The 43,589-nt window shown below is 62.8% G+C and carries 37 protein-coding genes, 2 pseudogenes and 1 riboswitch; of the genes and pseudogenes, 22 read left to right on the top strand and 17 right to left on the bottom strand.

The features are described from left to right. Positions 1-363: 363 nt before the first annotated feature. A pseudogene (locus tag AC0L25_RS26205) lies at positions 364-1,022 on the bottom strand (hypothetical protein). Positions 1,023-1,546: 524 nt separating this feature from the next. Here AC0L25_RS26205 and glmM point away from each other — a divergent pair. From glmM to serA, 5 genes are all read left to right on the top strand, one after another. Next, complete coding sequence (gene glmM / locus AC0L25_RS26200; RefSeq protein ID WP_473598167.1) at positions 1,547-2,899, top strand: phosphoglucosamine mutase; 1,353 nt, start codon at positions 1,547-1,549, stop codon at positions 2,897-2,899. 225 nt (positions 2,900-3,124) lie between these two features. Further along, entirely contained in the window at positions 3,125-3,970 is an 846-nt protein-coding gene (locus tag AC0L25_RS26195; RefSeq protein ID WP_473598166.1) for an outer membrane protein, read from the top strand. Positions 3,971-4,160: 190 nt separating this feature from the next. After that, positions 4,161-4,910: an outer membrane protein gene (locus tag AC0L25_RS26190; protein ID WP_473598165.1), complete on the top strand. Its 750-nt coding sequence runs from the start codon at positions 4,161-4,163 to the stop codon at positions 4,908-4,910. A 200-nt stretch (positions 4,911-5,110) separates the two neighbouring features. Further along, positions 5,111-6,286, top strand: a complete 1,176-nt coding sequence (locus AC0L25_RS26185; RefSeq protein WP_473598164.1) for a phosphoserine transaminase — start codon at positions 5,111-5,113, stop codon at positions 6,284-6,286. Between the two features lie 66 nt (positions 6,287-6,352). Further along, positions 6,353-7,954, top strand: a complete 1,602-nt coding sequence (serA, locus tag AC0L25_RS26180) for a phosphoglycerate dehydrogenase (protein WP_473598163.1) — start codon at positions 6,353-6,355, stop codon at positions 7,952-7,954. Between the two features lie 111 nt (positions 7,955-8,065). On the opposite strand, the gene AC0L25_RS26175 is transcribed toward serA, so the two are convergent. Further along, positions 8,066-8,956: a DMT family transporter gene (locus AC0L25_RS26175; RefSeq protein ID WP_473598162.1), complete on the bottom strand. Its 891-nt coding sequence runs from the start codon at positions 8,954-8,956 to the stop codon at positions 8,066-8,068. A 322-nt stretch (positions 8,957-9,278) separates the two neighbouring features. Here AC0L25_RS26175 and AC0L25_RS26170 point away from each other — a divergent pair, with 322 nt between their 5' ends. Both AC0L25_RS26170 and AC0L25_RS26165 read left to right on the top strand, forming a co-directional pair. Then, the gene (locus AC0L25_RS26170; protein WP_473598161.1) at positions 9,279-10,577 is read left to right on the top strand and encodes an adenylosuccinate synthase; all 1,299 of its coding nucleotides are present in this window, start codon (positions 9,279-9,281) and stop codon (positions 10,575-10,577) included. 74 nt (positions 10,578-10,651) lie between these two features. Next, positions 10,652-12,304, top strand: a complete 1,653-nt coding sequence (locus AC0L25_RS26165; protein WP_473598160.1) for a hypothetical protein — start codon at positions 10,652-10,654, stop codon at positions 12,302-12,304. A 31-nt stretch (positions 12,305-12,335) separates the two neighbouring features. On the opposite strand, the gene AC0L25_RS26160 is transcribed toward AC0L25_RS26165, so the two are convergent. The 4 genes from AC0L25_RS26160 to AC0L25_RS26145 form a co-directional block, all read right to left on the bottom strand. Beyond that, the gene (locus tag AC0L25_RS26160; RefSeq protein WP_473598159.1) at positions 12,336-12,635 is read right to left on the bottom strand and encodes a CcdB family protein; all 300 of its coding nucleotides are present in this window, start codon (positions 12,633-12,635) and stop codon (positions 12,336-12,338) included. Further along, complete coding sequence (locus AC0L25_RS26155; protein ID WP_258121622.1) at positions 12,635-12,877, bottom strand: type II toxin-antitoxin system CcdA family antitoxin; 243 nt, start codon at positions 12,875-12,877, stop codon at positions 12,635-12,637. Before AC0L25_RS26155 ends, AC0L25_RS26160 begins: the two co-directional genes overlap by 1 nt. A gap of 63 nt (positions 12,878-12,940) precedes the next feature. Further along, on the bottom strand, positions 12,941-14,761 hold the full coding sequence (locus AC0L25_RS26150) for an ABC-F family ATP-binding cassette domain-containing protein (RefSeq protein WP_473598158.1): 1,821 nt from the start codon (positions 14,759-14,761) through the stop codon (positions 12,941-12,943). Between the two features lie 8 nt (positions 14,762-14,769). Beyond that, positions 14,770-15,408 carry a thiamine diphosphokinase gene (locus AC0L25_RS26145; protein WP_473598157.1) on the bottom strand — a complete coding sequence of 213 codons (639 nt, stop codon included), beginning with the start codon at positions 15,406-15,408 and terminating at the stop codon, positions 14,770-14,772. Positions 15,409-15,511: 103 nt separating this feature from the next. Beyond that, positions 15,512-15,626: riboswitch (TPP riboswitch) on the top strand. Positions 15,627-15,669: 43 nt separating this feature from the next. Between AC0L25_RS26145 and thiB the strand changes: the two genes are divergently transcribed. The 4 genes from thiB to AC0L25_RS26125 all read left to right on the top strand — a co-directional run bounded on the left by thiB (position 15,670) and on the right by AC0L25_RS26125 (position 21,043). Next, on the top strand, positions 15,670-16,683 hold the full coding sequence (gene thiB, locus AC0L25_RS26140) for a thiamine ABC transporter substrate binding subunit (RefSeq protein WP_473598156.1): 1,014 nt from the start codon (positions 15,670-15,672) through the stop codon (positions 16,681-16,683). A 248-nt stretch (positions 16,684-16,931) separates the two neighbouring features. Then, positions 16,932-18,551, top strand: coding sequence for a thiamine/thiamine pyrophosphate ABC transporter permease (thiP, locus tag AC0L25_RS26135; protein WP_473598155.1), 1,620 nt, complete (start codon positions 16,932-16,934; stop codon positions 18,549-18,551). Next, positions 18,548-19,318, top strand: coding sequence for a thiamine ABC transporter ATP-binding protein (gene thiQ / locus AC0L25_RS26130; protein ID WP_473598154.1), 771 nt, complete (start codon positions 18,548-18,550; stop codon positions 19,316-19,318). The genes thiP and thiQ overlap by 4 nt, the downstream gene beginning before the upstream one ends. A gap of 297 nt (positions 19,319-19,615) precedes the next feature. After that, a complete protein-coding gene (locus tag AC0L25_RS26125; protein ID WP_473598169.1) occupies positions 19,616-21,043 on the top strand; it encodes a M48 family metalloprotease in 1,428 nt (475 codons plus the stop codon). Between the two features lie 130 nt (positions 21,044-21,173). Here the strand turns inward: AC0L25_RS26125 and AC0L25_RS26120 are convergent, their stop codons facing one another. Further along, positions 21,174-22,037, bottom strand: a complete 864-nt coding sequence (locus tag AC0L25_RS26120; RefSeq protein WP_473598153.1) for an RNA polymerase factor sigma-32 — start codon at positions 22,035-22,037, stop codon at positions 21,174-21,176. Positions 22,038-22,370: 333 nt separating this feature from the next. Here AC0L25_RS26120 and AC0L25_RS26115 point away from each other — a divergent pair, with 333 nt between their 5' ends. The 3 genes from AC0L25_RS26115 (at position 22,371) to AC0L25_RS26105 (ending at position 24,755) form a co-directional block, all read left to right on the top strand. Beyond that, on the top strand, positions 22,371-23,144 hold the full coding sequence (locus tag AC0L25_RS26115; RefSeq protein WP_473598152.1) for an amino acid ABC transporter substrate-binding protein: 774 nt from the start codon (positions 22,371-22,373) through the stop codon (positions 23,142-23,144). 160 nt (positions 23,145-23,304) lie between these two features. Next, on the top strand, positions 23,305-23,985 hold the full coding sequence (locus AC0L25_RS26110; protein ID WP_023803896.1) for an amino acid ABC transporter permease: 681 nt from the start codon (positions 23,305-23,307) through the stop codon (positions 23,983-23,985). Further along, on the top strand, positions 23,982-24,755 hold the full coding sequence (locus tag AC0L25_RS26105; RefSeq protein WP_473598151.1) for an amino acid ABC transporter ATP-binding protein: 774 nt from the start codon (positions 23,982-23,984) through the stop codon (positions 24,753-24,755). The genes AC0L25_RS26110 and AC0L25_RS26105 overlap by 4 nt, the downstream gene beginning before the upstream one ends. A gap of 104 nt (positions 24,756-24,859) precedes the next feature. Here the strand turns inward: AC0L25_RS26105 and AC0L25_RS26100 are convergent, their stop codons facing one another. From AC0L25_RS26100 to AC0L25_RS26080, 5 genes are all read right to left on the bottom strand, one after another. Next, complete coding sequence (locus tag AC0L25_RS26100) at positions 24,860-25,441, bottom strand: CarD family transcriptional regulator (protein WP_027152934.1); 582 nt, start codon at positions 25,439-25,441, stop codon at positions 24,860-24,862. Between the two features lie 365 nt (positions 25,442-25,806). Next, on the bottom strand, positions 25,807-26,145 hold the full coding sequence (gene fdxA, locus AC0L25_RS26095; RefSeq protein ID WP_023762879.1) for a ferredoxin FdxA: 339 nt from the start codon (positions 26,143-26,145) through the stop codon (positions 25,807-25,809). Positions 26,146-26,294: 149 nt separating this feature from the next. Beyond that, positions 26,295-26,681: an RNA-binding S4 domain-containing protein gene (locus AC0L25_RS26090; protein ID WP_473598150.1), complete on the bottom strand. Its 387-nt coding sequence runs from the start codon at positions 26,679-26,681 to the stop codon at positions 26,295-26,297. A 14-nt stretch (positions 26,682-26,695) separates the two neighbouring features. Further along, positions 26,696-30,130 (bottom strand): helicase-related protein, encoded by a 3,435-nt coding sequence (locus tag AC0L25_RS26085; RefSeq protein WP_473598168.1) that lies wholly within the window; start codon positions 30,128-30,130, stop codon positions 26,696-26,698. 680 nt (positions 30,131-30,810) lie between these two features. Then, positions 30,811-31,380, bottom strand: coding sequence for a TetR/AcrR family transcriptional regulator (locus AC0L25_RS26080; protein ID WP_473598149.1), 570 nt, complete (start codon positions 31,378-31,380; stop codon positions 30,811-30,813). Between the two features lie 97 nt (positions 31,381-31,477). Between AC0L25_RS26080 and AC0L25_RS26075 the strand changes: the two genes are divergently transcribed. Then, the gene (locus AC0L25_RS26075) at positions 31,478-32,719 is read left to right on the top strand and encodes an FAD-dependent monooxygenase (protein WP_473598148.1); all 1,242 of its coding nucleotides are present in this window, start codon (positions 31,478-31,480) and stop codon (positions 32,717-32,719) included. 84 nt (positions 32,720-32,803) lie between these two features. Here AC0L25_RS26075 and phbB read toward each other — a convergent pair whose 3' ends face one another. The 3 genes from phbB to AC0L25_RS26060 all read right to left on the bottom strand — a co-directional run bounded on the left by phbB (position 32,804) and on the right by AC0L25_RS26060 (position 35,065). Then, a complete protein-coding gene (phbB, locus tag AC0L25_RS26070) occupies positions 32,804-33,529 on the bottom strand; it encodes an acetoacetyl-CoA reductase (RefSeq protein WP_473598147.1) in 726 nt (241 codons plus the stop codon). 183 nt (positions 33,530-33,712) lie between these two features. Further along, complete coding sequence (locus AC0L25_RS26065; protein ID WP_473598146.1) at positions 33,713-34,897, bottom strand: acetyl-CoA C-acetyltransferase; 1,185 nt, start codon at positions 34,895-34,897, stop codon at positions 33,713-33,715. Positions 34,898-34,912: 15 nt separating this feature from the next. Continuing rightward, positions 34,913-35,065, bottom strand: a complete 153-nt coding sequence (locus AC0L25_RS26060; RefSeq protein WP_473598145.1) for a hypothetical protein — start codon at positions 35,063-35,065, stop codon at positions 34,913-34,915. 119 nt (positions 35,066-35,184) lie between these two features. Between AC0L25_RS26060 and phaR the strand changes: the two genes are divergently transcribed. Continuing rightward, positions 35,185-35,796: a polyhydroxyalkanoate synthesis repressor PhaR gene (gene phaR / locus AC0L25_RS26055; protein WP_123150291.1), complete on the top strand. Its 612-nt coding sequence runs from the start codon at positions 35,185-35,187 to the stop codon at positions 35,794-35,796. Between the two features lie 196 nt (positions 35,797-35,992). Here the strand turns inward: phaR and AC0L25_RS26050 are convergent, their stop codons facing one another. Next, positions 35,993-36,439, bottom strand: coding sequence for a hypothetical protein (locus tag AC0L25_RS26050; protein WP_473598144.1), 447 nt, complete (start codon positions 36,437-36,439; stop codon positions 35,993-35,995). A gap of 100 nt (positions 36,440-36,539) precedes the next feature. Between AC0L25_RS26050 and AC0L25_RS26045 the strand changes: the two genes are divergently transcribed. From AC0L25_RS26045 to AC0L25_RS26035, 3 genes are all read left to right on the top strand, one after another. Further along, positions 36,540-37,226, top strand: a complete 687-nt coding sequence (locus AC0L25_RS26045; protein ID WP_473598143.1) for a TetR/AcrR family transcriptional regulator — start codon at positions 36,540-36,542, stop codon at positions 37,224-37,226. Between the two features lie 169 nt (positions 37,227-37,395). Continuing rightward, positions 37,396-38,178, top strand: coding sequence for a 3-hydroxybutyrate dehydrogenase (locus tag AC0L25_RS26040; protein ID WP_473598142.1), 783 nt, complete (start codon positions 37,396-37,398; stop codon positions 38,176-38,178). A gap of 46 nt (positions 38,179-38,224) precedes the next feature. Beyond that, positions 38,225-39,355: a patatin-like phospholipase family protein gene (locus tag AC0L25_RS26035; protein WP_473598141.1), complete on the top strand. Its 1,131-nt coding sequence runs from the start codon at positions 38,225-38,227 to the stop codon at positions 39,353-39,355. Positions 39,356-39,368: 13 nt separating this feature from the next. Here the strand turns inward: AC0L25_RS26035 and AC0L25_RS26030 are convergent, their stop codons facing one another. Next, the gene (locus AC0L25_RS26030; RefSeq protein ID WP_473598140.1) at positions 39,369-39,965 is read right to left on the bottom strand and encodes a TetR/AcrR family transcriptional regulator; all 597 of its coding nucleotides are present in this window, start codon (positions 39,963-39,965) and stop codon (positions 39,369-39,371) included. 122 nt (positions 39,966-40,087) lie between these two features. Here AC0L25_RS26030 and AC0L25_RS26025 point away from each other — a divergent pair, with 122 nt between their 5' ends. The 3 genes and pseudogenes from AC0L25_RS26025 to AC0L25_RS26015 all read left to right on the top strand — a co-directional run. Then, on the top strand, positions 40,088-40,549 hold the full coding sequence (locus AC0L25_RS26025) for a (2Fe-2S)-binding protein (protein ID WP_473598139.1): 462 nt from the start codon (positions 40,088-40,090) through the stop codon (positions 40,547-40,549). Positions 40,550-40,551: 2 nt separating this feature from the next. After that, a complete protein-coding gene (locus AC0L25_RS26020) occupies positions 40,552-42,825 on the top strand; it encodes a xanthine dehydrogenase family protein molybdopterin-binding subunit (protein WP_473598138.1) in 2,274 nt (757 codons plus the stop codon). A gap of 387 nt (positions 42,826-43,212) precedes the next feature. Next, positions 43,213-43,589: pseudogene (locus AC0L25_RS26015) on the top strand (efflux RND transporter periplasmic adaptor subunit); the annotation flags it as partial.

Raw genomic sequence — 43,589 nt, 5'->3', positions numbered from 1 at the left:
TACCCCCCCCCCCCCCCCCCCCCCACCCCCCGCGGCCCCCCCCCCCCCCCGGCGGGGGGGGGGGGGGGGGCCCCCCCCCCCCCCGGAGAGGGGGCTGTCGTAGAGCGCAGCTCCCCCTCTCCGTCTCGGCTTCGCCGAGCCACCTCTCCCCCACTCTCGTGGGGGGCGAGGAACCCCAAGCTGGAATGATGCCGCGATCCTTCCGCTGTTCTGCCGGACATCTCCCCCTTAAGGACTCTCTTGAGGGGAGATTGGCAGTGGCTTCGCCGGCGCCCGCAGGACCGTCCGCCGCCGCCGGCAACAAAAAAAGCCCGCGAACCTTGCGGTTCGCGGGCCCTTCCTGTCTTCAGGTGTTACTGCCGATCAGCTCTTCAGCGCTGCTTTGCAAAGGCTGTAGAAGCCGCTACCCTTCTGGATCCACTTGAGGCCACCCAGCGTATCGGCCTCCTTGTTCGCGTGGTACTGGTCGCGGCAGGTGTGCATACGGGCCTTGGACGGGGTTTCGCTGCTGTATTTGGCGGAGATCGCCTTCGGAAACGTCACTCCCTGGGGAGCGGTGACGGTCGGCTTTTCCGGCTGGCTGGTGAGGCTTGCCTGACCGGCTGCCGGCTTGGTGTCGTCGTCGAAAGCACTGGCGCCGCACTGGCTTATGCGGAAGTCGTTCCATTTCATGCCGTTCAGCGTGTTGGCGGTCTTGGCCGCCCGATATTTGGCGCTGCAATCCGCCCTGCTGAGGCCGCTGCCGGCCTTGGCAGTTGCCGCTGCCTTGGTCGTCGCTGCGGCGGCCGCATCGTCGCCGGCAGCGCTGGTGCTGTCCGCCGCGGCTGGCTTGGCGTCGGCGGCGTCGGTGCCGCATTCTGCCTTGCGGAACTGGTTCCAGTTCTGCTCGCCAAGTGTTCCGGCGTCCTTTGCCGCGTTATACTTGGTGCTGCATTCGGCATGGTCAGCGCATTGGCAGGCGCCGCCAGGAACAAAGTCGCGACGGCGAGACCCGTCAAAGTGGCAAGTTGATGGATGAGCATGCGTCTTCTCCCTCCGATGTTCATGATATGTACCAAGCAAGCAATAGCACTCAACGACTGGTTGCGCCAGAGGCTAAATGGCGTAAAAGCTGTCGGAAAGTGCATTATTTCGATAAAGTCGTGGCCAGCTCCTGTCCGCCAGGTACATTTTCCCGAGCGCTTTTGCACGGAAAGCGCGCATAGAGCGACCCACAGTGAGGGACTGCCTGACATGGCGGGTTGGATTGAGTGTCGCCGGTACGGCGCAACTGAATGCCCGATCCAGGGCCACTCGACCCGCGGATTACGAATTCAGTGCCTACTGACTGACACAACAAAGAATCCAGATGCAGTCTGAAGTTCATGAACGCTGCTGCCGCAACCAGCGCAGGCAACTTGACAATCCACGCACGAGCGTGACACAAAACACACAAAACAACAATTTTCTAAGGATTGGTGACCTATAATCATGCATTGTGATGATAGGGCTCGGGCCAATTTATGGCATGACGTGCCGGAAAAGAACCATCGGGAAGCTGGCTAGCATGGCAGGAAGTTATTTCGGTACGGACGGCATTCGCGGGCGCGCCAACAGGTTTCCAATGACGGCGGAGGTCGCCATGAGGGTCGGCATGGCCGCCGGCCTTTCGTTCCAGCGCGGCAACCATCGCCACCGCGTCGTGCTCGGCAAGGACACCAGACTTTCCGGCTATATGATCGAGAATGCGATGGTGTCGGGCCTGTGCGCCGCCGGCATGGACGTGTTCCTGCTCGGCCCGATTCCAACGCCCGCGGTCGCCATGCTGGTGCGCTCATTGCGCGCCGACATCGGCGTGATGATCTCGGCCTCGCACAATCCTTACTACGACAACGGGATCAAGCTGTTCGGCCCAGATGGCTACAAGCTCTCCGACGAGATCGAGGAGCGCATCGAGGGGATGCTCGACAGGGATATCGACCTGGCGCTCGCCGATTCGGACGGGCTCGGCCGCGCCAAGCGCGTCGACGGCGTCCATGACCGCTACATCGAATTCGCCAAGCGCACGCTGCCACGGTCGATGTCGCTTTCGGGCCTGCGCATCGTCGTTGACAGCGCCAACGGCGCTGCCTACAAGGTGGCGCCCGAGGCGCTGTGGGAACTCGGCGCCGAAGTCGTCGCCATCAATGTCGAGCCAAACGGCTTCAACATCAACAAGGAATGCGGCTCGACCCATCCGGCCGGCCTGCAGAAGAAGGTGCACGAAGTGCGCGCCGATATCGGCATCGCGCTCGACGGCGATGCCGACCGCGTCGTTATCGTCGACGAGAATGGCGCGATCGTCGATGGCGATCAGATCATGGCACTGATCGCCGAATCCTGGCATCAGAGCGGACGGCTGGCCGGAGGCGGCGTCGTCTCGACGGTGATGTCCAATCTCGGCCTCGAACGCTTCCTCGGCGACATGAACCTGCAGTTGCACCGCACCAAGGTCGGCGACCGCTATGTCGTCGAGCACATGCGTGCGCACGGCCTGAATGTCGGCGGCGAACAGTCGGGCCACATCGTGCTGTCCGATTTTTCTACCACCGGCGACGGCCTCGTCTCGGCGCTCCAGGTGCTCGCCTGCATCAAGCGGCAGAACCGGCCGGTCAGCGAACTGTCGAAGAAGTTCGCGCCGGTGCCGCAGCTGCTGAAGAACGTTCATATTTCCGGCGGCAAGCCGCTCGAGGAAGCCCTGGTCAAGGCGGCGATCGAAGATGGACGCCACCGCCTGGGCAAGGCTGGGCGCCTGGTCATCCGGCCGTCCGGCACGGAACCGCTCATCCGCGTCATGGCGGAAGGCGACGATCAGCAACTGGTCGAGGCCGTCGTCAACGACATCGTCGAGGTCATTTCGGAAACGCGCAGCGCCGCCTGATCCCAGAGCTTTTGCCAGTTTGAAAGCCCGCCTTCCGGCGGGCTTTTATTGGGTCGCACTACAATTAATCCATGGGAAATGACGCGAAATCCTGAAAGATTTTGAGATTCATGGTTAAGCGATACGGTTAAACGCGTTTTAACTTTTCCGATTCATTATCCACGACTGAAGCCAATCAGATTCGGACGCGTTCGCTGTGCCGAGGGTTCTCAGGGGTGACAAGTTATGTTCAATACAGCAAGAATGGCCCTCTTTGCCGCGCTGCTCGCGGGCGTGGCCGGACCAGTGTTCGCCGCCGACTTCGTCGAGCCGCCCGTGGTCGAGCCGGCCCCGCCGCCGCCCGTCTACGAGCAGCCGGTCGAATATGGCGGCTGGTACATTCGCGGCGACATCGATTACCACTGGTCGAAGTTCCGCGGCGGCGACTACATCACGTATAGCGCGGCCCCGCCGCAGAATCCCGGCAGCTTCGACAGCGGCAAACTGGAGGGCGCCTTCTCGGCCGGTGCCGGCGTCGGTTACCAGATCAACCAGCATTTTCGCACCGATCTCACTCTGGACTGGATGAGCAAATCCGATTTCCGCGGCTCGACCAGCGGCTTCTGCGGCATTAATCAAACGCCCTGCACTTCGACCGACACCTCGTCCTATTCGGCGCTTCTGCTCCTGGCCAATGCCTATGTCGATATCGGCACTTGGCACGGCATCACGCCTTATGTCGGCGCCGGCATCGGCGGCGCCTGGGTCAAGTGGGATACGCTGCACAACAGCGATATCGACGGCGATTTCGAGCATCATGGCGGCAAGGGCTGGCGCTTTGCCTATGCTGCCATGGCGGGCGCATCCTACTGCCTGACCGATCGGGTCAAGCTCGATCTCGGCTACCGCTTCAGCCATATCGAAGGCGGCAAGATGTTCGATTACGCTTCAGACAGCAATGTCGGTCCCGGCTATGACAAGGGCATCAATGTGCACGAAGTGCGCGGCGGCCTGCGCTATCAGTTCGGCAACTCGGACTGCGCCCAGCCGGAGCCGATCGCCTACGAACCCGAACCGGTCTACACCAAGTAATCGCTTCGAAAGCAGGTTTGCGCATCGCCCGGCGAAAGCCGGGCGGTTTCCGTTTGTGTCGGGAAAGCGCATCAAAATCAATTCGCTAACCCCTTGTTATCCTTAACCACCACTTAACCACTATGGTTAACAATGCTTCCTGAAACGGCGCTCGCGATCGCGAATGGCGCCACCTTCGGGAGCCGGGATCATGACAGTCAAATCGCGTATAGCGCTGGCGCTTGCAGCAATCGCCCTGACGCCGCTGTCGCAGGCACTTGGTGCCGACTACGATCCGCCGATCTATGTCGACCAGGCGCCGGACTATGTGCCGGTCGAAGTCGGTTCGGGATGGTATCTGCGCGGCGATGTTGCCTATTTGCCGGAAAAGAGCTTCGAAGATGAGGATTTCGCCTTCACACCGGCGAGCTTCAGCGACAATGAGGATCCGATCTTTGCCAGCATCGGCTTCGGCTACCATTTCAATGACTATCTGCGTGCCGATCTCAATTTCGGCTATCTGCCCGGCAATAAGACCAGCGTCGGCTATGATGACGGAACGACCGTGGCATCAGCGTCCCTGAAGAACTACGCCTTCTCGGGCATGCTCAATGGCTATGTCGATCTTGGCACCTATGTCGGGATCACGCCCTATCTCGGCGCGGGTATCGGTGTCGTCCAGAGCAATCGCAAGCTTTCAGCGAGCTATTTCACCGACAACAATGACCCTACCGACGATTTCGTTCTGCAGGACGACAAGACCCAGTATTCCTTCGCTTACACGCTGAATGCAGGCCTTGCCTATCAAGTGTCCAAGAATGTTTCCGTAGACCTGGGATATCAGTATTTTTCCGCGCCCGACGCCGAATATGCGACTGCCGAGAGCCTGACTTCCTATCCGATCGACAAAGGGATCAGCAATCATCAAGTCAAGCTCGGGTTGCGTTACGACCTCTGGTAGGTGCTGCGCACGCGACAAGCTAGACGGCGGATCTTCGGGGCCGCCGTTCGTGTTTCGAGGCCATGCATTCTCATCACAAGTGACCAGTATCCTGCCAGCGACAAAAACTTTCCCCTTGACGCCTGACGCCTGAACGCATATCGCCGTCCGTGGGCCACCCCTCCCCAACGAGGGGCCACTATCTGGAAGGATAGACCACGATGACGACGCATACGAAGCCCGGACTCCGTCCGGCAAATCCCAATTTTTCCTCAGGTCCCTGTGCAAAACGTCCCGGCTGGTCGGCCGAGGCGCTGACCAATGCCGCGCTCGGACGCTCGCATCGCGCCAAGATTGGCAAGACCAAGCTCGAACAAGCGATCGAGTTGACGCGAGAGATCCTCCAGATTCCCGCAGATTACCGCATAGGCATCGTGCCGGCGTCGGACACCGGCGCGGTCGAGATGGCGCTGTGGTCGCTGCTTGGCGAACGCGGCGTCGACATGGTCGCCTGGGAGAGTTTCGGTTCCGGCTGGGTCACCGACGTGGTCAAGCAGCTGAAGCTTGCCGACGTGCGCAGGATCGAAGCCGGTTACGGCGCGCTGCCGGATCTGACAAAAATCGACTTCGACCGCGATGTGGTCTTCACCTGGAACGGCACGACATCAGGCGTGCGTGTGCCGAACGGTGATTTCATCCCGGCCAGCCGCAAGGGCCTGACCATCTGTGATGCGACGTCGGCCGCCTTTGCGCAAAAGCTCGATTTCCAGAAGCTCGATGTCGTCACTTTTTCCTGGCAGAAGGTGCTGGGCGGCGAAGGTGCGCATGGCATGCTGATCCTCAGCCCGCGCGCCGTCGAGCGGCTGGAAAGCTACAAGCCTGCCTGGCCGCTGCCGAAAATCTTTCGCCTGACCTCGGGCGGCAAGCTCATCGAAGGCATCTTCAAAGGCGAAACCATCAACACGCCGTCGATGCTGTGCGTCGAGGATTATCTCGACGCGCTGCGTTGGGCGAAGTCGATCGGCGGGCTCGATGCGCTGATCGCCCGCGCCGACGCCAATGCCGCCGTTCTCGACGGTTTCGTCGATAAATCCGCATGGCTCGGCCATCTGGCCACCGACCCGGCGACGCGGTCGAACACATCCGTCTGTCTTTCCTTCACTGACCCGGATGTCGCCGCGCTCGATGCGGACGGACAAGCGGTGTTCGCCAAGGGCATCGTCTCGACGCTCGACAAGGAAGGCGTCGCCTACGATATCGGTGCCTATCGCGATGCGCCGCCCGGCCTGCGCATCTGGTGCGGCGCGACGGTCGAGACCTCCGACCTAGAAGCGCTGCTGCCGTGGCTCGACTGGGCCTTTGCCTCACAAAAGGCGTCGCTCAAGGCGGCCGCTTGAGTTTCCCGTGGCGGCCCTCGGGCCGCCATTCCCAAACGGATCAAATCCCATTTGAAGGAGGCCGCTATGGCGCCCCGCGTTCTCGTCTCAGACAAACTCTCCACCACTGCCGTGCAGATATTCAGGGATCGCGGCATTGACGTCGACTACCTGCCCGATCTCGGCAAGGACAAGGAAAAGCTGCTCGAAGTGATCGGCCAGTATGACGGCCTCGCCATCCGCTCGGCGACCAAAGTCACCGAGAAGCTGATCAACGCGGCCACCAGGCTCAAGGTGGTCGGCCGCGCCGGCATCGGCGTCGACAATGTCGACATCCCGGCGGCGAGCCGCAAGGGCATCATCGTCATGAACACGCCCTTCGGCAATTCGATCACCACCGCCGAGCATGCCGTCGCCATGATCTTCGCGCTGGCCCGCCAGATACCGGAAGCCAATGCCTCGACCCATGCCGGCAAGTGGGAAAAGAACCGCTTCATGGGCACCGAGGTCACCGGCAAGACGCTGGGTATCATCGGCTGCGGCAATATCGGCTCGATCGTCGCCACGCGCGGCGTCGGCCTGAAGATGCATGTCATCGCCTTCGACCCGTTCCTGTCGGACAGCCGTGCCGAGGAGCTCGGCGTTGAGAAGGTCGAACTGGACGAGCTGTTCGCCCGCGCCGATTTCATCACGCTGCACACCCCGCTGACCGACAAGACGCGCAACATCATCGACGTCGCGGCGATCGCCAAAATGAAGACCGGCGTGCGCATCATCAACTGCGCCCGTGGCGGGCTGATCGTCGAGGCCGACCTGATCGCGGCGTTGAAAAGCGGCAAGGTGGCGGGCGCTGGCATCGACGTGTTCGAGGTCGAACCGGCGGAGAAAAGTGAGCTGTTCGGCATGGAGCATGTGGTGGCGACACCGCATCTCGGTGCGTCGACCATGGAGGCGCAGGAGAATGTCGCCCTGCAGGTCGCCGAGCAGATGGCCGATTATCTGATCAAGGGCGCCGTTTCCAACGCCATCAACATGCCGTCGATCACCGCCGAGGAGGCGCCGCGCCTAAAACCTTTCGTCAAGCTGGCCGAAGTGCTCGGCGCCTTTGTCGGCCAGGTCACCGAGGACCCGATCAAAGAGGTCGAGATCCTGTTCGACGGCTCGACCGCGACGATGAACACGCGCGCCCTGATCAGCGCCACCCTTGCCGGGCTGATCCGGCCGCAGGTCTCCGATGTCAACATGGTGTCGGCGCCGATCATGGTTAAGGAGCGCGGCATCATCGTCGCCGAGGTCAAGCGCGACAAATCGGGCGTGTTCGACGGCTATATCAAGCTGACGGTCAAGACCGAGCATAGGACGCGTTCGATCGCCGGCACCTGCTTCTCGGACGGTAAGCCGCGCTTCATCCAGATCAAGGGCATCAACCTTGACGCCGAGGTCGGCCAGCATATGCTCTACACGACGAATGCCGATGCGCCCGGCATCATCGGCCTGCTCGGCACGGTCTGCGGCGAAAACGGCGTCAACATCGCCAACTTCCAGCTCGGCCGCAACCGGCCTGGCGGCGATGCCATTGCGCTGCTCTATCTCGATGCGCCGTTTCCGGAAAACGTGCTGGAACAGGTGCGAGCGCACAAGTCGATCGACTCCGCCAAGCGGCTGCATTTCGATGTGGGCGGCGCCTGAATCATGTCCGCGCGCCCCGCGTGCTCTATAAGCACCCGGGGCGTTTCGACGATAACGGCTGCGACGGGCTCTGGATTGCACTATCCTGATCCGATTCCGAACATTTGCCGGCTAAATCGCCATCTTCCTTCCGCTGTATTCGGCGAGGCTGATGCCGCCGAGCACCAGCACGAGGGCCATCCCCTGATAGAGCTGGAATGTCTCACCGACGATCAGCACCGACAGCAGCGTGCCGAAGATCGGCACCAGGTTGATGAACAGGCCGGCCCGGTTGGCACCGATCAGCTCGTTGCCCCTGATATAGAAGATCTGCGAGACGACTGAGGCGCCGATCGCGGTGTAGAACGCTATCGCCCAGCCGCGCGCATCGGGGACGATGACCTTGCCGGCGGCCACTTCCCACAGGAAGAAGGGCAGCGAGGTGACAAGTGCGGCAATCGACAGCGCCAGCATCAGGCTTTGCCAGCGTATGGCCGGCTTCAGCCGCAGCCCGACCGAGTAGAAGCTGTAGCAAAGCACCGCGATCAGCATGATGGCGTCGCCGAAGTTGAGATCCAGTTTGAGAAGCTGGCGCAGATCGCCGTGGCTGGCGGTCAGGGCGACGCCGATGATCGTCAGCACGACGCCGGCGATCTGCACCCGGTTCACGCGCAGGCGAAACAGCACGAAATTGGCGAGGATGATCACGATCGGTATCGCCGCCTGCTCGATCGAGACGTTGATCGCCGTCGTGTAGTTGAGCGCCGTGTAGAAGATCGCGTTGAAGAAGGTGAAGCCGCAAGCGCCGAGCCCGCCAAGCAGCAACCAATGCCTGCGCACCACCGGCCAGTCCTCGCGCAGCGTTCGCCAGCCGATCGGCAGCATGATCAGAACGGCCAGAACCCAGCGCAGGAAGACCAGCGTCATCGGCGAGATGTGATCGACAGCCAGCTTGCCGGCCACGGAGTTGCCGCCCCACAGCAAGGTGGTGAACAGCAGGAACAGATAGGCGGTTCGATGCATAGCTAAAATTTCCAGCCGGGAGCGCAGGCGAAGGGTCTTTTGCCGACCTAAAGCGCGTCGCGCCTGAACGGAGCATATGCGACGCGCTTTAGGTTCTTGTTTTTATGCAGGTCGTTATCGCAAAACCGCTGCGCACTTTTGCGCGACATGCATTATTGTGGTGGTTCGCCCAAGTAAATGATGTCAAAGGCGAAAATTGTTGTGCCTCAGGACGCTTTCGGCGGCAAAGAATGGTCGCGCTCGCCGGGTCTTGAGGTTATAGAAGCCTGTCGTTTCGAACCATTTCAAGCCGCTCCGAGCGGCGCCTCAAGGGAAAAGAAACATGGCCAATGTGGTGGTCGTCGGCTCGCAGTGGGGCGACGAGGGCAAAGGCAAGATCGTTGACTGGCTGTCGGAGCGCGCCGACGTCGTCGTACGTTTCCAGGGCGGCCACAATGCCGGCCATACGCTGGTCGTCGACGGCAAGGTCTACAAGCTGTCGCTGCTGCCGTCCGGCGTGGTGCGGCAAGGCAAACTGTCCATCATCGGCAATGGCGTCGTCTTCGATCCGCACGCCTTCGTCGCGGAAGTGGCGAAATTGAAGGCGCAAGGCGTCGAGGTGACGCCGGAGCGCCTAAAAATAGCCGAAAATACCGCGCTTATCCTGTCCTTGCACCGGGAGCTGGACGGATTCCGCGAAGATGCCGCCACCAATTCCGGGACGAAGATCGGCACGACCCGTCGTGGCATCGGCCCCGCCTATGAGGATAAGGTGGGCCGGCGCGCGGTCAGGGTGATGGATCTGGCGGATTTGGAAACGCTGCCCTTGAAGGTCGACAGGCTGCTGACGCACCACAATGCGCTGCGCCGTGGACTCGGCCACGGCGAAGTCACGCATGACGCAATCATGAGTGAGCTGATTTCGGTCGCCGACGAGATCCTGCCGTATATGGACCGTGTCTGGAAGATCCTCGACGACGCGCGCCGCGCCGGCGAACGTATCCTGTTCGAGGGCGCGCAAGGCACGCTGCTCGACATTGACCACGGCACCTATCCGTTCGTCACCTCGTCCAACACGGTCGCCGGTCAGGCGGCCGCCGGATCCGGCGTCGGCCCGGGTGCGATCGGCTATGTGCTTGGCATCACCAAGGCCTATACGACGCGTGTCGGCGAAGGTCCGTTCCCGACCGAACAGAAGAACGAGATCGGCGAGTTCCTGGGCACGCGCGGCCACGAATTCGGCGTCGTCACCGGCCGCAAGCGCCGCTGCGGCTGGTTCGATGCCGTGCTGGTTCGCCAGGCCGTCGCCGTCAACGGCATCAAGGGCATTGCGTTGACCAAGCTAGACGTGCTCGACGGGCTGGACGAGATCAAGGTCTGCACCGGCTATCGCCTCGATGGCGAAGCGATCGACTATCTGCCGGCCAGCCAGGGTGCGCAGGCGCGCGTCGAACCGGTCTACGAGACACTGGAGGGCTGGAAAGGCACCACCGCCGGAGCCAGAAGCTGGAACGATCTGCCGGCCCAGGCAGTCAAATATGTCCGCCACATCGAGGAGCTGATCGGCGCGCCGGTCGCACTCCTTTCCACCAGCCCTGAACGGGACGACACAATACTTGTGACCGATCCGTTTCAAGACTAGATTCTCAGCCGTTCCGGGCATCGCGGCCGATTTGCGGGGGCCGGCCCAGAAACGAAATGCAGGTCAACTGAAGCATGGCAGATTTTGTTGGTGCTCTGAAAAAGACGCTCGATAAACTCGACAACCCGACGCCGGAGACACGCGCGAGAGTCTATGACAGGGCTCGCTCGACGATCGCGGACAAGCTGGCCAAGAACATACCGCCGCTGGCGCCTTCGGTCGTTGCCCAGCATAAGCGCACCCTGGAGGACGCCATCGCCAGCGTCGAGCGGGAGTACGCCAAGCCTGCGCTGGTATCCGATCCGCTGTCGGAGCTGGAGGACATCTTCTCCTCCATCGACCGCAATAAGAACCAACCCAGCCATGTCCGGCAGCCGGCAAAGACCGAGCCGGCATGGCAACCGGCACAGACCGAGCCGGCATGGCAGCCGGCGCCTGCCGCCAAAGCCGCGCCGAATTGGCAAAAACCGCCATCCGTTGCTTCTCCTCCAGAGCGCACCGATGCGGTGCCTTCGGACGCGGATTTTCCGGCGGCGGACGAGAAGAGCGATACCTTTAGAGACGATGTCTTTCCCAACGACGAGGAGCCGGCGCCGGACTTTCCGCGCCTGCGTCCTGCCGAGCGCAGGCGCAGCTATGGCGGGCTGATCGCCGCTGTCGTCGCTTTGCTCGTCGTCGCCGGCGGCGGCTACGGCGTCTGGCTGAACAAAGACGCGTTCAGCAACATGCTGGGTCTCAACAGCACGACGGTCGCAACCATAGAACCGTTGGTGAAGCCGACTCCGGCTGAGCCGGCTACCGATGCCGCGGCAAGGCCCCCGGCCGCAGCGGCTCCAACGGATGCCGAGGGCACAAAGTTCACCCAGCGACTGACACCGGAGGGCGGTGAGGTTGATCCCGGTCCCGCTTCAGGACAAAGCGGCATCGGAGAGGGCGAATCAGTCGCAGCACTGACCACGCCGCCGCCGGCCGCACCTGCGCCTGCAGCGCCGACCGGCGCTACGCCAGCCACGACTGCGCCCGCCACACCGGGCGCCGCCCCGGCTACACCGCCTGCCGATGAAGCAACGCCGGCGCCGGCAACGCCGACCGATAGCGCAGCCGCCCCGGCCGCGCCGGCCCCAGGTATCGCGCCGGCTGCGCCGACAGCCGCGCCTGCGGAAACCGCGCTGGCGGTCGGCCAAAAGGCAATCTTCTACGAGGAGCGCACCAGCACCGCCCAAGGCTCGGCCGAGCCCGGCAGCATCGTCTGGTCGCTTGTGCAGGAATCGCCCGGCGGCAATCTGCCGCCCGAGCCGGCAATCCGCGCCGAAGCGAGCATTCCGGGTAAGGATGTGCAGTTGCGCATGACCATCCGCCGCAACACCGACCAGACACTGCCGGCCAGCCACATCATCGAGATGATTTTCCTGACGCCCGATGGTTTCGAAGGCGGCGGCGTCGACAACATCCTGCGCGTCGCCATGAAGGGCTCTGAACAGGATGCCGGCAGCCCGCTGATCGGCATCCCGGCCAAGATCGCCGACGGCTTCTTCCTGGTCGCTCTCAACGACACCAAGGCGGACGAAGACGCCAATCTGACCCTGCTCCGGGGCCAGAACTGGATCGACGTGCCGGTCGTTTACAAGACCGGACGGCGGGCGCTGCTCACCATGGAAAAGGGCATTCCCGGCGAGAAGGTGTTCGACGAGGCGCTGAAGGCCTGGCAAACAAAGACGGCGGGCTGAGGCCGGCTAATCGGCCTAACTCCCCAACGGTTCAGAAGCCTTGGAACAGCATGTCGAGCGCGGCCACGATGTCATCGTGATGCCTCGTCAGATTCAGCCGGCTTTCGCCCAGTTCAGTCGTTGCAACCGTGGCGATCAAATGGGTAGCCATGACCAATTTCCGCCCATTGATCTCGAAAATGGGATGAAGCTTTCGCATTGGCGATGGCGCCGTCGCGACCGGCAGAAGCGGGACGACCACCCGGGTTTTGAAATGGTCGAGCAGATCGGCCTGGACGTCGAGGAGATAGCCGCCGTCAATGCTAGCTGCGAAGGCGTCATACCGCGCCATCAGAATTGCCGATGTTCTGCCAGTGGAATGCCGTGTTTTTCGACATATTCGTTCCACGCATCTATCGTTGCGCGGTTCTCAAGCTTCCACAGCCGTGTCTTTTCGGCGGCCACTGCCTCCGCAATGCCGGCTTCGGCGGCGCGCGAGACATTCACATCGAGCCCCTTGGCTTCCTTCATGAGCTTTGAGTCGATCGACAGATTTGCCGGCTGACGAACCGCATTCATAGCTATCTTTCGCATGATAACCTCCGCAGCATGCGCATAATGTATGCGCATTTTCGTATTGGAGCAACGGCGAAGCGTCTACCCCTCCATCTCCTCGCGCAGCATTTCAAGTTCCAGCCATTCCTCCTCGAGCGCCGCCAGCGTGGCGCGCTCCTTGTCGAGGGCGACGATGGTCTTCTGGAACGAGGCCGGGTCGCGCTCGTAATAGGCCGGGTCGGCGATGTTGTTCTCCAGCCGTGAGATCGAGGCGTTCACCGCCTCGATCTTCTTCGGCAGCGATTCCAGCGCAAATTTCTGCTTGAACGACAGTTTCTTTGCTGGACCCTTCGGCGCAGCTGCTTCGGTCCTGGCTGCCACCGCCACTTCGCTGGTCTCCGCTTTTGGCCGTGCCTTGCGGTCGTCCAGCCTGGTGCCGCCGCGCTGCGCCAGCATGTCGGAATAGCCGCCGGCATATTCGATCCAGCGGCCGCCGCCGTCCGGCGCGATCAGGCTGGTCACGGTGCGGTCGAGGAAATCGCGGTCGTGGCTGACCAGGATGACGGTGCCGGCAAAACCGGCGACCAGTTCCTGAAGCAGTTCCAGTGTCTCCATGTCGAGATCGTTGGTCGGCTCGTCGAGCACCAGCAGGTTTGCCGGGCGCGCCAGCACACGGGCGAGCAGCAGCCGCGCCCGCTCGCCGCCCGAAAGCTCGCGCACCGGCGTGCGCGCCTGTTCCGGCTTGAACAGGAAATCCTTCATATAGGAGACGACGTGCCGCTGCTCGCCGTTGATGACGAGGTTCTCGCCGCGGCCGTCTGTGAGATACTGCGCCAGCGTCTCTTGCGGATCGACCGCCTCGCGCTTCTGGTCGAGCGTGGCGATCTCCAGATTGGTGCCGACCCGCACCGTGCCTGAGTCCGGCTTCAATTCGCCGGTCAGCATCTTCAGCAGCGTCGTTTTGCCGGCGCCGTTCGGGCCGACCAGGCCGACGCGGTCGCCGCGCTGGATGCGGGTCGAGAATCCCTTGACCACGGTGAGATCGCCAAAGCTCTTCTCGATGTTCTTGGCCTCGATCACCAGCTTGCCGGATTCGGCGGCGTCGCTGGCCACCATGGTCGCCGCACCTTCGGCGCCGCGATGACCGCGAAAGCGCTGGCGCATGGTCTGCAGTTCGCCGAGCCGGCGCATGTTGCGCTTGCGCCTTGCCGTCACGCCGTAGCGCAACCAGTGCTCCTCGCGCACGATCTGGCGGCCAAGCTTGTGCTGCTCGCGCTCTTCTTCTTCCAGAACGGTGTCGCGCCATTCCTCGAAATGGCCAAAGCCCTTGTCCAGCCTGCGGGTCTGGCCGCGATCGAGCCAGACGGTGGCGCGCGACACGCGCTCGAGGAAGCGGCGGTCGTGCGAGATGACAATCAGCGCCGAAGAGGTGCGGGCAAGCTCCTCCTCCAACCACTCAATGACCGACAGGTCGAGATGGTTGGTCGGCTCATCAAGGAGAAGAATGTCGGGCTCCGGCGCCATGACGCGGGCAAGGGCGGCACGGCGCGCCTCGCCGCCGGAGAGATCGTTTGGCTGCTCGTCGCCGGACAGGCCGAGATGCTCCATCAGATAGGTGGCGCGGTAGGGATCGTCGGCGGGTCCGAGCCCCGCCTCGACATAGGCGCGGACGCTGGCGAAACCATCCATGTCGGGCATTTGCGGCAGGTAGCGCACTGTCGCTGAAGGCTGGCGGAACACCTCACCGTCCTGCGGCTCGATCAATCCCGCAGCGATCTTGAGCAACGTCGACTTGCCCGAGCCGTTGCGGCCGACCAAAGCGATCTTGTCGCCTGCCGACGCCGTCAGTTCCGCCCCGTCGAGCAGCGGCGTGCCACCAAAGGTCAGTTTTATGCCGTCGAGATTGAGAAGTGGCGGCGCCATGTCAGCTTTCAGGTAAGGGGAAATGGGTGTCCGAGCAACAGCGCGCGGCCGCTGCCCAGCGCGATTTCGAGCCGGCCCTTGACCTCATTGGAAATGGTCAGTGACGAGCCGAATGCCACCTCGACATGGTTCAGCGGCCATTTGGCGCCGGTCACGGTCAGGCCGGAAAGGTCGGAAAAGCCGAGAATCGAAAACAGCGTGCCATCGGCGTAGTCGAAGCCGGCCTTTCCGCGAAGCAAGGGGATGCCTTCCTGTGCGCCGCTGGTCAAAAGCACCTCCGTGCCTGCCTCGGCCAGTCGGACGCTGAGCGCCAGGTGCAGGAAGGTGTGGTCGGTGCGCTTGCCGCCGAACGCGCCGGCGAGCACGAGGCTGGTCGCGCCGCGTTCGAGCGCGGCGGCGATAGCCAGTTCGCCGTCGGTCTTGTCCTTTTCTGCCGGAAACACCTGGCGGGGCACGGCGGCCAGTTCGTCCGGCAAATCCGCCGGCACCGAATCGAAGTCGCCGACCCAGAGTTCCGGCGTCAGGCGCAGCGTCCGGGCATGGCTCATGCCGGCGTCGGCGGCGATGACACGGGAGCCTTCGACCTGGCGGTCGAGCAGCGGCGTGCGGATTAGATCGCCGCCAAGCAGAATGGTGAATTTGCTCATATGCGTGGCCCTTACCAGCCCTGCTTGCGAAACGGAAGGCCGCGTGCTGGATGCCCGGCAAAACTTCCGCTTGCGCCGCAACTGGGCCGGGCCTATGTGTCGAAACGCTCTAACGGGGTGCTGGACGCGATCTTCGCGGACCAGCTGAGAGGCAACCATGCCAACCCGCTGAACCTGATCCGGTTTGTACCGGCGGAGGGATTAGACGTTTCGGACAGCCCGACGCCTCAATTCCTTTCAACACTAACGAAGGAGGCGCCGATGCGCACGTTTTTATACACTCTTGTTTCGGCAGTGCTGCTTGCGGCGTCCGTTCTCGCCGGCACCGGGCCAGCATCCGCGCAGGAAAAACTCACCGTTTATACCTATGAGAGCTTCACCGCCGACTGGGGTCCTGGCCCCGCGGTGAAGAAGGCCTTCGAGGCCGAATGCGGCTGTACTCTCGAATTCGTCGCGGTCGCCGACGGCGTCGCCCTGCTCAACCGCGTCAAGCTGGAAGGGGCCGCGACCAAGGCCGATATCGTGCTCGGCCTCGACACCAATCTGACGGCGGAAGCCAAGGCCACCGGCCTGTTTTCACCGCATGGCGCCGTCATCGACGTCAATGTGCCAGGCGGCTGGAGCGACGATATTTTCGTGCCGTTCGACTATGGCTATTTCGCCGTCGTCTACGACACCGAAAAGCTCAAAAACCCGCCGAAGAGCCTGAAGGAATTGGTCGAGGGCGATGCCGATGAGAAGATCGTCATCCAGGATCCGCGCACCTCGACGCCCGGTCTCGGCCTGCTGTTGTGGGTGAGGTCGGTTTATGGCGACAAGGCGCCGGAAGCCTGGGCCAAGCTTAAGGCAAAAGTCCTCACCGTGACGCCGGGCTGGAGCGAGGCCTACGGCCTGTTCACCAAGGGCGAGGCGCCGATGGTGCTGTCCTACACCACCTCGCCGGCCTACCACATGGTTGCCGAAAACACCGAGCGCTATCAGGCAGCGTCCTTCGAGGAGGGCGAGTATCTGCAGATCGAGGTTGCCGGCATAACCACCACGGGTGCGAAGAACCCGTTGGCGAAACAGTTCATCGCCTTCATGACCGGGCCGAAATTCCAGGATGTCATTCCCGAGACCAACTGGATGTTCCCGGCCGGCAAGACCGAGAAGCCGCTCAATCCGGCTTTCGACAAGCTCATCAAGCCGACCAAGACTTTGCTGTTCAGCCCCGAAGAGGTCGCCGCGAACCGAAAGGCCTGGGTCGACGAATGGCTGTCGGTGATGAGCGAGTAGCTTGTGATTGAAAGATGATTACTCTACGGCGCCCCCCTCTGTCCTGCCGGACATCTCCCCCACAAGGGGGGAGATCGGATGTCACTTCCGCTTTCGCCAATCGCAACAGTCGAAAGATTGAGGCGAGGGTGAAGCTGCCAATCTCCCCACTTGAGGGGGAGATGTCCGGCAGGACAGAGGGGGGTGGGCGGGAACTCGACCTCAGCCATATTTTTTGCTTCGACGATCGTTGAACTAGGCAGGGCGGCATGCACACTGGCCATCCTACCGATCCCCGCGTCACCGCCGGCACCATCGCGCTTGCCGCTGTTGCGCTGCTGATCGGCGGGGCCTTCGCCGGGCTCATCCTTGAGGCTACACGCGATCCGTCCGGCGCCATTTCGGGCTTCGATTCCTACCTCTTCCGCGTCGCCCGTTTCACGCTGTGGCAGGCTTTGCTGTCAACACTGCTTTCCGTCGTGCCGGCGCTGTTCGTTGCGCGGGCGCTGTCGCGGCATCCGCGCTTCTTTGGCCGCGGCCTGATCCTGCAGCTCTTTGCCGTGCCGCTTGCGCTGCCGGCGATCGTCGCTGCGCTCGGCATTCTGGCCCTCTATGGCCGTGCCGGCTATTTCGCCGGCGTGCTCACCGCGATTGGCGGCCAGGGCTGGCCGGGCATTTACGGCCTGCCCGGCATCCTCGTCGCCCATGTCTTCTTCAATCTGCCGCTGGCGACGCGGCTGTTCCTCGAGGCGCTGGCGACAGTGCCGGCCGACCAGTGGCGGCTGGCGAGCCAGCTCGGCATGGGCGCCAGACCCGCATTCCGGCTGATCGAATGGCCGACGCTGCGTGCGGTACTGCCAGGCGTCGCCGGGCTTGTCTTCATGCTCTGCATCACATCCTTTACTATCGTGCTCACGCTGGGCGGCGGGCCGCGCGCGACGACACTGGAGGTCGCCATCTACCAGGCGTTGCGTTTCGATTTCGATCCTGCCCGCGCGGTGACGCTGACACTGCTGCAGATCGCTCTGACCTTCATCGTGGTGCTTGCTTTGATGCGGCTTGGCGCCAACACCGTCGGCGACGCCAACCTGCCGGTGGCACCGCGCCGGTATCTTTCGGCTGGTACGGCCGAGACCGTGCTGAACGCAGCATTGATCGTTCTGGCATTGCTGTTCGTCGCCGGGCCGATGGCGGCCACGGTGACGTCAGGCCTTGGCGCCGATCTCGGCCGGCTGGCGGCCGAGCGCGCGGTGCGGCAGGCAACGCTGACCAGCGCCGTGCTCGCCTTGCTGGCGGCGCTGCTTTCAGTGGCGCTGTCGCTGTCGCTCGTCATGGCACGACGGGCGCTGGCCTTGAGGCGTCGCGTCGACGCCAAGACGCTGCTCGAATACGCCACCGATGCCGGCGCCGGCTTCGTCCTCGTCGTGCCGCCCATCGTCATCGGCGCCGGCTGGTTCCTGCTCCTGCGTGCTGTCAGCGACGTCTTTGCCATCGCCCCTGTCATGGTCGTCGCCGTCAACGCGGTGATGGCGATGCCGTTTGCCATCCGCGCCATTCGCCCCGGCTATGATGCGGCGAGCGAACGCCACGAACGGCTCTGTTTGCTGCTTGGCATTTCGGGCTGGGACCGGTTCCGGCTGGTCGACTGGCCGTCGCTGCGGCGGCCGCTCGCCACCGGTTTCGCGTTCGCGATCGCTTTGTCGCTCGGCGATCTCGGCGTCATTGCCCTGTTCGGCAGCGACTCCCTGCAGACGCTGCCTTATCTCTTGCTGTCGCGCATGGGCAGCTACCGCACTATGGACGCGGCAGGCCTGGCATTGCTGCTCGGCCTGGTCTGTCTCGCGCTTGTCGTGGCCGCGGACTGGCTGGGACGGGGAGAAAAATCATGACGCTCAACAGCGAAAGCGGTACGGCTGTGCGGCTGGAAAAGGTCTCGTTCAGCTATCGCGAAGCGCCGTTTTTACTCGATGTCGAGTTCGCCGCCTCGAAGATCACCGCCATCATGGGGCCGAGCGGCTCGGGAAAATCGACGCTGCTTAATCTGGTGGCCGGCTTCGAGGCGCCGCAATCGGGCCGCGTGCTGATCGGCGGCGCCGATTTCGGCGCCAAACCGCCTTCGGCGCGGCCGGTGTCGATGGTGTTCCAGGAAAACAATCTCTTTGCCCATCTTTCGGTCGAGCGAAATGTCGGCCTTGGCCGCTCGCCGTCGCTCAGGCTGACCGAGACCGATCACGCTGCGATCGCAGCGGCACTCAAGCGCGTCGGCCTTGCCGGCAAGCAACAGCGCCTGCCGCACGAACTCTCCGGTGGCGAGCGGCAGCGCGTCGCGCTCGCCCGCGTCCTGGTTCGCGACCGGCCGGTGCTCTTGCTCGACGAACCGTTCGCCTCGCTCGGACCGGCCTTGCGCGACGACATGCTCGATCTGGTAGCCAGCGTTCATGCGGAGCGGCGCATGACGGTGCTGTTCGTCACGCACCAGCCGGAGGATGCCCACCGTATCGGCCAAGACATGGTGTTCCTGGACAATGGCACGGTTGCCGCAACCGGGGCCGTCGCCGATTTTTTTACCAAGGCTGGACCGGAAGCCTTCCGGCGCTATATCGGTGCAGGTCCGTTTGGCGCAGGATCACGAGATATTGCCCGGAAGCGGACATAATTTACGGCCAAACCGGCTTCAGGCGATGTGGTGCTTGCTTGCCATGGTCAAACTAGTGTGGCTAGGTCCTCCGATACTGGTCCGGCATAGGTTGTGATTTGCCACTACGGTGCCATGCGTGCTCGTGGGCGCGAAGGACGCTGTGGCAGTTGATGTTGCGCATGATCCTTTCTGAAAATCGATGCCCGATTTTCAGGGCCATGTGCTGAGACCCGAAAGGAAGCTGTTCTGCCGACCGGCACCGACAGAGTGAGAAGGAAACCGCTGGCGCGCTTCTTCGCGCTGGCCGGCTTTGCCATGGCGCTGGCGAGCTGCCAGATGTTCACGCCTCCGGATGTTCAGGAATCCGGCTTCCAGCCTTCCAGCAAACCGATCACGGTCGACAATGTCGCCGCCAACAGCAAGCTCGCCGAAATGGCGAGGGCGCAGCACCCGCGCATCCTCGCCACCTATGGCGGCGAGTATTCCGATCCCAAGCTCGAGCGCATGGTCGCCAAGGTCGTCGGCAGTCTGACCGTGGTGTCGGCCAACCCGACCCAGACCTACCGCATCACCATACTCAACTCGCCCAACGTCAATGCTTTCGCGCTGCCGGGCGGCTATCTCTACATCACGCGCGGCCTGTTGGCGCTGGCCAACGATTCGGCCGAGCTCGCCGCGGTCATCGCGCATGAGATGGGCCACGTCACTGCAAACCACGGCCTGCAGCGCCAGCAGCTCGAGGCCGAGGAGGGGTTTGCAACCAAGGTCGTCTCCGACGTGCTCGGCGACAGCCCGACCGCCAAGGCGGCACTGATCCGCGGCAAGTTGCGGCTTGCCCAGTTCTCGCGCAATCAGGAGCTGGAGGCCGACGGCATCGGCATCAAGTCGATCGGCGAGGCGGGCTTCGATCCCTTTGCTGCCGGCCGCTTCCTGCAGTCCATGTCGGCCTACACCGATTTCCGCTCGATCAGCGGCGCCACCGACGCCAGCCTCGACTTCCTGGCGACGCACCCCAACACGCCGCAGCGCATCGACCTGGCGCAGCGCCATGCCCGCCAGTTCGGGGCGCCCGGCGTCGGCACGCGCGACCGCGACCCCTTTCTCGCCGGCATAGACGGCCTGCTCTATGGTGACACGCCGGAGGAGGGCTATGTGCGTGGCGAAACCTTCCTGCATCCGGGGCTCGGCGTGTCGTTCTCGGTGCCCGACGGCTTCATCATCGACAACTCGGCCGCGGCGGTGACGGCAACCGGGCCAGGCGACATAGCGATCCGCTTCGACGGCGTTTCGATCGACAAGAGCCGCTCGCTGACCGACTACATCCGCAGCGGCTGGGTGGCCGGTCTCGACGAAAGCAGCGTGCGCCAGGAAACGATCAATGGCAACGAGGCGGCGACGGCGCATGCCAGTGCCGAGGGCTGGCAGTTCGACATCGCGGTGATCCGCGCCGGCGGCCAGGTCTACCGGCTGTTGACGGCTGCCCCCTCCGCCAGCACCTCGCTGGATGCCGTGGCGCGCGCGGTCAGCGGCTCCTTCCGTATCTTGAGCGCGGCCGAGAAAGCGGCGCTGAAGCCGCTGCATATCCGCGTCGTCACGGTGCGGCCCGGACAGACCATGGGTTCGCTCGCCGCGCAGATGGTCGGCGTCGACCGCAAGCTCGACTTGTTCAGGGTGCTCAATGCGATGTCGCCCGGCGCAGCCGTTTCGGCCGGCGACAAGGTCAAGATCATCACCGACAGATAGGTGCGTCGATATTCAGGTGATGCCGGCCTGCGAACGGCAGTTTCCTGCGCTTCCGGTGCTCACGTACTTTAAGTACGCTCCGCTCCGGTTCTCGGAAACCTCGGCCTAACCTGAATCTCAACCCACCACCCTAGGCGGCTGTCGCCAGAAACTCGGGGTTTTGCTTGACCAGCGCTATCTTGAGCTTTTCCATGGCCCGTGCCTCGATCTGGCGGACGCGTTCCTTGGAGATGCCGAGCGCCTCGCCAAGGGCTTCGAGCGTCGCGCCCTCGTCGCTCAGCCGGCGCTCCTCGATAATCCTGAGCTCGCGGGCATTGAGCGCGCCGAGCGCCGTTTTCAGCCAGACAGAGCGGCGTTCGACATCGATCGTGTCACCCACGACTTCGTCCGGCAAAGGATCGTCCGAAACCAGGAAATCCATCCGCTCGGTGGCGCCGGAATCGTCGGCGAGCGGCTGGTTGAGCGAACTGTCCGGTGCCGAAAGGCGAGAATCCATCATCGCCACGTCGGCCTCCGAGACGCCGAGCGCCACCGACACCTCGCGGTAGAGCGAGGTGTTCGAGATCGGCTCGGCACCGTTCGCCAAGCGGGCGCGCAGGCGCCGCAAATTGAAGAACAGCGCCTTTTGCGCCGAACTGGTGCCGCCGCGCACGATCGACCAGTTGCGCAGGATATAGTCCTGCATCGAGGCGCGGATCCACCACGTCGCGTAGGTCGAAAACCGCACCTCGCGTTCCGGTTCGAAGCGGGCCGCTGCCTCCAGCAGGCCGACATGGCCTTCCTGGACCAGATCGCCGAGCGGCAGACCGTAGTGGCGGAATTTCGAGGCCATGGAGATGACCAGCCGCATATGTGCCATGGCGATTTGGTGCAGCGCCTGCTGGTCGTTGTCCTCCTTCCAACGCAACGCGAGAAGATGCTCTTCGTCGCGCTCGAGATAGGGGGCTTTCATCGCCGCGCGGACCATGGTTCGCCCTGCCGTATCTTCCATCATGCCACGCTCCCTGTTCCGGGCGTTGCGGTGCGATCGCTCGACCCTGAGCTGGCATCGTGGTTGAATTGGCGACGCCGCGCCCTACAACAGCCAAGAAACGTGCTACGCGCGCGAATGGTTCCGCCGCAGATGTCGCGCGGATCGCATCGTCGCGAAAGCTCATTGCGGCAGTCGCTACGCGGTCGATTGGCGCGACTTGATACAGTTTTGAGAATTGGATTTCGGAAGCGCGCCATTTTTGAAATCCGATTCCTTATTTTGCCGGTCTGCATCTGTCAGTTTCCGGCGCTCACAAACGCGCCGAACCCAGGCCAAGGACGGGATCACAGAAAAATGAAATGGCTCAAATCGCTTATCGTCGCCGCAACACTGCAGGTACTGGCCGTCGCATCAGGCCATGCCGGCGCCAATCTCGATCAGATCAAGCAGGCCGGTGTCTTCAAGGTCGGCACGGAAGGTACCTATGCCCCCTTCACCTATCATGATGCTTCGGGCGCATTGGTCGGCTTCGACGTCGAGATTGCCAAGGCGATCGCCGAGCGCCTCGGCGTCAAGGCCGAATTCCTCGAAGGCAAATGGGATGGGCTGATCGCCGGCCTCGACGCCAAGCGCTATGACGCCGTCATCAACCAGGTCGGTATCACCGAGGAGCGCAAGGCCAAGTATGATTTCTCCGATCCCTATATCGCTTCCAAGGCGGTGCTGATCGTGCGCGGCGACAATACCGACATCAAGAGCTTTGCCGACCTCAAGGGCAAGAAGGCGGCGCAGTCGCTGACCTCGAATTTCGGCAAGCTCGCCGAAAAGAACGGCGCCGAGCTCGTCGGCACCGATGGCTTCGACCAGTCGATCCAGCTACTTCTTACCGGCCGCGCCGACGCCACCATCAATGACAGCCTGTCCTTCCTCGATTTCAAGAAGCACAAGCCCGACGCTAATGTGAAGATCGCGGCGCAGGAAGAAAACGCCGACTATTCCGGCGTCCTCGTGCGCAAGGGCGATCCGGAACTGGTCGCCGCCATCAATCAGGCGCTGGCCGATATCAAGGCCGACGGCACCTACCAGAAGATCGCCGACACCTATTTCGGCCAGGACGTTTCGAAGTAAGCGCATTTCACGGAGCGAGCCGGTTGTCGGCCCGCATGGCAAATATCGCGCCGAGCTGTCTTTGACGGCCGCCGCTTTTCGCGTGATATGACGACCGTATGATCGCGCCTCGATGCTGCCGGGGCCGGTTTTGGGCGGCAATCTCGCAAGGAGGGTTTTCGTGCCGCATTGGCTGCAATTGATGCTGGACTCGTTGCCCACGCTGCTATGGGCCGCGCTGATCTTCACTGTGCCGCTAACGCTGCTGTCGTTCGCATTCGGTCTCTTCGTCGGACTGGTTGCAGCGCTCGTCCGGCTGTTCGGCCCGAAGCCGCTGGTCGCTGTGGTCCGCTTCTACGTCTGGATCTTCCGTGGCACGCCGCTTCTGGTGCAGCTCTTCCTGATCTTCTACGGCCTGCCCTCGGTCGGCATCCTGCTCGACGCTTTTTCAGCTGCGTTGATCGGCTTCACGCTCAACATCGGCGCCTATACGTCGGAGATCATCCGCGCCGTCATAGGCTCGGTGCCGAAGGGGCAGTGGGAGGCGGCCTATTCGATCGGCATGACCTGGGGCCAGGCGATGCGGCGCACGATTCTTCCACAAGCAGGCCGAGTCGCGGTGCCGCCGCTGTCAAACACTTTCATCTCGCTGGTCAAGGATACATCGCTGGCCGCCGCCATCACCGTGCCGGAGATGTTCCAGGCGGCGCAGCGCATCGTCGCCACCACTTATGAGCCGCTGATCCTCTATGTCGAGGCGGCGGCTCTCTACCTGGCGCTGAGCTCGGTGCTGTCGGCGTTGCAGACGCGCTTGGAAAAGCGGCTCAACCGCTATGGCGGCTTCCTGGAGGCGCGCTCATGATCGGTCTCACCGACATCGAGAAGCGCTTCGGCGACAACCTTGTGCTGAAGGGCGTGACCGTCACCATCGAGGAAGGCAGCGTCACCGCCCTTGTCGGTCCCTCGGGCGGCGGGAAAAGTACGCTTCTGCGCTGCATCAACCTGCTCGAGATCCCGACTTCGGGCACAGTGCGCATCGGTGACGACGCGCTCGAATTCCATCCCGGCGGCAAGGTTTCCGGCAGGGCCATCCAGCGCCTGCGGCTGCAGACCGGTATGGTGTTCCAGAATTTCCAGCTGTTCCCACACCGCACCGTGATCGAAAATGTCATGGAGGGGCTGGTGACGGTGCTGAAATGGCCGGTCGAGCGAGCGCGCGAGCGGGCGCTCGCTCTGCTCGAAAAGGTCGGGATGGCACACAAGGCCGATGCCTGGCCGGCGACGCTGTCAGGCGGCCAGCAGCAACGCGTGGCGATCGCCCGGGCGCTGGCGCCGTCGCCGAAAGTGCTGCTGTGCGACGAGCCGACCTCGGCGCTCGATCCGGAACTGGCGCAGGAGGTCGTCGACGTGCTCAGCCAACTCGCACGCGAGGGCACCACCATGGTGATAGCGACGCATGATTTGCGCCTCGCCTCCAAGATCGCGCAGGAGGTGGTGTTCCTCGACGCCGGCAGCATCGTCGAGAAAGGCCCCGCCGCTGTTTTGTTCAGCAATCCGGAGCGCCAGCGGACCAAGCGGTTCATCGCGACGCTGAAGCAGGAGGCAGAGAAGGAAGTTGGCGGCGAAGGTTAATGCGTGCCGCCCAAAAAGCGCGTAGCGGTTTTGGGTGACGATCACCCGGAAACAAAAAACCCGGCGCGAGGCCGGGTTTTTCTAAATTCGAAGGTGAGAAGCGCTCAGGCAGCTTCTTCCTGCTCGGCTTCTTCGTTGTCGGCCTTGGCGCCGCGCTTCGGGCCCTTGTTGAGGTTCACCTCGATGAGGCGCACCGCTTCGGTTTCCGACATACGGTTGACGGCCGCGATCTCGCGCGCCATGCGGTCGAGTGCCGCCTCATAAAGCTGGCGCTCGGAATAGGACTGCTCAGGCTGGTTGTCGGCGCGGTAGAGGTCGCGCACAACTTCCGAGATCGAGATCAGGTCGCCGGAATTAATCTTCGCATCATATTCCTGGGCGCGGCGCGACCACATGGTGCGCTTGACGCGGGCGCGGCCCTGCACGACCTTCAGTGCGCGATCGACATAATCCTCTTCCGACAGCTTGCGCATGCCGATGGAGGTCGCCTTGGCAACCGGAACCTTCAGGCGCATCTTGTCCTTCTGGAAGTCGATGACGAACAGTTCCAGCTTGTGGCCCGCAACTTCCTGCTCGTCGATCGAGACGATCTGACCGACGCCATGCGCCGGATAGACGATGTACTCGCCGGTCTTAAAACCGTGACGCGCTGCGCTGGACTTCTTCTGCGGGGTGATTGTTGCCATTACGCCATGAACTCCTTGGTGTGGTACCGGCATTCTGCCGGCCGAACTCGCGCGATCGGGTAACCGATCATTAGCCGCACAACTATGAACCACCGGAAAAGCCGCGGCCGGCAAACCGCATAATTGCGACCGCCTGCCCCAGATCACTCTGGTCCAGATTGAGAAATTCACCTTTCAGTGATTTGGGGCGTTTGCGCCATAAATCGACGTTGTGTCACCGGCATGTTTGGTTGATGTAGCACAAAAACTCGGAAGAATCAAGGTTTTGCTGCACGCGCGAAGGCCATGCGCCATCGCCGCCTGTCAAGGCAGTTAATGCACCATGCCTTTTACGCGGGGTTATGCTGGCTGAATCAGCGGTCTTGTCAGTCGCCCTCGCCGGGCTCGGGGGAGAAATATTTCTCAAACTTGCCGGCTTCGCCATCGAAGGATTTGGCGTCGGCCGGAGGCTCCTTCTTGGCGGTGATGTTGGGCCATTTGTCCGCGTATTCGGTGTTGATCTGCAGCCATTTGTCGAGGCCCGGCTCGGTGTCGGGCTTGATCGCGTCGGCCGGGCATTCCGGTTCGCAGACGCCGCAGTCGATGCATTCGTCGGGATGGATGACGAGCATGTTCTCGCCTTCGTAGAAACAGTCGACCGGACAGACCTCGATGCAGTCCATGTATTTGCATTTTATGCAATTGTCGGTCACGACATAGGTCATCGGTCGGCTCCGGGACGTCCCATTTTTGTTGGGCTTTTTTGGTGAGGTAACGTCTTTACCCGCCGCTTGCAAGGGCAGCCATTGCGCGCGATACCGGTGTTTCCGGAATGGAATTCCAGAGGGGCGATGCGGCGAAACCCGGTTATGCGTCAGTCGTCGCCGAACAACCGGTCGGTCTCCCGACGTTCCTTCTTGGTCGGGCGGCCGCTGCCGGCATCGCGGAGCGCGGGAATCGCATCGGCAACGGCCTCGCCCTTCGGCGCGGGTGGCGGCGACATATCCTCGTAGAGCATCCGCGCTTCCTCTGCGGGGCCGCGCCGGCTTCCGGTGCCGAGCACCTTCCAGACGAAGATGCGCCGCTCGAGAGTGATGGTCAGGACGTCGCCGGCCCGGACCAGATCGGAGGCCTGCGCTGCTTTGTCGCGATTGATGCGGACGCGTCCGGCCACCACCAGCTTCGCTGCCAGCGAGCGCGATTTCACCGCACGCGAAAAGAACAGCCATTTGTCGATGCGCTGGCGGGCATCAGTGACCATCGGAGCGAGCGAACTTACTTCTTCAGCTGGTCGCGCAACGCGGCGAGCTTGGCGAATGGAGAATCCGGGTCGAAGCGCACGGGACGCTCCTCGCGAGGCTTAGGCTGGAACGCGGGCTTTCCACCTGGCGCGCCACCCTTGCCGTCCTGCCTGCCGCCCTTCCAGTCAGGCCGGCTTTCGCGACGATCGGAACGCTCTCCCTGCGGCTTGCCATCGCGCCGCTCTCCCGTCTCGCCCTGAGGCTTGGGCTTGAATTTGCTGCGGTCGAAACGCGGCTTGCCGGCACCGTCGCGGCGTCCTTCGTGGACGGGCCGGCTGCCCCCCGGAGCGCCGGCCGGTTGCCCGCCGGTGGCATCTGCCGGTGCGTCGCCGCGGCCATCGCGCGCGGCTTGCCCGCTGCGCGGGCGATTGTCCCTGTCACGGGACCGGTTGTCGTGGTGGCGGTGGCGCGGACGCTGGTCGAAGCGGCCCTGCCGCCACAACAGGATGGGTTTTGGCTCTTCGGCCTCTTTCTCGGCCTCTTTCTCGGCCTCTGGAGCAGCCTCGCCGGTGGCGGCCTCCGCCGCCGCGGCAGGTTCGGCCGATATCGCTTCCGTTGCGGGCGAGGCTTCGGAAGCCGGTTCCGCCGGTGCGACCTCAACCTCGGCGGCTTCGGGTTCTGCCTCTGGCCGAGCCGCTGATACCGCAGGCACTTCAGCTGCGGCTTCGGCTGCAGGCAGCTCCTCTTCCGTGACCTCAGTCGGAGTTTCCAGCTGAGCTTCCGCGACAGGTTCCGCTTCGGTGGCGGGTTCCGCGGGAACTTCGGCTGCAGCCTCTGCAACGGCAGCCGCATCCGCACCCGAACTCTCGGCCGGCGCCTCGGCAGCTGCGTCCGCAATCGCGGCGTCCGCTGCCTTGGCCTGCTCGGCTTGTTCTTCCGACGCCTGCTTGGCCGCGGCGGCTTCACGCGCGGCATTGTCCTGTGCCTCGAGTCGCGCCCTCACTTCGACCGCCGGCTTCGGCTCCGCCCGGTAGCCGAGGCCCTTCAAAATCTCTTCCATGTCGTCGGCCGTGGCGCCGAGGATCGACATCATCGGCGGCGTCACCATGAAGGACTGACCGTCATAGGCGCCGTCGGGGCGCTGGCCGAGGCCCGGCTTCCAGTTGGTTGCGGGCCGGATCAGATCGGCCAGCCGTTCAAGGATGTCGACGCGCACGGCGCGACGGCCGAGATTGCGATAGCCGGCCAGTTTGTAGAAGGCCTTGTCGAAGGTGGGATCGATGACCACCGAGGTGCGGCCGGAGGCCAGCGCGTGAACCACGTCGCCAAAGCCGACCTTGTCCTTGCCGTCGTTTCTCAGCGCCCACAACAGCGTCACCATTCCAGCCGGGGCCGGCTTGATCAGCGCGGGCACGAAGATGTGGTAGGCGCCGAAGCGTACGCCGAGCCGGCGAAGGGCGGCGCGGCCTTCCTGATCGAGCGACTTCATCTCCTCAGCGATGTCGCGGCGGTTGATGAGGCCGAAATGCTCGACGAGCTGGAAGGCGATGCCGCGGCCGATGCCGGTGATCTGCTCAGCGTTCTTGAGGTCGACCAGCGGCTTCAGCAGGGACTCGATCTGGAAATTGACGAAGCGCTCGGCGCGCGCCGCGACCTTGTCGCGGGCGGGTCCGGTGAGCTGCTCGTCGGCCAGCAGCACAAGGCGCGGCTTCAACGGCTCGTCGCCGGAGACCAGCGTGCCGATCGGCGCGCCGATCCAGCGCAGCGTGCCATCGGAGCCGAGCGCGATGTCGCCATTGGCCGAGGCGCCGAAGCGTTCGGCCCGCGCCTCGAATTCGGCAGCAAGCGCCTTCTGGGCTGCTGTGCGCACCGCCTTGGCGTCCTCGCCGCCGGCGCTCTGGTCGGCGGTGAAGCGGAACCCCTGCAACTCGCCGACATGGTGGCCTTCGACGAGGACGGTTCCGGTTGGACTGATTTCGGCTTCAGGCATGGTATTTTCTCTAAGGCGCCGCATGAGGACGGAAGTCCTGCGGTCTACGAAGCGTTTCGTCAACCGCTCATGCAGCGCATCCGACAATCTGTCCTCGATTTCGCGCGTCTTTTCCTGCCAGTGTGCCTGATCGGCCAGCCAGCCGGGCCGGTTGGAAACGAAAGTCCATGTGCGGATCTGGGCGATCCGGTGCGACAGCGTGTCGATGTCGCCCTCGGTGGTGTCGGCACGGCGCACCTGCTCGGCCATGTAATTCTCGTCGACATGGCCATGCCTGGCAAGGTCCATGTAGATCGAGGCGATCAGGTCGGCATGCTGGGCCGGCGCGATCTTCCTGTAGTCGGGAAGGGCGCAGGCCTCCCACAACAGCGCGACGCGCCTGGCGTCGGTGGCAAGCGCCCGAATGTCTTCATCGCGGGACAGATGTTCGAGCGCCTGCGCATCCACGGCAGGCAACGCGCGCGTCAGGCCTTCAACCGGCGCGTTGGTCTCGATCGAGCGCTTCAGCGCGTCGAGGTTGGCGAAATCGAAACGCGCGGTGCGCCATTGCAGCACCTTCACCGGGTCGAAATCATGCGCTTCGATCTTCTTGACCAGTTCCTCGTCCAGCGGATCGACCTGGCCGGTGACGCCGAAGGTTCCGTCGCGCAAGTGCCGGCCGGCGCGGCCGGCGATCTGGCCGAGCTCGGCCGCGGTCAGGTTGCGATACTGGTAGCCGTCGAACTTGCGGTTCTGGGCGAAGGCGACATGATCGAGATCGAGGTTGAGGCCCATGCCGATCGCATCGGTGGCGATCAGATAATCGACATCACCCGATTGGAACAGCGCCACCTGCGCGTTGCGGGTGCGGGGCGATAGCGCGCCGAGCACAACGGCCGCACCGCCCTGCTGGCGGCGGATCAGTTCGGCGATGGCATAGACCTCATCGGCGGAAAAGGCGACGATCGCCGTGCGTCGCGGCAGGCGGGTGAGCTTCTTCGAGCCGGCATAGGCGAGATGCGATAGCCGTGGCCGCGTCACCACCGACACGCCCTTCAGCAGACGCTGGAGGATGCCGTGCATGGTGGCTGCGCCGAGCAGCAGTGTCTCCTGGCGGCCGCGCAGATGCAGGATCCGGTCGGTGAAGATGTGGCCGCGCTCGAGATCGCCGGCCAGCTGGACCTCGTCGATGGCAACGAAGGCGGCGTCGGTCTCGCGCGGCATGGCTTCCACGGTGCAGACCGAATATTTGGCGCCGTCGGGCTGGATCTTCTCCTCGCCGGTGATGAGAGCCACCTTGTGAGCACCGACCTTCTCGCAGACGCGTGTGTAAACCTCGCGGGCGAGCAGCCTGAGCGGCAGGCCGATAATGCCGCTTTCATGCGCCACCATGCGCTCGATGGCGAGATGGGTCTTACCGGTGTTGGTCGGCCCGAGCACGGCGGTCACGTCGCGGCCCGACAGGATCAGCGGTTCAGTGTGTTTCGGCTGGATGTTCATCGACCTGGAAATAAGGCTCTCCGCCTCGCGTTGTCGGGAGCGCGCCCCGTGGTGGCGCGTGTGCGACACATAGGGATTTCGGGCGCGAAGCGAAAGCGGAATGTTCCGACGGCAGCTCGAAGGCCCCCGTCTGGTGTTGTCAACCGGTCCTGATTTAACAGTTGGAACGAGTCTGGAACGAATCAGCTACGAATCGCTGACTCGTGCTGATTCAGGTTTTGTTCACGGCTACATCTTGGGTTTTTCACCGGCAAGTCTCACCACATGCTGAATCGCCGAACTGGCCCGATTCATGCAGAGCGGACGTCGTCGTTAACATCTGCCGATGAACGATCGGCGCATCCCGGCAGGCGTCACCTAACATTATGAAATTATTGATCCTTCCTAACGCGCCTTAACGGTTTTAGGAATGTTTTCGACCTTTATCGTTAACCTTCCGGTCAAAGCCGGAACGAAACGGCGACGAATCAGCGCTGGCGGATATTTCCTGTTTTGTTCACCCCAATATGTTGTGTCGTGAACAGGTTTTCCACCTTTTATCCACAGGTGGGGAACAGGGTTTTGCACAGGCTGCCCTGCCGTCGTTAACCTTTGCGTGCCGCTTCGGCACAGATCGGCGCCACGTCCATCTGTCGACGCAGTCGCTGCACGAGGACCAGACCAAAATGCTGAACGGCTGGTCAAGTCACGTCCTCTCCCACGGCATAGCGCTGCAAAGTAGGGCCGACGCTCCGGATGATCTCGTCGTGGGACAGCGCGACGACGGGCGGAAGCCGCAGCAGGTATCGGCACATCGCCAGACCCAGCAACTGGCTCGAAACGAGCCCGGCACGTCGACCCGCATCGGCGGGGGCAGCGACCGCCGCAACCACCGGCCTGACCTGGTTGGCAAATACGTCACGTAACTTTTCGGCGGCGAATTCGTTCGACGTCGCCGAACGCAGCAGAATTGCCATGCCGGGACCGCTGGCCGGGCTCTCCCAGATTTCGAGAAAACGCCTGATCAGTGTTTCGCCGATTGTGGTTCGGTCGATCACCCGCAGTGCCGGCAGTTGCAGGTCGACGACCGCCGCCCTGGCGAAAAGCTCGTCCTTGCTGCGGAAATAGCGGATCACCATGGCCGGATCGATCGAGGCATGCGCCGCGACGTCGCGGATGGAGGCGCCGTCATAGCCGTGCTCGGCAAACAGGAGCCTCGCGGCCTCGAGGATTTGGGCGCGCGTGCGGTCCGACTTGCTGGTTTTTTTCACCTGATTCTCTGTCATGTAAACTATATGCCAACGGCCGTTGACAAATGCAATGAGTTCGTCTAGGAAGTCAACGATCGTTGACAAATGGAGAGAGAAAATGTTGCCCGATACAACGGAAGTCCTGATCATTGGCGCCGGCCCGACCGGCATGGCGCTGTCAATCGTGCTGCATCAGGCCGGTGTCGATCACGTTCTGATCGACAGGCTGGCGCAGGGCCTTCAGACCTCGCGGGCTGGCGTCATCCACGCCCAGACGCTGGAAACGCTGGAGCCGCTCGGCGTCACGCAGCGGCTGAGCGAACTTGCCCTGAAGCTGCACAATTTCGCCATCCGCGACCGCAATCGGGCGCTGCTCAAGCTCGATTTCAGCAAGCTTCCGTCGAAGCATCCTTATCTAATGATGCTGCCGCAGAACCTGACCGAGCAGGTGTTCGCCGAACGGATCGCGGCGCTGCGCGGCGTGATTCACCGCATGGTCGAGGCCAAGGCGGTCGTTCAGGATGCTGACGTCGCGCGCGTGACGGTGGTCGAGAACGGCCGCGAGAAACTGATATCGGCACGCTATGTTGTTGGTGCCGACGGCATGCAAAGCCTGGTGCGCAGGTCGACCGGCATCGAGTTCGACGGCGCGGCCTATGACGCTTCGTTCGTACTCGCCGATGTTCGTCTCGACTGGCCGGTTGGGCCGACGGAAGTGTCGCTGTTCTTTGCACCGGCCGGGCTGGTGGTGGTGGCGCCGCTTCCGGACGGATCGTACCGGGTCGTCGCAACGATGGATGACGCACCGGAAAAGCCCGAGATCGCCGATATCCAGGCGCTGCTCGACAGCCGTGGACCGACCAAAGAAAGAACGCGGGTGCTCGAGCTGTCGTGGAGTTCGCGTTTTCGCGTGCATCACCGCCTGGTCCGCTCGTACCGCAAGGACCGATTGTTCCTGATGGGTGATGCCGCTCACGTGCACAGCCCGGCGGGAGGGCAAGGCATGAACACCGGCATCATCGATGCGGTCGTACTTGGTCAGTTGCTTGGCGACGTGGTGAACGGCGAGCGCCCGGAAGCGGAGCTCGACCTCTACGAAACGCTGCGACGCCCGGCGGCCCAAGAGGTGCTTGAACTGGCGGGCACGATGACAAACATGGCGCTTACCCGCAGCCCGGTTAAGCGGTTCGTCCGCAATCTCGTGCTTTCGGCGCTGAACCTCAACCCATTCCTGAAACGTCGCATCGCCTTGAAACTGTCAGGCCTCAGCCGGGCGCTGCTTGCCCGCCTGCCGGCACCTTCGGGTCAGATCGCCCAGACCAAGCCTGCAGCCGAACCAGGGCTGAAGCTTGTTGCCTGACAGCCGCGATTGTGCGGCTCCCAGCCCTCGGTCTTGGCCGGGTGGGCGTTGGGCCGGTGCATCAGCCGGCCATGGGCCGACGCCTCAGGTGATGTACTGGCCGCCATTGGCGGAGATGGTCGAGCCAGTGATGAAACCGGCATCGTCGGAAGCGAGGAAGACGACGCAGCGTGCGATCTCTTCCGGCTCGCCGAGGCGGCCAACCGGGATCTGCGGGATGACGCGCTCGTTGAGCACCTTCTCGTCCATCGCCCTGACCATCTCGGTAGCGATATAGCCGGGGCAGATGACATTGACGGTGATGCCGGCCCGCGCTCCTTCCTGGGCGAGCGCCTTGGTGAAGCCGATGTCGCCGGCCTTCGACGCCGAATAGTTGACCTGGCCGGTCTGGCCCTTCTGGCCGTTGATCGAGGAGATGGTGATGACGCGGCCGAACTTGCGGTCGCGCATGCCGCCCCACAGCGGGTGCGTCATGTTGAAGACGCCGGAAAGATTGGTGTCGATCACCTCTTTCCATTGCTCGCGCGTCATCTTGTGGAACATGGCGTCGCGGGTGATGCCGGCATTGTTGACCAGAACGGAAACCGGGCCGAGATCGGCCTCGATCTGCTTGATGCCGGCGGCGCAGGCATCGTAGTCGGCGACCGACCATTTGTAGACCGGGATGCCGGTCTCTGCCTTGAATTTCTGCGCCGCTTCGTCATTGCCGGCGTAGTTCGCGGCAACTTTGTACCCGGCGTTCTTCAGGCCGATCGAGATCGCGGCGCCAATACCACGCGACCCGCCGGTGACGAGTGCTACCTTTGTCATGACGTCCTCCCTTTTAATTCGTGAGTGGCGGGCGGGGAACGCTCTAACGGCGATTGAGCCCCGTTCGCCCCCGACTATTTCATGGCTTGCCTTGCGCATGAACCCCGAAAATCGAAATCGATTTTCGGAAAGCTACAGCGTCCTTTGCGCGTCCCAAGGGACGCCTGGCGCTGTCGTCTGTCTTCATAGCGCTTCCACGCACATGGCAACGCCCATGCCGCCGCCGATGCACAGCGTGGCGAGGCCCTTCTTGGCGCCGCGGCGCCTCATCTCGTAGACCAGCGTGTTGAAGATGCGGGCGCCCGAAGCGCCGATCGGATGGCCGATGGCGATGGCGCCGCCATTGACATTGACGATGGACGGGTCCCAGCCCATGTCCTTGTTGACGGCGCAGGCCTGGGCGGCGAAGGCCTCGTTGGCCTCGACCAGGTCGAGATCGCCGACCGACCAGCCGGCCTTGGCCAACGCCTTGCGCGAGGCGGGAATAGGCCCGGTGCCCATGATCTGCGGATCGACGCCCGCGGTCGCCCAGGAAACGATGCGCGCCAGCGGCGTGATGCCGCGCCTTGCGGCTTCGGCTTCGGTCATCAACAGCACGGCGGCGGCGCCGTCATTGATGCCGGAGGCATTGGCGGCGGTCACCGTGCCGTCCTTGTCGAAGGCCGGCCTTAGCTTGGTCATGGCGTCAATCGTGGCGCCGTGGCGGATGTATTCGTCCTGGTCGACTGTCGTGTCGCCCTTCTTGCCCTTGACGGTGAAAGCCACGATCTCGTCCTTGAACTTGCCGGCCTTCTGCGCAGCCTCTGCCTTGTTCTGGGAGGCCAATGCGAGCCGGTCCTGGTCCTCGCGGGTAATCTGGAACTGGCGAGCGACGTTTTCGGCTGTGTTGCCCATGTGGTAGCCATTGAAGGCATCCCACAGCCCGTCCTTGATCATGGTATCGATCATCTTGTAGTCGCCCATCTTGACGCCGGCACGCAGGTGTTGAGCATGCGGGGCCAGCGACATCGATTCCTGCCCGCCGGCGACGATCACCTTGGCATCGCCGGTGGCGATCTGCTGCATGCCAAGCGCGATGGCGCGCAGACCTGAGCCGCAAACCTGATTGAGGCTCCAGGCGGTGGTTTCCTTTGGCAGGCCGGCATTGATAGAGGCCTGGCGGGCGGGGTTCTGGCCCTGAGCCGCGGTCAGCACCTGGCCGAGGATCACCTCATCGACCTCCGCCGTCTCGACCCCGGCACGCGACAGCAGTTCCTTGATGACCACGGCGCCCAGTTCATGCGCCGGGGTGGCGGCAAAGGCGCCGTTAAAGGAACCGACGGGCGTGCGCGCCGCGCTGGCGATGACAATGGCATTGGAAGCGGACATGTTCTTCTCCAGACTTCAGGGGGTATGGTTAGGGCTTTTCTTGCCCTTTCCATGACCCAAGTCAAACCGGAAATGGGCATGCCGGCCATGCGCCGCAAGCAGGTTGCGCATCGTCATGGAAACAGCCCGCCCATTGCTGCGCAGCATATTTAGGCTGCCCTGCAGCATTAATTGATCCCGCACTGCACAAACCACTTGGAATTGTGACGCTTTTGCGCATATCCTTGAAAAAGCGCAATCGTTACCGGCAGCTTACTCAAGTGCGCCGGTGTCCTGGGAGGATGCTGATGGCCGCGAAAGACGAACCGATTATCATCAAGAAATATGCCAATCGCCGCCTCTACAACACCGGCACCAGCACTTATGTGACGCTCGAGGACCTTGCCGAAATGGTCAAGAAGGGCGAGGAGTTCACCGTCCAGGACGCCAAGACCGGCGACGACATCACCCATCCTGTGCTGACCCAGATCATCTTCGAACTGGAGAACAAGGAGGGGCAGAACATGCTGCCGATTCCGTTCCTGCGCCAGTTGATCGCCTTTTACGGCGACCAGATGCAGATGATCGTGCCGAGCTTCCTCGAACAGTCGATGATCGCCTTCTCAAAGGAACAGGAACGCTTCCGCGAGCAGATGAAGGGTGCCTTGGGCAAGTCGCCGCTGGACATGATGAAGATCGCCACGCCGATCAAGGCGCTGGAAGAGCAGACGCGCCGCAACATGGAGATGTTCCAGAACGCGATGCGCCTGTTCACGCCATTCCCACCCGCAGGCTCGAATGGCTCTTCCGCAGCGCCGGCGGAGCCGGCCAGGAAAGAAACGTCGGAAAAACCCGACGACCTTCAGGAGTTGAAGGAACAGATCGCCGCCATGCAGCGCAAGCTCGACACTATGTCGTGATCGCCGGCCGGACTAAGCCCGGCCGAAATCTCTCATCAGCAGGCCGTGTCAGAGCATCTCCGCCTCGAATGAGGCTGAGTGCCTCCGGCCACGCTAAAGCGCGTCGCGTTTGATCGGCCTCATGCGACGCGCTTTAGGTTGTTGTTTTATGCATGTCGTTATCGCAAAACCGCTGCACACTTTTGCGCGACATGCCTTATTTCGTCGTCACCGTCACCAGCGCGGTAACGGGTTTGCCCTCCACAAGAATGGGCTTGTGATGATCATCGGCAAGTAGCACGCCGATCACGTGCTTGCCGGCGGCGTCCGGACAATGGCCGAAACGAGCCTTAATAAGATCGCCGCCAAAGTCGCTGTTCATGCTGTTGTACGGCTTGCCGGGGATGTTGCAGGTATCTCCGGCGGGATCGATCTTCATATGCACGTGGCCGCATTGGCTGACGCCGTCGCATTCACCCGCTGGCAGCAGCGTGAAGTTGCTCCTGACGACGACGCCTATCGCCTTCTCGGGATCGCTGCCGAGTTCGATGACCGAACCGGCCTCCGGCCAGACGATTTCCAGAGTTGGCCGATCTTCGGCCTGGGCAGACCCGAGCGTCAATAAGGAGAAAGCGAGGGCAGTCGTTGCGATGATGCGAAGCATGGTAACCTCCGTTGATGGTGTAATCACTGATTACATAAGAATCGCGTGGACGCAAGCAAATAATCGGTGATTACATTTCGGCCTCGTGCTATTGGGCAACATGACCAACCCCACGGATTCCGGCGAAGCCGCCAACCCTAAGCGCTATCATCACGGCAATCTGGTTGAGGCCTTGATCGCTGCTACCGTGGAGATCATTGAAGAGCGCGGAGCAGAGCATGTATCGGTGCGTGAGGCAGCAAAGCGTGCCGGCGTCTCGCCCGGCGCGCCATTCCGGCATTTTCGGTCGAAAACAGCACTGCTGACCGCGGTCGCCGAACAGGCCATGAACCGGCTGACTGAGGCCGTTGCTGATGCACAGTCAAAAGTCGACAGCGCAGATCCTATAGTGGCCTTCGAAGCGATCGGACAAGGCTATCTGGAATGGGCGATCAGCAATCCGACGCATTTCCAGATCATCAGTTCTCGAACGCTGATTGAGTTCGACGCGTCGGATAGTCTTCGTGAACAGAATGAAGCCGTTCGCCGGAAGATGATCGACCTGCTGACCCAAGCGCAACAACAAGGTCGGCTTGCTCCGGACACCGACTTTGACCATCTGGTGCTTGCCGCGCGCGCCTTTGTCTACGGGTTGGCGCGCATGGCGATCGATGGTCATTTCCCGGAGTGGCATCCGTCCGAGCCGCCAGCCCTCGCCGCGCGGAGAGCTCTCCATCTTTTCATGAGCCGGATTTCATCCAAAACGCAATCTCAGGAGCACCCCGAAGTGGCTACCCGGGATCGCTGACAAACTGTTTTCACACTGTCTGTCAGGGCACAACTTCGAGTGAGGGTGTCCTCATTCATGACAAAAATTTCATGTCATCGCCAACCCGCGCCGCTGTTCTTGCGCCGCACGAGACATATATGCTGCACTGCAATATGCTTCCGTTAGCACCGCACTGAAGGATTTCGCCTTGCCCAGCAGAAAAACCGCCATCGTCACCGGTTCCACCTCGGGCATCGGCCTGGCCATCGCCCATGCGCTTGCAGCGGAAGGGTGCAACATCGTCGTCAATTCCTTTTCGGGCACGGCCGACGACCGTGCCATCACCGATGCGATCGCCAAACATCACGGCGTGAAGACCGCCTACATCAAGGCAGACATGTCGAAGCCGGCCGAATGCCGGGCGCTGGTCGCGAAAGCAGCCGAGACCTTCGGCTCGGTCGACATCCTGATCAACAATGCCGGCATCCAGCATGTCGCGCCGGTGGAAGAATTTCCGATCGAGAAATGGGACGCGATCATCGCCATCAATTTGTCGTCGGCCTTCCACACCATCGCCGCCGCGATCCCGCTGATGAAACAAACCGGCGGCGGCAGGATCGTCAACATCGCCTCGGCCCACGGGCTGGTCGCCTCGCCGTTCAAGTCGGCCTATGTCGCGGCCAAGCACGGCATTATGGGGCTGACCAAGACGGTCGCTTTGGAACTGGCGCGCGACAAGATCACCTGCAACGCCATCTGCCCCGGCTATGTGCTGACGCCGCTGGTCGAGGCGCAGATCCCCGACCAGATGAAGGCGAACAAGATGGATCGCGACACGGTGGTCCGCGAGGTCATGCTCGAAAAGCAGCCGACCAAGGAATTCGTCACGGTCGAGCAAGTTGCCGCTGCCGCGGTGTTCCTGTGCTCGGATGCGGCAGCGCAGATAAACGGCACGCATATTTCGGTCGACGGCGGCTGGACCGCCCAGTGAATTTGGCGTGCGAAACAAATCTGGCCGACAAATCAAGGGCAACGCCATGACGACGAACGGCAAGGTGGAGGAGCCCAAGAAGATCAACGTCGCGCTGCAGGGTGGCGGCTCGCACGGCGCCTTTTCCTGGGGCGTGCTCGACAGATTGCTGGAGGACGGGCGGCTCGACATCGCGGCGGTATCGGGCACCAGCGCCGGCGCCATGAACGCCGTAGCGCTGGCCGATGGCTTCGTCCGCGGCGGCGTCGAGGGGGCGCGGCAGAAGCTCGACGATTTCTGGCGTGCGGTGGCGCTGAAGGGCCGGTTCAGCCCGGTACAGCGCATGCCGTGGGACGTGGCCTGGGGCAACTGGTCGATCGAGAATACGCCGGGCTATCTCTTTTTCGACACCATGTCGCGGGTGTTTTCGCCTTATGTTGCCAACCCGCTCGGCCTCAACCCGCTGCGCGACGTGATCGAACAGGAGATCGATTTCGGCAATGTGCGCGCCTGCAAGGCGATGGAGCTGTACATCTCCGCGACCAATGTCGAGACCGGGCAGTTACACGTCTTTTCCGACGGCGAGATCGATCTCGACACGGTGATGGCGTCGGCCTGCCTGCCGCAGCTGTTCCGCGCTGTCGAGATCAAGGGCGTGCCCTACTGGGATGGCGGCTATGGCGGCAATCCGGCGCTGTTCCCGTTCTTCAAGTCGGCTGCCACCGAGGACGTGCTGTTGGTGCAGATCAATCCGGTGGTCCGCGAGGGGACGCCGAAGAGCGCCAATGAAATCCAGAACCGCATCGACGAGATCACTTTCAATGCCGGGCTGCTGCGCGAATTCCGTTCGATTGCCTTCGTCAAGGAGCTGATCGCCGCAGGCCGGCTGCCGCATGGCGAATACCGCGACATCCGCATGCACCGCATCGATGCCGACGAGGCGTTCAAGGATCTGTCGGCATCGTCCAAGGTCAATGCCGAATGGGCGTTCCTGACCTATCTGCGCGACCTTGGCCGCACCGCCGCCAGCGACTGGCTGGAGGAGAATTACGACGCCGTCGGCAAGCGGCCGACGCTTGATCTCTCAGGCGAACTCGACGACGGCTTCAAGCCGATGCGTGGTCCGGCACCGGGCCGGCGGGTCAAGGAGTTCCTCGCGGCACGCAAAAAGCCCGAGGCGGCGCGTCGCCGAGCCTGAGGCGTTTTGTTTGTCAGCTTTTTTGCAAGGCTAGATCGATCACCTTGATCAGTGCGGCCGCAGCCCGCCTCTGCTCGTCCGGATCGCTGATGCGCATCTTCATGCCCTCCAGCCCGTCGAGCAGCAAGTCGGCCAGCAGTTTTGCCGACAAGCCCTTGGCGGTGAGATCGACGCCATTGCGTCCGGCCTCGCTCTGGATCGCTGCGGCGACATGCTCGGCAAACCGGCTGCGCCAGCAACCGATCAGATCGGCGAGGCTCGACTTCATGTCGAGGAGTTCGGCGCCATGCGGCGAGGCGTGGACGGTGCGCGTCATCGAGATCAGCGCTTCGTCGATGGCCCGCATCGTGCGCTCGGCAAATGGTTCTTCGCCGGCGAGTGCCGTTTTCGCCTGCTCGAGCGAGCGGGAAAGCAGCATCAGCGCGATGGCGCGATAAATGTCGGTCTTATTCTTGAACTGGAGATAAAGCGCCGGCCGCGACATGTCGGCGGCACGCGCAATGTCGTCCATGGTGGTGCGAGCGAAACCATAGGCCAGAAACACCTTCATCGCGCTGTCCAGAATGCGGGCGCGCTTGGGGTCGGGGGCGCTGTTCTCGATCTCGATCATGGCGCGACTTTATCCTGCAAAAGCTCTGTTGACAAAATGACGTAATTTGTCAAGATGTATGAGGACGAAATGGCCGACCGGCCTTTTGCCTTGGGCTGTGGATGACAACAAGGGGTATCCCCATGCGCCTCACCGTCGACGGGCAGGCATTCGACGTCAATGCCGATCCCGAAATGCCGCTGCTGTGGGCGCTGCGCGATCTCGTGGGCAAGACCGGGCCGAAGTTCGGCTGCGGCATCGCCGCCTGCGGCGCCTGCACGGTGCATGTCGATGGCCAGCCGATGCGCTCCTGTTCGTTGCCGGTCGGTGAGGTCACCGGCGCGGTCACCACGATCGAAGGCATCGGCACCGAAGGCAGACTGCATCCGGTACAGCAGGCATGGCTGGAAGAGCAGGTCGCCCAATGCGGCTACTGCCAGGCCGGCCAGATCATGAGCGCGGTGGCGCTGCTCGACAAGGTTGCCGACCCGACCGACGCCGACATTGACGATGCCATGGGGGGCAATCTCTGCCGCTGCGGCACCTACCCGAAGATCCGTGCGGCGATCAGACGAGCGGTCGTCCTCAAGACGGCGGGAATCTGACCATGGCCAGTGTCGGAGAGATCGCCCGCCGCACGTTTCTCATCGGCACGGCTGCTATCGCGGGCGGCATCGCCGTCGGTTATTATTACTACCGCAAACCCTACCCGAATCCGCTGGAAGGCGATCTCGCCGCTGATGAAGCGACCTTCAACCCCTATGTGAAGATCGGCGCCGACAACACCATCACCATCATCGCGCCGCGCGCCGAGATGGGCCAAGGCATCTCGACGACGCTTGCTGCCATGGTTGCCGAAGAGCTCGATGTCGACCTCGGCCAGGTCAAGGTCGAGCACGGCCCGGCCTCCTACTCCTATTACAACTCAGCGATCCTGAAAGAGGGCGGTCCGTTCGCCTTCTTCGACGAAAGCATGACCGCGGAAATAGTGCGCGCCGGCATGGGCGTGGTCGGAAAATTCCTCGCCCTGCAAGGCACCGGCGGCTCGGCCTCGACGCGCGACGGTTTCGACAAGATGCGGCAGGCCGGCGCCGCTGCGCGGCAGATGCTTATTGCAGCGGCTGCGCAAAAGCTCGGTATAGCTGCTGCCGATCTGGAAACGGCCAATGGCTCGATCCTGCGCAAGGCGTCGGGCAAGTCGCTGACCTATGGCGCGGTCGCCGCGACCGCTGCGACGATGGCGCCGCCCGCGGAAATCAGGCTCAAAGACAAAGCCGACTGGAAACTGCTCGGCAAGCCGCAAAAACGCATCGACATGCTGGCCAAGGTCACCGGGGCGCCGATCTTCGGCATCGACGTGACGTTGCCGGACATGCTGTACGGCACGGTCAAGATGAGCCCGCGCTTCTGGGCCAAGCCGGTCAAGGCGGATTTCTCCAACGCCGAGAAAATGCCTGGCGTGATCAAGATCGTGCCGATCGAAACCAATTACGGCCACGGCTTCGGCATCATAGCCGAAAACACCTGGGCGGCGTTCAAGGCGGCGGAGGCGATCGACGCCGAATGGGCCGATCCCGAATATCCGCTGGACAGCGCCAGCATTTCCGAGGTGCTTAAGCAGGCGCTCGGCACCAAAGGGTCGGTGATGCGCGACGATGGCGATGTCGATACCGCCTTCGCCGACGCGCCGCGAGAAAGGATCGTCGAGGCCGACTATGCCGTGCCTTATCTGGCACATGCGACGATGGAGCCGATGAACGCCACGGCGCGGTTGAAGGACGGCGTCCTCGACATCTGGTGCGGCAACCAGGCGCCGACCTTGGTGCGGCAGCTTTGCGCCAATGCTGTCAACGTCGAACAGGACAAGGTCAGCGTCCACACCACCTTCATGGGCGGCGGCTTCGGCCGACGTATCGAGGTGGATTACGCGCTCTGTGCCGCGCTGATGGCGAAAGAAACGGCAGGCCGGCCGATCAAGGTGATTTGGACGCGCGAGGAGGACATCCGCCACGACGCCTACCGGCCGGCTTCGGTCGGCAAATTCCAGGCGCGGCTTAGCGACGACGGTATGCCGGTCGCCATTGACATGACAATCGCCTCGCCATCGCTGATAGCCAGCACCTTGCGCCGGCTGTTCCCCTCGATATCGCCGCTCGGCCCCGATAAGTCCATCGTCGACGGAGCCCACAACCAGCCCTATACGATTCCGAATTACCGAGTGACCGGCGTCGCCGCACCCGTCTCGATCCCCGTCGGCTCCTGGCGGTCGGTCGGCAGTTCGATCAACGGTTTCTTCCATGAAGGATTTCTGGACGAGATCGCAGTCGCCGGGAAAACCGACCCGGTCGAACTGCGCAAGACGCTGATGGCTGCCTATCCGGCGGCGGTGAAAGTTGTCGAGAAGGTCGCCGAAATGGCGAAATGGGGCGAGGCGCTGCCCGCCGGCAAGGCCAAGGGCATGGCGTTCACGCTGTCCTTCGGCAGTTGGGTCGGCGAGATTGTCCAGGTCGCCGACACGCCGTCCGGAATCCGCATTGAGAAGGTATGGATCGCCGCCGATGTCGGCACCGCGCTCGATCCTGGTATCATCGAGGCGCAACTCATCTCCGCCGCCATCTATGGCCTGTCGGCGGCGATGGGTCAGGAGATTACTTTCGCCGACGGCATGGTCGAACAGTCGAATTTTCACGACTACGACGCCATGCGCATCTTCCAGTGTCCGGCGTTCGAAGTCGCTATCCTGGAGAATTTCCACAAGATGGGCGGCGTCGGCGAAGTCGGCACACCGCCGGCGGCACCGGCACTGGCCAACGCCATCTTCGCACTGACCGGCAAGCGCATCCGGACACTGCCCTTGTCGAAGGAGGTGGCCTTTGCATGAAATATTCATCATGCTGACGGCTGCTGCCATGCTGTTTTTCTGGCGCCTTTTCCCAACGGCACTGGAAAGCCGGGCACGGCACCGATGATGGTCGAAGACTTGCCCGAGGGACGCGGTCTAGCGGTTACTTTCGCGTCCGCGCTGCGCCGAATGCGATGTTCGCAGACGCACGGCCGCGCTGGTCCGGCGTGCCTCATGGCGGCGGGCGCATCCTGTCCAGCGAAGTATTACCCATCAACTTTTCTGACTATATTGCGGTGCAACTTTGATGTAGAAGCTCGTTCGCCGATCACGGCAAGTTGAACACGGCCTTGCGCGCACCCATATCGGCGACGCGCCGAGTTAGAAGAAGCGGCCTGGCCGACCCCGCGCACTGGAAAAAAGACGATGCCGAAATACAGGTTTCACAAGCTTGCAGCCATTGTTGTGCTTGTCGGGTTCGCTGCATGGATGGTGACGGGCGAGTTCTCGTCGGTCGGCAGCGCGGCCGTCGACAACGAATCCAAGGCGGAGAAGGTCGAGCAGCCAAAGGCCGCTGACGCCGGCAAGGCCAAGCCCAGTGGGGCAGAACAGCCCAAGGCGCCCTTGCGCACCGTCGCGACCATAACTCCGCCCAGGCGTACCTATGCGCGCGCCATCCGGATTTCCGGACTGACCGAAGCCGATAAGCGCGCCGTCCTGGCGACTCGCGTCGCCGGCGTCATCGACAAGCTGCCGGTCAAGCAGGGACAGCGCGTCAAGACCGGCGACCTCGTGCTGATGCT

The organism is Mesorhizobium sp. WSM4813, from assembly GCF_055811555.1.
The sequence above is the reverse complement of the archived record's forward strand: the minus strand, read 5'-3'. Positions and strand labels throughout refer to the sequence as shown.

Coding starts and splice junctions, on each gene's coding strand:
- serA (WP_473598163.1), top strand. CDS start 6,353: ATGGCGCCCCGCGTTCTCGTCTCAGACAAACTCTCCACCACTGCCGTG.
- thiQ (WP_473598154.1), top strand. CDS start 18,548: ATGACGCTCAACAGCGAAAGCGGTACGGCTGTGCGGCTGGAAAAGGTC.
- AC0L25_RS26125 (WP_473598169.1), top strand. CDS start 19,616: ATGGCGCTGGCGAGCTGCCAGATGTTCACGCCTCCGGATGTTCAGGAA.
- AC0L25_RS26025 (WP_473598139.1), top strand. CDS start 40,088: ATGCGCCTCACCGTCGACGGGCAGGCATTCGACGTCAATGCCGATCCC.
- AC0L25_RS26030 (WP_473598140.1), bottom strand. CDS start 39,965: ATGATCGAGATCGAGAACAGCGCCCCCGACCCCAAGCGCGCCCGCATT.
- AC0L25_RS26190 (WP_473598165.1), top strand. CDS start 4,161: ATGACAGTCAAATCGCGTATAGCGCTGGCGCTTGCAGCAATCGCCCTG.
- AC0L25_RS26050 (WP_473598144.1), bottom strand. CDS start 36,439: ATGCTTCGCATCATCGCAACGACTGCCCTCGCTTTCTCCTTATTGACG.
- glmM (WP_473598167.1), top strand. CDS start 1,547: ATGGCAGGAAGTTATTTCGGTACGGACGGCATTCGCGGGCGCGCCAAC.
- AC0L25_RS26165 (WP_473598160.1), top strand. CDS start 10,652: ATGGCAGATTTTGTTGGTGCTCTGAAAAAGACGCTCGATAAACTCGAC.
- AC0L25_RS26150 (WP_473598158.1), bottom strand. CDS start 14,761: ATGGCGCCGCCACTTCTCAATCTCGACGGCATAAAACTGACCTTTGGT.
- AC0L25_RS26045 (WP_473598143.1), top strand. CDS start 36,540: ATGACCAACCCCACGGATTCCGGCGAAGCCGCCAACCCTAAGCGCTAT.
- AC0L25_RS26160 (WP_473598159.1), bottom strand. CDS start 12,635: ATGGCGCGGTATGACGCCTTCGCAGCTAGCATTGACGGCGGCTATCTC.
- phbB (WP_473598147.1), bottom strand. CDS start 33,529: ATGACAAAGGTAGCACTCGTCACCGGCGGGTCGCGTGGTATTGGCGCC.
- AC0L25_RS26065 (WP_473598146.1), bottom strand. CDS start 34,897: ATGTCCGCTTCCAATGCCATTGTCATCGCCAGCGCGGCGCGCACGCCC.
- AC0L25_RS26195 (WP_473598166.1), top strand. CDS start 3,125: ATGTTCAATACAGCAAGAATGGCCCTCTTTGCCGCGCTGCTCGCGGGC.
- AC0L25_RS26170 (WP_473598161.1), top strand. CDS start 9,279: ATGGCCAATGTGGTGGTCGTCGGCTCGCAGTGGGGCGACGAGGGCAAA.
- AC0L25_RS26105 (WP_473598151.1), top strand. CDS start 23,982: ATGATCGGTCTCACCGACATCGAGAAGCGCTTCGGCGACAACCTTGTG.
- AC0L25_RS26090 (WP_473598150.1), bottom strand. CDS start 26,681: ATGGTCACTGATGCCCGCCAGCGCATCGACAAATGGCTGTTCTTTTCG.
- AC0L25_RS26120 (WP_473598153.1), bottom strand. CDS start 22,037: ATGATGGAAGATACGGCAGGGCGAACCATGGTCCGCGCGGCGATGAAA.
- thiP (WP_473598155.1), top strand. CDS start 16,932: ATGCACACTGGCCATCCTACCGATCCCCGCGTCACCGCCGGCACCATC.
- AC0L25_RS26035 (WP_473598141.1), top strand. CDS start 38,225: ATGACGACGAACGGCAAGGTGGAGGAGCCCAAGAAGATCAACGTCGCG.
- phaR (WP_123150291.1), top strand. CDS start 35,185: ATGGCCGCGAAAGACGAACCGATTATCATCAAGAAATATGCCAATCGC.
- AC0L25_RS26185 (WP_473598164.1), top strand. CDS start 5,111: ATGACGACGCATACGAAGCCCGGACTCCGTCCGGCAAATCCCAATTTT.
- thiB (WP_473598156.1), top strand. CDS start 15,670: ATGCGCACGTTTTTATACACTCTTGTTTCGGCAGTGCTGCTTGCGGCG.
- AC0L25_RS26085 (WP_473598168.1), bottom strand. CDS start 30,130: ATGAACATCCAGCCGAAACACACTGAACCGCTGATCCTGTCGGGCCGC.
- AC0L25_RS26115 (WP_473598152.1), top strand. CDS start 22,371: ATGAAATGGCTCAAATCGCTTATCGTCGCCGCAACACTGCAGGTACTG.
- AC0L25_RS26060 (WP_473598145.1), bottom strand. CDS start 35,065: ATGCTGCAGGGCAGCCTAAATATGCTGCGCAGCAATGGGCGGGCTGTT.
- AC0L25_RS26075 (WP_473598148.1), top strand. CDS start 31,478: ATGTTGCCCGATACAACGGAAGTCCTGATCATTGGCGCCGGCCCGACC.
- AC0L25_RS26145 (WP_473598157.1), bottom strand. CDS start 15,408: ATGAGCAAATTCACCATTCTGCTTGGCGGCGATCTAATCCGCACGCCG.
- AC0L25_RS26100 (WP_027152934.1), bottom strand. CDS start 25,441: ATGGCAACAATCACCCCGCAGAAGAAGTCCAGCGCAGCGCGTCACGGT.
- AC0L25_RS26155 (WP_258121622.1), bottom strand. CDS start 12,877: ATGCGAAAGATAGCTATGAATGCGGTTCGTCAGCCGGCAAATCTGTCG.
- AC0L25_RS26175 (WP_473598162.1), bottom strand. CDS start 8,956: ATGCATCGAACCGCCTATCTGTTCCTGCTGTTCACCACCTTGCTGTGG.
- fdxA (WP_023762879.1), bottom strand. CDS start 26,145: ATGACCTATGTCGTGACCGACAATTGCATAAAATGCAAATACATGGAC.
- AC0L25_RS26020 (WP_473598138.1), top strand. CDS start 40,552: ATGGCCAGTGTCGGAGAGATCGCCCGCCGCACGTTTCTCATCGGCACG.